The organism is Enterococcus sp. AMC2644, assembly GCF_058216475.1.
Map to the genome: position 1 here is coordinate 634,388 of NZ_CM177095.1, position 57,671 is coordinate 692,058.

Genomic DNA, 57,671 nt, shown 5'->3' on the forward strand with positions numbered 1-57,671 from the left:
GATGGACATTTACTCCTGTATTTTTCTTTAGGCTTTTTCTTTAGTTTACTTTATTACAATACTGGAAAAATCTGGACTTCTATTTTGACGCATGTTGGTATGAATACCTTAGTTGTTGTTGCTAATGTTATTTTACAGACTTTAGACATTCCCAAATAAAAAATTGTCTAGAATGTTAAAATGGACCCTAGATAATAGCGTCTGATAGAAACTGTCAGCAAACTATTATTTAGGATCCATTTTTTATGGCTTATTTTTTATAGCGTTTCTCCATTGGTTGCAATCACTTTTTGATACCACTCAAATGATTTTTTCTTACTACGTGCTAACGTTCCATGACCTTCATTATCTTTATCCACGTAAATAAAACCGTAACGTTTTTTCATTTCCCCAGTACCTGCAGAAACTAAATCAATAAAGCCCCATGGTGTATACCCCATCAAATCAATACCATCATATTCAACAGCTTCTTTCATTGCTTCAATGTGGGCTTTTAAATAATCAATACGATAATCGTCTTCTACTCGGTTCGTTTCAGGATTTATTTCATCAATTGCACCAAAACCATTTTCGACAATAAATAATGGACGTTCATAGCGTTCGTTAAACCAGTTCATCGCATAACGCAAGCCCATTGGATCAATCTGCCAGCCCCAATCAGAAGCGTCCACATTCGGATTACGAACCAAATCACGTGCTTCATCATAATCAAAGGCTGGTGCTTTGTCATTGTCTTTAATTGCAAAAGACATGTAATAACTAAAACCAATGTAGTCAACAGTTCCTTTTTCTAGCACGTCAAAATCTTCTTTTGTCCGATCTAATTGATAGCCTTTACGTTCAAAGTACGCCTCGATATAACTTGGATATTTCCCTTTGCAATGAACATCTGTGAACCAATAACGACGTTGCATAGCGACGGTTGCCGCCATCATATCTTTCGGTGCGCAAGAATATGGATAAATAGGTACCATCGCAATCATACAACCAATTTGAAAATCAGGATTAATTTGATGACCAATCGCAACTGCTTTAGCGCTAGCAACTAATTCATAATGCGCTGCTTGGTACATAATCTGTTCACGGTCTTCTCCTTCAACATATTTCAAACCAGAATTGGTAAATGGTGCAAAATCTTCTACGTAATTTGCTTGGTTATTAATTTCATTAAACGTCATCCAATATTTTACTTTATCCTTATAGCGAGTGAAACAAACTTCTGCAAAGCGTCCAAAGAAATCAATTACCTGACGATTACGCCATCCACCATATTCGGTTACAAGGTGATACGGCATTTCAAAATGAGACAACGTAATCACTGGTTCAATGCCATATTTTAAACATTCATCAAATAAATCATCATAAAATTGCAACCCAGCTTCATTGGGTTCTGCTTCATCACCCTTAGGAAAAATACGTGTCCAAGCAATCGAAGTTCTGAAACATTTCAATCCCAATTCTGCAAATAATTTCACATCTTCTTTATAATGATGATAAAACTGAATGGCTTCATGGTTTGGATAGTTTTCTCCTTCGATGACTCCATCCGTAATACGCCGTGGAACACCGTGCGCTCCTACAGTCATTACATCAGCAACACTAACACCTTTACCGCCTTCTTGCCAGCCGCCTTCTAATTGATGGGCAGCAACTGCGCCACCCCATAAAAAATCTTTTCTTAACATAGTTACACATCCTTTTCATTAATTAAATTTCTTCGTCATACTTGCCCCACATTAATTTAATTCATCTTTCTGACATACAGGAAATAGCCATAAATAATGGCTCGAGACTGGAACATAAGCAAAATAAGCAAGCCCATTTCGCCGCCTCTTTTTGTAAAGATAATGATTCTTTCTAAGTCTCTTGTTCCTATGTTTATTCCACTAAAAGTATTCGTTTACATAAATTAATATAAACAAAAATCTCACTTAAAAAAAGCGTTTATAAAGAAATTGAAACATGTTTCAATAAAAAAAACAGCTTCCAATAATTATTCGGAAGCTGTTTGATTGGCGAGATAAACTTTATGGCTAGCTTGCTGTGCTAAGACTTCTAACAATGTAATCACAGGAACTTGTGTGGTGATATTTAAACTTTCTCTTCTGCCATAAATTACTTCAGGCATATGATAGGATAAATTATAATCAGAAAAGCGAGCAATAGTTGAGTCTTCCTCATTGGTAATACTTAAAATAGTTCCGCCATATTGTTTAAATTCTTTTATTTGATCTAAAACTTCTGATGTTTCTCCCGATACCGACAAAGCAATAACTAACGTGTTGGTTTGCAACCGAGGTGAAACGGGAGCAAAAGCATCTGTTAAACTATAACAATTCAATCCAAAATTCATGAAATAACGACTACCATACATCCCTAAGATACCGCTAGTTCCAATTCCTGTAAAAATGATCTGATTTGCTTTAACAATCATATCAACGGCAATAGCTAATATTTTACGATAACTTTCTTGATTTACCCGCTTTAAAAAAGTATCAATTTGTGAAGTTTCATGATAAAAATAATCGAGATTATAGGCGTTCTCTTCCTCTAATTTTTGCTTAATAGCGTATTTCAACTCAGAAAAACCTGCTAAATTTAACTTATGGCACATACGAAAAATGGTAGATGTCGAAACATGACATACAGCCGACAATTCACGAATTGACATAGCTAATACCATTTTCCGATTCTTTAAAATATAGTCATAAACCATCATTTCCAAATCATTTAATTTCTTGACTCTTTCGTTATCAAACATCTTAGCATCCTTTCTGAACAAAAAAGAAGAGCATTGCGCCCTTCTTTTAAATGACAAATAATTCCGTTGCTTTATCTGGATCGGTATCATACACATGAACGGTTTCGCCAATGCCTAGTCCGTGTTCATACAGTACATTTTCCATTGTCATGTGGGCTAATTCTTTTAAATTATTCTCACGACTTAAATGTCCTAAATAAATCCGTTTCGTATTATCTGTTAGAATATCCGTCATAACTAGTGCCCCATCTTCATTAGATAGATGACCCCGATCGCCTAAGATTCGTTGTTTTAAATTCCACGGATACGCACCCATACGTAACATTTCTAAATCATGGTTACTCTCCATTAAATACGCATCTGCTCCACGAATAGTTCCACGCAGATAATCGCTACAATAACCCGTATCTGTCAACATGACAAATGATTTACCATCTTTATAAAAACGATAAAATTGCGGTGCCGCCGCATCATGAGATACCCCAAAACTTTCAATATCCATATCACCAAAAGTTAAAATTTTTCCCATTTCGAAAATATGCTGTTGTTCTACAGCAACCTTGCCAATTAAAGGCGACATTGCTTGCCAGGTTTTTTCATTAGCATAGACATCTAATTTATATTTTCGAGCAAGAACACCCACGCCATGAATATGATCGCGATGTTCATGCGTAACCAAAATAGCATCTAATTCTTCTGGTTTCCGTCCGACTTCACCTAACAATGAAGTAATTTTTTTGCCACTTAGACCAGCATCTACCAAGATTTTTTTCTTCTCTGTTTCAATAAACAACGAGTTGCCAGAACTTCCACTTGCTAAGATGCTAATTTGAAATGCGTTTTGTTTCTCCATTGCCTGTGACTTCCTCTCTAAGTTTGAACATTGAGTCCATTATACCTATCTTTTTACGTATTTTCTACTGTGCGAACTGTAGTATTTGTGATAATCCGATTTGTTAAAGCATTAACTCGTTCAATTTGAATTGTCTCATCTGGGGTTTCAATCGCTACAAACCAAGCTGGGACATAAACATTTTTTCCACGAACTTTAAGCGTTAATGTATAGGCAAGCTGTTGCCATTTTAAGGTGGAATTACTTGGAATTTTATTGTTAATGTATAGCGTATTAACTGCATCTTCCTCAGAATATAAGGTCATCGCTTCTCGAAGAGGCGTTAACTTATCGACATGAGTTTGCGTATAACTAACAATCGTCACTGCCTCCTCTTCTTTTCTTACAGTGATTCCCAGACGACTAGAATCATCGTTAATCGGAATACCTTCATAAGTTTGGGCAGCAAACAATTCAGCATAATCGCCATCTACTCGATCCCATTCCGGAATATAGGCATATTCACTTTGAAACATTAAATTATTACTCTTTTCAAAGTAACTATCCAATGTATCGATGATTTGACCATTGTTCCGTAAATAAGCCCCATCATTAACAACATGGGTTAAAACGGGTCCTTCCGTTGTCGTTTGACCATTAACAAGTTCTGTGTGAGTCCCATTTGCTCGTTCTTTTTCTATGAGTTCATTCATATTTGTTGGTTCACCGCTTAGGTAGTAACCGAGAATTTGTTCTTTTGAAAAATCTCCATCTGATTGAATATTTTCAGATGCTAAACGTTGTTCAATTGGAATTTTTTGATTCGAACGAGAGACAATATTTTGCTCAGAACGTGCTTCCCGATAAATACTGATTAGAAATATATTTACTCCCAGAAAAGCTAGGAAAAAAATCCATTCGATTCGTTTAAAATCCATTTGTCTCCCTGCTTTCTTCTAAATGTGCTAGTAACTGTTCATAACTATACCAAGTATTATCATATTGAATGTACCAATTAGGTTCTAAGTCAATGACGCCCGTATCTTGAATATTTTTCCAGCCATACCCGATTAAAATCATACTTAATTTTTCGTATTCTGCACCATGTAAATATAAGTTTTGAACGACTTCATAGCTAGACGGCAAGGTTATTTCACGTTCTGAAGGAATTGGTACTTGAATCGTGTTTAAATTCGCTTTTATTTCAATATTTTTTTGATTCACTTGACCATTTTCACTAAAACGGACAGTTATTTTCCCTTCAGCTTTATCACTAAAAACAGGAAATCCCTCGACAAAAATACGATAGTCAATCATGTTTTTCGCTTGAGAAAATAAACGTAACGACCCATAATTCGTACCTAATCCACGAACATAATCGTAACTTTTCGCATAGATATCAAATTGATGATCTGTACGAACAACACTACGAAAGTCAATTTGTTGCTGTTCTTGTTGGATGGTCATTGATTCTGTCCCATCATAAAAATTTAAATTAGCTGTTCCATCATTACTTCGAACATTTTTGGGATTAGTAAAGAATGAATCACGAAACACCGTATAGGGACGAGTAGAAGAAATATAGCTGTACATCTTCAGCTTCACCGGTTCTACTGTGTAATATTGATAAAAACTGTACGCTGGATCACGAAACACTTCGATCCATTCAGCAGCATTGTTTTTAATAGTGTGCTTAAACTCATTCATCCCTGATAAAATTTTTGCTTCTAAAACAGTTCGTTTGTTTCGATTTATAAATCGAATTTTTTCGCTTTTAAAATCAACTTGAATACGTAAGAATTCAGTATCCTCTTCCATCTCATCTGACATCGGAATAGTCACATGGAAAGTATCTAAATATGAACGAATAGGTATTGCTGCGGCATAAACCAGTTCAACGCCTTCGTCCAATTGGGTTTGTGCAACAAAATCTTGTGCAGAGTCATATTTTTTCACATACGCTGTTTCAAATTTTGCATCAGTCATATCTGTTTGGAATTTTTTAATCAAGCTTTCGGTATTGGTTTCATCTATTCCATTCTTATCAATACGTGTTAAACGTAAAGGCAGAAAAACTTCTGATGCCTCTTTGACGTTTAGTTCTGTACTAGCATCAGTCTCTACTTCATTGACTAAGGCAGCATCTTTGGTTGCCGGACTCCACCATATAAGGTAAGACAAGTAAAAACTTAGAGCAATCATTATACATAAGCCAAATCTTACCATTCTTTCTGTGATTTTCATTCCCACCAATCCTCCTCATAAGGTTCATATGGTAAGCTGATAAAGAACGTCGAACCAACGTTTTCACGACTTTCTGCCCAAATAGTCCCCCCATGAGCTTTGAGCACTTCACGAGAAATGGCTAATCCAAGACCTGTTCCACCTTGTTTTCTAGCACGAGCTTTATCTACACGGTAAAAACGATCAAAAATTTTCGTTAAATCTTTTTTAGGAATTCCCAAGCCTTGGTCAGTAACGCTTAAAATAATATTATTATGCGTCTCTACTAAACGAACAGTGATGATTCCCCCGTCCGGTGAGTATTTAATGGCATTATTCATAATATTATCAACTACTTGAATCATTCGATCGGTATCAACTTCCAACCATAAATCACGTTTGGTAAATTCACGACGAATGATATAACTCTTTTCATGATTGTTAACCATCATGTCAAAACGATCTAGCACAAAATGTACCAAATCTTTAAAGTTAATAAATTCCAATTGCAATCCTGCATTACCGCTATCCATTCGTGACAGATTTAATAAATCATTAATCATACGAATCATTCGGTCTGTCTCATCTAAAGTCACTTTTAAAAAGTTTGGTGCAATTTCTGGATCTTGCCAAGCACCTTCATTGAGCGCTTCGATATAACTACGCATACTTGTTAATGGCGTGCGTAATTCATGTGATACATTTGATACGAATTCGCGACGTTCTTGCTCTGTTTTTTCTTGCTCAGTAACATCATGTAAAACAGCCACTAAACCAGAAATAAATCCCGATTCCCGACGAATCATCGAGAAATCAACCCGCAAAATCAGAGCTTCTAGACTCGGATCGTTAGATGGACGTTCCAATAAAATTTCATCTGGATTTTCTAATAATTTACGTAATGTATAATCTTCTTCCATCTCAAATAACATTAGAATTGACTGACCAATGGCTTCTTCTTGCTTAACATTTAATAATGAAAGTGCCATTTCATTGATTGTAATCACTTTACCTCGACGATCTGTTGCTACTACCCCATCAGTCATATGTGCTAAAACGCTATTTAATCGATTTCGCTCAGACTCCATTGCTTCTTGTGTTTCTTCAATTCGTTCAGCTAATTGATTGAATGTTTCAGCTAACTGACCAAGCTCATCACGACCTTTAACTTCTACTTTATGACTATAATCTCCCTTGGCGATTCGTAATGCTTGTTCTCGCATTTCACCAATTGGCTGCGTGATGGAACGTGCAATTAGTACCGCCACCAACATAGAAATCATTGCAGCAATCACTGATGCAGTGACAAAAATAAATGCAATGTTATTAATCTCATTGTATTTTTGTTCTAAATTACTTTTAACATACAACAGACCAATAACAGTATCTCCAGCAGACTGAATTACTTGAACATTAATCTGTACGCGATCGCCTGTTGAATCATCAATTGCCGTAATATTTTTATTTGCAAAATCATTAATATACGGATCTTCGTTTTTCTTACCAATAGAGTTTCGATCACTGACATTCGTTGTTGCTCGAATGATACTTTTTTGATCGACAACTTTCATTTCAACAATATCAGGCGAATCACTGTTATCCAAAACACGTTGGATTTCACTATCTACTTGTTGACTATCGGCTCCTTCTTGACCTAAATAATTACCTAATGTACCTGCAAGTGTTTCAGCTTGGGAATTCATTCCTATTTTAAAACTCTCAATCGTTGAACGTTCCAATCCGCGAATAAAATACGCCCCGATAATCTCGATTGAAATTAACAAAATCAAGATAAAAGTCAGGGCGATTTTAAAGTTCACTGATTGAAAAAAGCGAACTTTATTTTTCATACATTTTTACTCCTGTTCCGGATTGCGTAGGTAGTAACCTACGCCACGACGAGTCACCAAATAATTTGGATGACTTGGATTGTCTTCAATTTTTTCGCGCAAACGACGAACTGTTACGTCAACTGTGCGTACATCACCAAAATAATCATAGCCCCACACTGTTTGTAATAGATGTTCGCGAGTCATTACTTGACCAATATGCTTGGCTAAATAATGCAATAGTTCAAATTCACGATGTGTTAATTCAATGGCTGATCCATATTTTGTTACCATATAAGCATCAGGATGGATGGTTAAGTCACCAATTGATAGCTCTGTATTGACAGGTTCCTCAACTTCTTTTCCTGCAGAAGAGCCACGACGTAAGTTAGCCTTTACACGCGCCACAAGCTCACGATTTGAAAATGGCTTCGTCACATAATCATCAGCACCTAATTCCAAACCTAACACTTTATCAATTTCAGAATCTTTAGCAGTTACCATAATAATAGGCATATCATAGGTTTTACGAACTTCACGTGCCACTTCTAATCCATCCATTTTAGGTAACATTAAATCTAGTAAAATTAAATCAGGTTCGATTTCGTTCACTTTTTCAAGTGCTTCTTCCCCATCATACGCTGTATATACTTCGTAACCTTCTTTAGTAAGATTAAACTTTACAATATCTGAAATCGGTTTTTCATCATCTACGACTAATATTTTTTTCACAAAAAAGTCACCTCGTTCTTATTTATTATACGCTCACATCTTGACTATCGTGTCTATTATACATGATTTTGCTTATGGTTTCATTAAAACACCTTTTGCTAATTTTTTTCTAAAGTTTTTCTTATAAAAAAACAGACTCATAAAATTGAGCCTGCTTCGTATCAATCTAATAGTTGAACACCAATTCCCAAAAGACCAGGTCCTGTGTGCACGACTAGAGCTGGTGAAATTGGACCAAACAAAATAGATTCTGCATTTGGAAAGGTTTGCTTCACTAAATCGTATAGCCATTCACCTTCCTCCATTGCATCTCCTTGAGCGATTGCTAGACGAAACGATGGTCGATCACCAACAAATTCTTTAACAAGTTTTACCATATTTTCTAAGCCTTTTTTACGTCCACGTGTTTTCGCAACTGTATGATAAACACCTTCTTCATTACAAGAAATAGTCGGATTTAATTTTAAGGCGGTTCCAATAAGCGAGGTAACCAACCCGATCCGTCCACCTTTTTGTAAGTATTCTAAAGTTGCCACGTTAAAATAAACACTGGACTCTTTGACTTTTTTCTCTAATTGCGTAATCAATTCCTGCCATTCCATTCCTTGAGAGATTAACTCTGCTGCGTGAATAGCTTGTAAGCCTGCACCAATCCCAATATTTTTTGTATCTAAGACAAATACTTCCATATCTTGCTCTTGTCCTAATAAACGTAAAATATTATACGTACCACTTAAACCACTTGAAATGGTGATAGCAACTACTTTTTGATATCCTTGAACGGCGATTTCATCAAAAATTTCTTGAATTGCTTTCCCATCAGGTAAAGAAGTAGTGGGAACTTCTTCTTTTAAACGCGCATAAACTTGCTCAGGTGTAATATCAATTTTGTCGGTATACGCACGCTCCTTATAAATAATTTTAAGGGGGATCATAAATATTCCATAAGCATCAATTATTTCTTGTGGGACATCTGTTCCCGAGTCTACTAATAAAGCAATTTTTTCTTTAGTCATTGTTTTCACCTTTTTCTAAATATTGACTTTCTATTTCAATTACTTTTTCAGCAAGTAATTTGTTCGCAAATGAAGCAGTTGCTGCTTTAACTGCTAGATATTCTACTGCAATTTTCTGAGCTTCCTCATGTTCAAGTTTTCCCATTGCTTGTAAGCAAACACGTTGAACTGCTTTTTCTTGTTCTTCGCAAAAAAGATTATATGCATTGCGAATCCCAACTACTTTTCCTTGAAATAAAATACCATTTTTAATTTCTTGAATAGTTAGTACCTGTTTTAATAGCGTAATGGCTATTAAAAATGCGACATGGCGACGTGTATACCGTTTTTTTTCTGGGGGTGGAATCATCCCTTTTTTAACATAGTTGTTGACCATTGATGATGTTAACAAAGCATGTTTATCAATCCGAATAACTGGTGATAAGTAGCGGTCCACCAAGGTAATTACTTGATCCATATATAAATCTAATTCGGGTAATTCATCCCATCGAGGCAAATGAAAACTGATAAGCGATTCGCCCCATTCACAAATATCTACTTGTAGCTCCTCCAAAAAAACACACCTCTTTTTAAGATTCAGGAAATATAATTTATATGATTATTATATCTAGTTTCAAGAACTAGGTAAAGTAAAAAATATCTGCCAACAGAGATTTGGCAGACATAGGTGTAAAATGAAAAGTGTTAAAAGCTTATTGATATGTACAATAATAATAGCTATGAATAAGCTATAATGAAAAATATTTATGATAAAAAAGAATATTGCATCCTCAAAAAAATCTGCGTATGATAAAAAGAAAAAAGGAGAAAATTATGTCGATTCAATTGAAAAAATGCACGTTAGAAGACCTAAAGAAGTTACAAGAAATCAGTTTTGAGACTTTTCATGATACCTTTGCCAAACAAAACTCACCTGAGAATATGAAAGCCTATCTAGATAAAGCTTACACTGATAAAAAATTAACAGACGAATTACAAATGCCTCATTCTACCTTTTTCTTTTTATACAAAAATGATGTGATTGCTGGGTATTTAAAAATTAATACAGAGGATGCACAAACAGAGTCCATTGCAAATAACGCATTAGAAATTGAACGTTTATATATTCGTACGACTCACAAACGTCAAGGACTAGGTCGTTATCTCATTGATCAAGCAATTCAAATTGCATTGGCGCAAGGAAAAGAAATGATCTGGCTTGGTGTTTGGGAACATAATCAGCCTGCGCGTGCGTTTTATCAAACCATGGACTTTGTACAACAAGGACAACATTCATTCTTCATGGGCGATGATCAGCAAACCGATTTTATTATGGTGAAACAATTAAAGTAGTCACTACAAAGAGGACCTGCAATCACAGGTCCTCTTTAAGATTGACTAAAAGACTTCTAAAGCTTTTTCCAAATCCGCTATTAAATCAGCAACATGTTCAATTCCTACCGAAATCCTTAATAAATCAGGGGTTAGTCCATATGACTCACGCACTTCTTGTGGAATATCGGCATGTGTTTGGGTTGTTGGATACGTAATTAGACTTTCAACGCCACCTAAACTTTCAGCAAAAGAAAAGACTTCTAAAGATTGTAAAAAGTCACCAATTTTATTTTCATCAGTTACACGGATACTAATCATAGCACCGAGACCCACATATAAAACCTCTTTAATTGCTGCGTGCTTCTGTAACATGCCAACAATCGCTTGGGCATTTTTTTCTTGTTGATTAAAACGTACTTCTAGTGTTTTTAAGCTCCGAACGAATAACCAGCTATCAAAAGCACTCAATGTTGGTCCTGTTGTGTTCGCTAACCAAGCTAGTTTCTCACCCAACACTGGATCTTTTGCAACGACAACACCAGCTAAAATATCGTTATGCCCTGATAAATATTTCGTTCCTGAGTGGATCACCACATCTGCACCTTCTTCTAATGGTCGTTGGCGTAAAGGTGTTAAAAATGTATTGTCAACAATTAAAAGTGCCTCATGTTCTTTAGAAATAGTTGCTACTTCGCGAATAGAAACTTCATTCATCAAGGGGTTAGTCGGTGTTTCTAAGAAAACACCAGCTATTTCTTGAGTAATCTTTGTTTTAAAATCTGCTAAATCAATAAAATACTGAAATGTCGCTAATCCTTTTGCTTCGATATCATCGAAGTAACGAAAACTCCCCCCATACAAATCTCTAGAAACTAAAAATTTACTGCCTGCTGAAAAATAATTAAACACTAGTTGAATTGCACTCATTCCTGAGCTAGTTACTACTGCCTGGGCCCCAGATTCCAATTTGGCTAAACCTTCTTCCAAAATGTCGCGAGTTGGATTTTTAGTGCGGATATAATCATATCCTGTGCTTTGTCCTAACCCAGGGTGCGCATAAGTTGTTGATAAATAAATTGGGGCACTAATTGAACCGTTTTGTAAATCCGTACGATTTCCTAATTGAACCAAATTTGTTGCTAATTGTTTTTCAGTCATCTATTTCCCTCCTAATAAATAAAAAAAAACATCCCTTTGTAAAAAGCAATTGCTTTTTACAAAGGGACGAATAGATTCGCGTTACCACCCTAATTTATACCATTCTCACAAATGATACCTCGACGATTCCTGTTGAAATCCGGCGATATAACGGTCGCGTCCGCATAAATAGCGTGAACTATTTACAAACTCAGAGCTCATCTTCACTTCGCTCTTCAGTCCCCTTTCTCACCAAACCGGGTTCTCTTAACTGAATCCTTAAGTTACTCTTCTCGTCAATGTTTTAAAATATGAGAATTAAATTAGATTATGACGATAGTATAGCGCTCATAATGAGAAAATGTCAATAATCTTTTCCATTTTTATTAATAACCGAAATGTTCATTAATAAAATAATGAACGCGAAAAATCGATTTTTTACTCGGAATATTCTCCCAGTAAAGAATCTTCTCTCGGTCAAATTCTACATGTTCATACTCTCGATCCATAATCACTAAATCTGTTTGTGGTGTAATGCTTCCTGTAACAGTCACATCCATATCAATCCCTTGGAATGCTCGCCGTTTAATCACTTCCAAACATTCCTCTCCAAATACTGATAAAATACAAATCGATAATGGTTTTCGTTCCTGTTCAATGTACTGACTAATCAGAAAGCAATAATTATCCAAGAGAAATGCTTGATTTTTACGTAAAATTTTATTTTCTTGTGTGAGCTGATCGACAATATGTTCAATTCGTCGTTCGATTTCGGGCAAAATAAACACTGAATCACTAATATCAATACCACTTAATACCCCCGCCCCTCGAAAAGTAAGTGCTTTGATATGTTTATGAATGAGGTTTGTATAAAGCAAGCCATAGTTTTTTGCTGAAATTTTCACAGGAAACTCTCGATAAAATAAACGAAACCATTGATTTGTCATATCTGCTGCCTTTAATTCATGCGTTTGACAGTAAAAAAGCATATCGCTAATATTTTTATTATCTTTTAAATGATACTCCTGAGCAAAAATAAAAATGTAAGCATAGGCAATCTCAGCTTTGATTTGTTGTTCAGTTATATGACGAAAAAATAACGAACATACTGGACACAAAAGATTAACTAAGTAACCAAAATGCCAGCTATCTTTTAAAATTTCATGTTTTAAAATTGTGATTGGAACAAAATGACCTTGTTTGATACGAGTAATGATAATTGCTAGATCATATAATACCTTTTCTTTTTCAACCAAACTCAGTTTTCTTCCACGAATATATTCGATTGGTTTGATTAAATATTCTAATACTCGTTTATGTATTTCTGAAAAAGGCCAAGCGGTTCCGCTATACGAATACCAAAAAAATTCAGAATAAAAAAAGCGAAATTGGAGTTCATCACCAGAAATAGACGCTTTCTTATTGGTCACAAAACGTAAATCAAACTGGGCTAATACTTCGTTTAAGCTGTATAATTTTTTATAAAGTGTATTGTAAGATACAAAGTGCGTCTCAGCAAATTTACGTAAATGAATCGATTCTGAATAGAAAATTTCAATCAACGCTTGATACTGCAAACTTTCATTTAAATAATGTAATAAAATTTGATGAAGTGAAAATTTCTCTTTTGCTACTAGATAAGTCGTTGTTTTCCTTGTTAAAACAGTTGCTTCTGTTACTTGCCATTCATCGAATTTCTCTTTAATTTCTTCTAAATCTCTAATAATCGTTGGTCGTGAGACATTTAAACGCTGACTTAACACGTCAAATGTCACGCCATTTTCTTTGTTCAACATAATCAAAATTTCAACTTTTCTTCTTGAATTGCTATCTAAAAACTTTCTCATGATTTTCCCTTCATTCCTCGTGAATTAAAGTAGAAACTTTATCATCTCATTTAATAAAAAACAATTTATAAATAAATATAAAATAATTTTTTAACATTTAATAACGATTTACAAACCATCTACTAACGTCCAGGTAATCATTCCAGTATAAGAAGACTGACTTTTCAAATTAGACGTTTCTACTTTTAGTTTAAATCCTTTTTGCGGCTCATATTGTAATTTAAATGCTCCTTGATGAAGGGTGTCATTAGTATAAATAATATGGTCATCGCCAAATGTTATTTTCTGATTATCAAAAAATAACGAGGCAGGTAATTCTTTATTATCCGCATCTACAAGTGGTGAAACAGTTGCGACAAGCTCCCACTTTTGTTTATTCACATATTCATCAATACCTTCAATTATTTGTTCATTGATAGTGGTTAACGTCATTTCATTCGATTGAATAGGATTGCTCCCAAAATCAAGGTTTGGCACTGAAGATAAAGATAGCATTGGTTTTTTCACCTTAAATGACTGTTGAGGGATTGTTGTATCTGGTAATGCATATTTTCGATTGGCATCACTAGTCCCTTTCAATGTTCCTGTATAATCAAATGTTCCTACTTTATTAAAAGTTACCGGAATTGACATTGTCAAGCGATCATTTTGGCGTAAAACGGTTGATGCAAGTGCTGTACTATCTATTTGTTTATCATTTATATTTGTCTTAATTTTTGAAGAATCAATTGTCCAAGAATCTGGAATATCAGGTGTAAATTGTGATGGGTAAAACGCACTTGTGCCAGTATTTTCAATCGTATATACCAAATTACCCGAGTCTTCCCAAAGAAGTTGCATAACTTCTTTGTCAGCTTTTGTTATTGTCGCAGTCATTGCTAACGTAGGTAATACAGGTACCTTTTGAGAAGTCTCTGCTTCTTTTCCATTCAAATATGCCTTCGCTTTAATTGTTTTTCCTGGTGTTAAACTTTTCGATAAGGCATACGTATACTGACCTTTTTCGTCTGCTTGCACGTGATATTTTTGTGTACTTGTTTCATTTGGTGAAGCCAGTGTCGGCTCGGGTAAGTTTTCTCCCTCAAAAACAATCATTGCATGTGGATTTGTTGTTCCTTGAAGAACTTTACTTGCAGGATCATTCGGATTTCCTTGAAGTTCATTTAATTGAATTGCTACGTCTGGAATATAACTAAAGCGAACACGTTGAAAATTCTGAGTACGATAGTTTGTAATTAAGTCTTGACTGACTGCTTGCGACAAGCTAGAGGCTGTCACTGATGATTGCACATTTCCAGCGGTGTAGGGAACTCTCATGTCAAATACTGGATTCCATATTTTATCTGGAGCATTCGTATTGTTTCCCTTATTCCACGCTTCGACTTTTTGAATAGAAGAAGTAAAAACACCTGGATTCATTGAAACCAATGTCATCGCACCGGTCATATTTTGTGTATTTAAATCAACTAATTTAGCGTTATTAAAATCAAAGGTACCATTCCCCTCTACATAAACAACCGCGATATTTCTAGAATCTCCAGATAGATTCACCGTAAATGTTCCGCGTTCATCAATTTTAAACGAGCTGTATGCTTGAGCCCCAATCACACTATTGGAATAAGTTGCCCATAAGCCTGTCCGACGTGCAGTTCCATCAATTGAAAAAATAGCGTCTGAGGAAACCGTAAATGTTGTATTTGAAGCCAATTGTACGATACTCCGGTCGGAACTTGGACTTTTATCGTTCACATGAATAGCCAATTTAGTTCCATTTGTTACATTTACCTTACTGCCTGCATTTGCAACATATAACGCTGTTTGGTTTCCAGATTCACGCGTATTAATCGTAATTTCAGCATTTTCTCCTGTTTCTAAAGATCCTCGCAAATCTACGGCATAATTACCATTTTCACCGCCTGTTCCATTAGAAGTTAGCGACATTTTTGCATTATTTCCTACTCGTAACATCCCAGAATTATATAATTCTAACACTCCAGCATTTTCTGTAACACCTTCATAAACAGCATTATCTGCTACTGTAATGTTACTTGATTCAATATTGACTTGATTGTCTAATGTATTAAACATTTGATTATCCGCAGGTGAGTTATATTGATTGACCGAAGAATTGCGAACTGTTCCTAAAAAAATAATGTTATAGTTTTGGGAACAAGTTAACTGGGCGCCAGTATAAGTGATATTCTCATAAGAAATTGTTCCCACCCCGTAGGAATTTCCATTGCTTTGTTGCGTATTGCCATTGTAACGAAAAGGTCCCCAATAATTTTGTCCATAAATAGTCATGTTTTTTATTACAATATCTATCGATTGCCCTGCTGGAATATTTGTTAAATTACGATACCCAGTCCCACGAAAGTCAATGGTATGACTATTCCCATCAATCGTTAAATTTCTCAATGGAATAGTCACATTTTTTTGATGTCCACTTCTATTAGTATCATCAGTATTATAAATATTTTTTGTAACAGAAATTTCTGTCACTGTTATATCGCTTACGGCTGCTTCAAATTCTGCCCAATTTTCAACTGTTCGAGTGGTTTCATCGTTTCTCATTGCTTGAGTTGATTTAGAAGATGTTTGTTCAGAGGAAGTAGTTTCTGATTGTGTGGTTTCTGCAAGCTTATCTTCACTAGAAATCTCAGTTTCTGTATTCGATTCACTCGTTTCTACTACTGTCCCTTCCGTTACTTCAGCGCTATCTTCACTTGAACTCACTGCTGCTTGAGAAGATATTTCAGTAGTTTCATCTATAGTCGTATCTGTCATTTCTATAGCTGATATAGTTTCTTCTGTGCTTTGAAAGGTTGAATCAAGAGTTTCTTCATCAGTATCTGCATATATCGAAATAATTCCTGAATAACTTAATAAAAGCAATAACACAAACGCGCTTCTTTTCATCTCTTCTCATTCCTTTTCATTCAATCATTTAATTTCATCTATCCTTCATTTTACTGAAATTTCCCTGAATGAATTTATATCTTTTTTTCACTTTTTGATAACTAAAATAAAAATAATTGAAAAAAAACAAAAAGAAAGCTTACAACAGCAAGAAAAACAACAAATAATCTAAGGACTATTGAAGAATACCTACGTTGACGTGAAAAATTTTTCTCGTTATCTTTACAACAAGAGGCCTCATTTACTTAACTAGCGAAAGGAGGAAATGAGTGAAAAAAATACTAGTATTCTTTATCTTCTGTTTTATTTTTGGTCAGTCATTACCCGTATTTGGCGAAGAAGCACAAATGGATTATCTTATTACCGTTAATTTACCTGATAACCAAAGAACAAAAGATAACACTTATTTTGATTTACAGATTACACCTGGAGAGAAACAGACGATAGCTATCGAAATCGAAAACACCAGTCATCAAAAGAAAAAAATCGTCGTTGAGGCAAATGATGCCACGACTAGTGACGGGATCACAATTGCTTATAGCTACACGGGGAATGAATTACTAGCAGACCCAAAGTTTTCACAAATCATCACCAAAGAGCAACAACAACGCATAATTGAACTAGCTCCTAATGAGAAAAAAAATATCACTTTCGATTTGACTTATCCTAAAGAAAAATTTGCTGGTTATATTTTAGGAGGAATTCATGTCTATGAACAAATTGAAAATCAGCAGCAAGAAAATCAAACAATTAACTTTTACAATCATTTTGCTTATTCGATAGCTGTAAAACTACAAACCTCTGATAAAAAGCTCACTCCAAAATTAACACTTGGAAAAATTAAACTTGATACAGAAAATAATCATCCGATTGTTAAAGCTGAACTTAGCAATCCAGTTGCAACGATGATTGATAATTTAGCTATTGATGCCACCATTTCAAAAGATGGTAAAATAATTGAAACGTATCAATCAAAATATGGAAAAGTTGCGCCTAATTCGATGTTCCATCTCATTGTTCCCTTATTAAAAGGAACATTAGCACCTGGAACATACCATTTTTTAGGAAACGCTGTAGCTGGCGATTATCACTGGGAATGGGAAAAAGATTTTGAAGTAGCAGGAAAAGATTATCAGTTGGTTGAAAAAGAGAATGTTGCGCCGAAGAGAACCCCCATCTATTGGTTGATACTTGCAACAATTGTTGTTTTCATTCTATTACTTTTACTAGTTATCATTTATATCAGAAGAAAGAAGGAGAAATATAACGATGAAAAATAAATTACCTTTAACAGGAGCTCTTTTGAGTCTCGCCTTATTAACAACAGCCCCACAATTTGTTGCAGCAGAAACATCTGCTGCGACAGTAAGTTTCACTGGTGATGATAATTCTCCAACAAATCCAGTAGACCCAACAAATCCAGATAATCCGACCCCTCCTGATCCAACTGATCCAGGTGATCCAGATAATTCAGGTACCAATTCTGCTGGTCCATTAAGTTTAGACTATGTATCAAATTTTGATTTTGGTAGCAATAAAATCTCTAGTACGACTCAAACTTATGCTGCAAAAACTGAACACCCTCGCATTCAAGTAACTGATAAACGTGGTACTGGTGCTGGTTGGGAAGTTCAAGCAGCAATTTCAACTATTAAAACAAGCGATGCAGATGTATTAGCTGGTGCAAACTTAAAACTAACCAATAAATCGGTCATAACGAATAGCCAAAATACTAGTACAGCTCCTGTTGCAGCAGATATTACTTTAAGTAGTTCACAAAAAACAGTTTTTAAGGCAAATAAAGATGCTGGTTTAGGAACGTGGTTAGATAATTTTGATAAAAGTGCATCTGTATTAACCGTTTACGGAGGAACTGCTAAAGCTAAAACATATAATGCCACTATTACATGGACACTAACTACTGGTCCAATAGAGTAGGAAAATAAACTATTTCAAGAGTACGTGGCATAATAAAACGAACCTGTGATATAAGAAAAAACAAGACAAAAACATCCAAACAAAATAGAATGATTACGCCAAACCAAGGCGCAATCTTCTATTGTTTGGATATTTTACGGTCACTCTACTTATGTCATAGACCTGTTTACTGTTACATAGATTTCTACTAAAATTTCTTTTCCATAAAAAAGAAGCCTTCAAAGCTTTTTAATAAACGGTATAGTTCCAACATTTTTCTTGAAAACAATCCCCATTGTCTGTTTCTAGAATACTTAAACTTGTATTAGCTAGCATCCCTGCTTCGCGAATCTGCGTAATATCTTTTCCTTTTAAAGTCTGTAACAATGTTGTTAATGTTACCCCATGACTGACAATCAAATAATTTACATTTTTCGTATAATCTAATTGCTGAATGAAGGATTTCCCTCTTTGAATTAGTGTAGGATAGGATTCACCCAGAAATTCAGTCGGGTCATACTGCTCAGGATGATAACGCAAATTATGCAGTTGCGGATGACCCTCTTTAGAATCAATCGACACCCCATCCCAATGCCCAAAATTAATTTCTTTTAGTTTTTCCTCTTTAATTAAATTATCCGTTGACAATTGATTTTCCTTTAAAATAAATTGTGCTGTTTCTACTGCACGTTTTTGTGGACTAACGTAAGTCTTTTCAAAATGAACATCTTGTAAAAATCTTCCTAATTCACTTGCTTGCTTCTGTCCTTCTGGTAATAATCCATGATTTGAATAACTTCCATTAAATGCGTGGCATGCATTATTTTCAGTTAAACCATGACGTACAAAATATAGTTTTGTCATAACTACCTCCTCGTAATTATTATAAGACAAAAAGTAAAAAAAGAGCAATCCACAAAACGTTAATTAAATGTTTTGTAAATTACTCCTAATCATTATTAGTTAAACCAGCCTTCAAAGAATGATTTAATTGTTGACCAAAGATTCGCAAAAAAACCTTTTGTTTCTTCACTATTTAGTTTTTCTTTAGCGTTATTGATGAAGTCCTTACCGTTTGTCATTAAGTCGTCTTTTAAAGTTGTTAACTGTTCCGTAATTTGTTCGTTATTAATAACAGGTGCTTGCGAGAAATTATACATTGTGTTGGATAAAGAAGTCACTTGCTCAGAAGATAATGTATCCCCTAGCCCTTGAATATTTAACTGTTCTATTACAATCTGTTGAACTTTTTCTCGACCTTGGTCCTCGTTCATTTTTGCTAGTTCCTCTTTGATTTTTTGTAATTCTAATTTGATTTCAGCTAAAGCAACAGCTAAATTATCATCTGAGAAGTTCGTATTCTCTTGGTTTTCTTTAGTAATTTCCGAAACAACCGCACTCTCTTCTTGCGCAACTTCTCGGTTTTTTGCACGCTCTTGTGCTTCTTGCTCATCTGCAGCAGGATCTACTTCATCATAAATCTTATAAATTCCTGCTAAGGCACCACTTCCGTCCATTACTCGAACTGAAGCAATGCGAATATCCGCATCGTACACACCACTGGTAATCGCTGCATTACGATAATTAGCTTCTGTACGTGAAGTAATATTTTCAGGCGTTTCAATTGTCACATCTACGCCTGAACCGTCTTTTGTGCGTACCAGATATGCACTTGAATATGCTTTTGAATCAGAAGTGAATGAATCAATGTCTGTCACATATTTGACTAAATCATCGCCATTAACTACAAACGTATTGTACGCTTCCTTTTCTTGTACCTTTAGCTTTTCAAGAGTTTGTGTTTTTTCTTGTTCAGTTAAGCCATTTCCCAAGGCCACGCTTGGAACATCCCAACCTTCATCTTTGACCTTTTGTATTTGCTCGTCAGTATCAGCTAAGACACCTACACTGGTGACCATTAATCCTGCTTGAAAAACGGTTGTACACAAAACTGTATTAGTAATGATTTTTTTTAATTTCATCAAATTATTCTCCTTTAAATATAAATCTACTTGTTAAGTATTGTAGCGATAAAACTAGTAGAATTCAAAAACAACTGGCTTTTTCTACGAAACTTAACAAAAAATTGATGAACTTTAACTAAAAATTAGTAAATTGGATGGGTTAAAAACTAGCCAATTGGTTGTTTTCATTTTTTATTTTAGCTTTTATAATAAGCAAAAAAGGATGTGACGAAATGACAAAAATAACCTTAACAATTGGTGGTTCTGATACATGGGGGGGCGGCGGTATTCAAACTGATCTAAAAACTTTTGAAAATTTACATCTATTTGGACTATCTGTACTTACTTGTGTTGCTGTAGCAGAAAATGACGACTTTGTCATTCGCCCTCTTCCCGTTTCTCTTATTCAAGAACAATTACATACGATTGAACAATCTTTTCAACTTGATGGCGTAAAAATTGGTTTATTAGCCAGCGTTGAAATTGTAGAATTGATAATTGATTTTTGTCAAAGAAATCAGGGAAAATTCCCAATTATCTTAGACCCTGTCTTAGCATTTAAAGAGACAGAGCAACAATTACAACAAGAGTATCTTCAAAAAATTCGGGAACTAGTCCAATTTGTTGATCTGGTAACACCTAATTTAAAAGAAATGCAGAGATTGATAGAAAGTTCTGATATCCGTTCACTTTCAGATATGGAAACAACGAGTCACCAATTCATTAGACAGATGAAAACAGCGCTTGTATTAAAAGGTGGCCCGCATATTCTAACAGATCGTGCTATTGACTATTATACGGATGGCACGAATAGTCATTTTTTCCAAGGTCCAGTTTCACATAAAACCACCATTCATGGTGCAGGTTGTTGTTTTTCTGCGGCTATCTGCGCACAACTTGCGCAAGGAACACCTTTGATTGAAAGTATTGAAAAAAGCAAACGCTTTGTTTTTGAAGCTATTGAACACGGTCTTACCATTCACGATGCTGGCAACGTATGGCACGGAAATATTGAAGGGAGTTTTACTCAATGAATTTACAAAAAAATCTCGTACAACTTGCAATGATTACAGCTTTAACCGTCACACTATCCTTACTTTTTATTTTCCCAGTTCCTGCGACTAATGGTTTTGTTACCTTATGTGAGGTAGGTATTTACACTGCTGCTTTTTTATTTGGACCAATTGGTGGTTTTTGGGTCGGTGCACTAAGTGGTGGGCTGATTGATTTATTATCTGGTTATCCACAATGGATTCTTTTTTCCGTTTTGATTCACGGTATTCAAGGAAGTATAGCTGGTTATTTTTTTCAAAAAACTTGGAAATACAAAAATATCACTGGATTATCTATTGCTAGCTTCTTTATGGTCATCGGTTATGCCCTAGCAACTGCTTTGCTTTATACATGGCCTGCAGGTGTAGCATCAATTATTGGTAATATCGTTCAAAACGTTTTTGGCGGCTCCCTTACGCTAATGCTTATTGTCGCATTGCGAAAAATAAATTTCCCTTTAATGAAAGAAGGACCTAAATAATGGAAAAAGAAACTCTAATTCAAGATTTAACGCAAATAACAGACGAAGTATTGACTCAAGCAAATTTAAAAGCCGGTGATATTTTTGTCTTAGGCTGTAGTACAAGTGAAATTACTGGTGGTGTGATTGGTAAAAATCCTAGTAAAGAAATTGGAGAATGGATTATCTCGACATTAAAACAAATGCTAGACTCAAAAGGTATTTACTTAGCTGTACAAGGTTGTGAACACTTAAATCGTGCCCTTGTAGTCGAACGTTCTCTTGCTGAGAAAAAAGAATTAGATATTGTAACAGTTTTACCAAGTCTTCATGCGGGTGGTGCTTGTTCAGTAGCAGCCTTTAAATTTTTCAGTGATCCTGTAGAAGTCGAAGCAATCATTGCACAAGCAGGAATTGATATTGGTGACACATCAATTGGTATGCATGTTAAACATGTTCAAGTACCTGTCAGACCAACAAAAAAAGAATTAGGTGCCGCACATGTGACAGCTTTACGTTCTCGACCAAAATATATCGGTGGACCAAGAGCTAACTATCCCGAATAAAAAGAGGGCAGACTTATTCCAAGATACTGAAAAAGGGACTGTAACATAAACAGATTAACCGTAAAATATCCAAACAATAGAAGCTTGCTCCTTGTCGCAATTTCATTTCGTCTTGATTTGGCGTAATCATTCTATTTTGTTTGGATATTTTCGTCTTGTCTTTCCTTATGTCACAGGCCCGTTTTATTGTTCCCACTTAGATTTGTAAAACATGTCGTAAAAAGAAAGCAACTGCTTTTCAAGAGCTATTAGAGCGTTGCATTTAACACAAATAAAAGAATAGTTATCATTTAGCTTTTTTAAGTATTCCTGAATTATTCTACTCTTTTTTTACAATTACAGTAATCGCTTTCTTTGTTGATATAATGAACTTTCATCGATGGTTTTTTTCAAATTTCGATTGCTTTGTAACAGGCTATCCCTTATTCTATAATAGAAGGTATAAATCAACTTTAATGGGGTGGGAAAATGAAAAGGCTTGCTATTTTAACAAGTGGTGGCGATGCACCAGGAATGAATGCAACAATTCGAGCAGTTTTAAACAAATCGACATATCATGATATTGAAGTTGTTGGCGTGAATTACGGATTTTTAGGTTTAGTATGCAAAAGTTTTACATCTTTAAATTCTGAATTAGTGAATTCCTCCATTGCAATGGGGGGTACCATCCTTTATTCTTCACGCTATCCTGAGTTTGCTGAAGAAAAAGTTCAATTACAAGCAATTGCAAACTTAAAAGAAGCAAATATTGATGGTCTAATTGTGATTGGTGGTTGTGGGTCCCATAAAGGAGCACTTGCGCTTTCTAATTTAGGCTTCCCAACGATTGGTATTCCTGCTACCATTGCGAACGATATTCCTGGAACAGAATGTGCAATTGGGTTTGATACAGCTGTCAATACAGTTATGAGTGCCTTAGACAAAATTCGTGATACTGCGAATTCCCACGTCCGTACATTTGTAATTGAAGTTAAAGGTTTACGTTCAGGCGATTTAGCTTTATGGTCAGGTGTTGCTGGCGGTGCGGAATCCATCCTCATTCCTGAACAAGCCCTTGATATTAAGCATATAGCAAACAAGATTAAACAAAGTGTTGAACGCAAAAAGAAACACTGCTTAATCGTTTTAGCAGAAGGCGTGATGTCTGCTCCTGAATTAACAGCAAAATTAAAAGACGAAGGTGTTTTACATATTCGTGAAGTTGAGCTAGGTCATGTTCCTCGTGGCGGCTCACCATCCACTTTTGATCGTGTCTTAGCAAGCAAGGCTGGAGCTAGTGCTGTCAATTTATTCTTAGAAGAAAAATTTGGCGGTTGTTTATGTATTCAACATAACAAGTTAAGCCTTGTCTCTTTACAAGATGCGCTGGATATCGAAAAAAATTTCATTGATTTATCCTTACTTCCATTAAATGCATCCATCTCATATTAAACAACAAAGACCATAGAATGATAATTACTTCTATGGTCTTTTATCAATCATCAATCGTGACGCTCATCCTCTTTTTTGTTACAGTAGAATAAAGGAGGAGAAAAACATGTCAACATTTCATGCCCAACGTCAGCTTGATCGCAAGTTTGAAACTACTATTAAACGCATCCAATTGATTGGTTTTTTTTCAGAATCCGTCTTATTAGCAATAGGAATTGTTTTGTTCTTTTTGGACTATCAAATTTTTGCTTTGTTCCTTGCTCTTATGGCATTAGGGGGCTTATTTGTTTTCTTGAAGATTATTCCTGATAACATGCGCAAAAAAATTGAAACATTACAAACTATTCAACCATTTATCGAAATGGATAATCAAAAAATTCGTCATGGTAAAATTAAGATTCCTTGGGAGCAAGTATCAGCAGTTTTACGTGCTAACCCAGAGCATATTTCAAATGAGCATTCCCCTATCCAATCGAGTGATACCGTTTACATTTTATCAACGCAAGAACAAACGTCAAATAATCTTTCTTATTCATCTTTTTTTCAAAGTTATGGTGGGCATCCTTATCTGAGACTCAACATCTCCTACTTTGAGAAACCAGAAACCTTTCTCAAAGAACTAGAACAAATTATTCGAGAAAAAAATATTTCTTTTCTTGAAACAACAGATGCTCGCAAAGCAGAGAAATTCTTTCAGGAAACTTATAAAAATAAGCGCTGACATAAACCTAGTAAATAGTAAAACGAGACTGTGACATACATTGATTGACTGTAAAATATCCGAAACAATAGCATGATTTCACCTTGATTTGGCGTAATCATGCTATTGTTTCGGATATTTCCGTCTTGTTTTCCCCTGTGACATAGATCCCTTTTTATTATATTATCGACCTTTTTTTACCAAATACCTAAAACTTTCTGCATGAGCAAACTTACTAACATAATACTCACCCAACAACAAAATCCTAGAACTATCGGTTTCCCTCCCGATCTAATTAATTTCATAACATTAGTATTTAACCCAATTGCCGACATTGCCATCGTTATAAAAAATTTCCCTAGACTTGTTACTCCATCAACTATAGACTCATTCAAATTAATAACAGTACTAAAGATTGCCGCCAATAAGAAGTATAAAATAAACCATGGAAAAGTCTCTCTTACTTTCACAGTTGTTGCATTACTTCTTTTTGAACGGTAAATTGCTAGGCCTAATGTAATAGGAATAATAGCTAATGTACGTGTCAATTTCACAATTGTTGCATACTGTAGAGCAACATCGTTACCATGACTATTCGCCCATGATTGTCCTGCTGCGACAACTGAGGAAGTATCATTAATGGCAGTTCCTGCCCACATTCCAAAACCAATATCGCTTAGCCCTAAAAAACTCCCCAATGTTGGAAACATTAACGCTGCTAAAATATTAAACAAGAAAATAACAGAAATGGATGTTGCAACATCTTCATCTTTTGCATTAATAACTGGTGCTGTGGCAGCAATTGCAGAGCCACCACAAATTGATGATCCTACACCTACCAACGTCGAAACATCACTGGGAATTTTTAGTACCTTACTCACAATATAAGAAATCGACAAAGCAGTCACAATCGTGGAAAGAATAATCAATAAGGACTGGCTGCCCACTTCAACAATTTGGAATAAATTCATTCCAAAGCCTAATAGAATAATTGCGTATTGTAATACTTTTTTTGAGGTAAACTTGATTCCTACACTGAATACAGGATTTCTTGGAAAAAGTGCAATCAACATTCCTAATAAAATTCCAAAAACTGGTCCACCGATTAAAGGAAAATTTTTTCCTAAAACAGTTGCTAGTAATCCAATCACAACTGCCAATAGAACTCCTTGATAGTTCTTTTTAACAAATATCATTTCTCTCTTCCTTTCGTTTTCTTTGAAATTATCCTATCACATTTTATTTATAACGAAAAATTATATAATATTATATAATAATAACAAAAATTTATTGTAAGAGGGAAAATCATGTTAGATTTTCGTATTGAAACTTTTTTAGCAGTTTGTAAATATCTGGTTAAACGAAAACTATTGGCAACAATATTTAATTGGTTCTGGACGAATAAAACAGCAAGAAATGAAGGCTATTCATGAAAATTCATATTGAACGCAAACCTAAAAAAGAAAAACATCCAAACAAAAGAAAGTCAAAACCATCCACTTAGGCACTCACAAAAAGAGTGTCCTTTTTTTGGCTGTTATTGATTGGTAGCTTTAGTTTCGAGCTTTATAAAAACTTTACTGCCATTGAGACACACGATTCATGAGACAAAAATAATTGAACAAGTGCTTATTGATACCCCTGCCGTTGAGAGTTTTACTCTTAATTTTATTCAAGAATATTATTCTTGGTAAAATAACAAAAAAGCCATTGAACAACGACCTGAGCGAATCTATCGTTACCTGACTTCTGAATTACAAGAATTAAATGTAGATATGATTCGAACCGATATTCCAACGAATTATTCTGTCAGTGATTGTAAAATTTGGCGAATCGAAACCATAGATAAACAGAACTTTGAAGTAATCTACTCGGTTACTCAACAGATTACAGAAGACAAAGAAAATAAGTACAGCGTATCATCGTACCGTATCACTGTTCATCAAGATGAAGCAGATGATTTAGTTATTACCACCAATCCGACTATTTGGACCACTCCTCAAACGTCTGATTTTCAACCAGAATTTTTTGAAAACGACAACAGTATTGAAGAAGAAGTTCAACAAGAAATAATCTCTTTTTTTGGAAACCTTCTTTAAACTATGTCTTACTGCAAGTAGTAGCGAATTAACTTATTACATGCAAGAAAATACCTTACCAATGATTAACAAAGAACTGATTTCCTCGGAATTGATCTACCCTTCAATTCAAAAGAAAGAACAACAATATATTGTAAAAGTAACGGTAAGGTACTTGGATAGTGAAACTAGAAGTGAAATTGGCTTTCAATATTAACTAGTGTTGGAGACAGCAGATTATTGGAAGATTGTATTAGTTTTACAATGATCTAAAGTTATTATGACTATAACTGACTTTTTAGTTTTACGATACAAAGGGAAATATATTATAGTGATATTCTTTCTGTTTATTTTTCAGATCATTAGCACCTAGACTTATTACTTGTTGTAATTGATAAATTAGTTTCAATATGGTGGTGTATAGGCACTTTATAAGCAACGGATAGCAATTACTTTTAACATAAAAAATACTCCTTATATAGGACAATGTCCTATATAAGGAGTACATAAAACTTTATAATCGAGAGTTTGATTCGGTTTATTTCTAAGAGAATTGAAGAAATCTTCAATTCTCTTTTATTATTTCGATAAACAATCAAAAATAATTCTGAAGTGACAATCTATTCTGATTTCTCATCTTTTTTCTTCATCAAAGCTAAGGTAGTAAGAACCGTACCCCATCCAACTAATGACATTTGTAATCCATTAGAATCTCCAGTTTTCGGAAGAACACTTCCATTCGAAGGTCTACCGCCTGAAATCCCATTAGTATTTTGTTTTTCTCTTGGTATCTCTGAAGTAGAATTATTACTTGACGTACTTTGTGAAGTAGATCCAATCGCACTTGTTGACTGTGAATTTGATACTGAGATACTTTCTGACGTACTTTGCGAAGTAGATCCAATTGCACTTGTTGATTGTGAACTTGATACTGAGATACTTTCTGACGTACTTTCCGAGATGCTCTCTGACGTGCTATTGCTATGATACTCACTAACAATATGTGAATTAATACCACTAGTACTTTCACTTGTGCTCATAGAATCTGATGAGCTCATAGAGGTACTTGTTGAATCTGAGTTAGATACGCTCGTACTTTCTGATGATGAATCACTCACTGACGTACTTGTACTTGTGCTTTCGCTTAAGCTGGCACTTGTTGAACCACTATAGCTTGCTGATTCACTTGCACTGATTGATCCAGAAATGCTTGTGCTCAATGAGGACGAATCACTCACTGATGTGCTTGTACTTGTGCTTTCGCTTACGCTGGCACTTGTTGAACCACTATAGCTTGCTGATTCACTTGCACTGATTGATCCAGAAATGCTTGTGCTCAATGAGGACGAATCACTCACTGACGTACTTGTACTTGTGCTTTCACTTACACTAGCACTTGTACTGCTACTATAGCTTGTACTTTCATTTGCTACTGAGTCACTCACCGATGTGCTTGTACTTACTGAATCTGAGTTAGATACGCTCGTACTTTCTGATGATGAATCACTTAGCGACGTGCTTACACTGGTACTTTCACTTACACTAGCACTTGTACTACTACTATAGCTTGTACTTTCATTTGCTGCTGAGTCACTCACTGATGTGCTTGTACTTGTACTTTCACTTACACTAGCACTTGTACTGCTACTATAGCTTGTACTTTCATTTGCTACTGAGTCACTCACCGATGTGCTTGTACTTGTGCTTTCGCTTACGCTGGCACTTGTTGAACCACTATAGCTTGCTGATTCACTTGCACTAATCGATTCAGAAATGCTTGTGCTCAATGACGATGAATCACTCACTGACGTACTTGTACTTGCTGAGTCTGAGTTAGATACGCTTGTACTTTCTGACGATGAATCACTTAGTGATGTGCTCAAACTTGTACTTTCGCTCACGCTGGCACTTGTTGAACCACTATAGCTTGCTGAATCACTTGCACTGATCGATTCAGAAATGCTTGTGCTCAATGACGATGAATCACTCACTGACGTACTTGTGCTTGTGCTTTCGCTTACGCTGGCACTTGTTGAACCACTATAGCTTGCTGATTCACTTGCACTGATCGATTCAGAAATGCTTGTGCTCAATGAGGACGAACCACTCACTGACGTACTTGTACTTGCTGAGTCTGAGTTAGATACGCTTGTACTTTCTGACGATGAATCACTTAGTGATGTGCTCAAACTTGTACTTTCGCTTACGCTGGCACTTGTTGAACCACTATAGCTTGCTGATTCACTTGCACTGATTGATTCAGAAATGCTTGTGCTCAATGACGATGAATCACTCACTGACGTACTTGTACTTGTGCTTTCGCTTACGCTAGCACTTGTTGAACCACTATAGCTTGCTGATTCACTTGCACTGATTGATCCAGAAATGCTTGTGCTCAATGACGATGAATCACTTAGTGATGTGCTCAAACTTGTACTTTCGCTCACGCTGGCACTTGTTGAACCACTATAGCTTGCTGAATCACTTGCACTGATCGATTCAGAAATGCTTGTGCTCAATGAGGACGAACCACTCACTGACGTACTTGTACTTGCTGAGTCTGAGTTAGATACGCTTGTACTTTCTTACGATGAATCACTTAGTGATGTGCTCAAACTTGTACTTTCGCTCACACTGGCACTTGTTGAACCACTATAACTTGCTGAATCACTTGCACTGATTGATTCAGAAATGCTTGTACTCAATGAGGACGAACCACTCACTGACGTACTTGTACTTGCTGAGTCTGAGTTAGATACGCTTGTACTTTCTGACGATGAATCACTTAGTGATGTGCTCAAACTTGTACTTTCGCTTACGCTGGCACTTGTTGAACCACTATAGCTTGCTGATTCACTTGCACTGATTGATCCAGAGATGCTTGTGCTCAATGACGATGAATCACTTAGTGATGTGCTCAAACTTGTACTTTCGCTCACGCTGGCACTTGTTGAACCACTATAGCTTGCTGAATCACTTGCACTGATTGATTCAGAAATGCTTGTGCTCAATGACGATGAATCACTCACTGACGTACTTGTACTTGTGCTTTCGCTTACGCTAGCACTTGTTGAACCACTATAGCTTGCTGATTCACTTGCACTGATTGATCCAGAGATGCTTGTGCTCAATGACGATGAATCACTTAGTGATGTGCTCAAACTTGTACTTTCGCTCACGCTGGCACTTGTTGAATCACTATAGCTTGCTGAATCACTTGCACTGATTGATCCAGAGATGCTTGTGCTCAATGACGATGAATCACTTAGTGATGTGCTCAAACTTGTACTTTCGCTCACGCTGGCACTTGTTGAACCACTATAGCTTGCTGAATCACTTGCACTAATCGATTCAGAAATGCTTGTGCTCAATGACGATGAATCACTTAGTGATGTGCTCAAACTTGTACTTTCGCTCACGCTGGCACTTGTTGAACCACTATAGCTTGCTGAATCACTTGCACTGATCGATTCAGAAATGCTTGTGCTCAATGAGGACGAACCACTCACTGACGTACTTGTACTTGCTGAGTCTGAGTTAGATACGCTTGTACTTTCTGACGATGAATCACTTAGTGATGTGCTCAAACTTGTACTTTCGCTTACGCTGGCACTTGTTGAACCACTATAGCTTGCTGATTCACTTGCACTAATCGATTCAGAAATGCTTGTGCTCAATGAGGACGAACCACTCACTGACGTACTTGTACTTGCTGAGTCTGAGTTAGATACGCTTGTACTTTCTGACGATGAATCACTTAGTGATGTGCTCAAACTTGTACTTTCGCTTACGCTGGCACTTGTTGAACCACTATAGCTTGCTGAATCACTTGCACTAATCGATTCAGAAATGCTTGTGCTCAATGAGGACGAACCACTCACTGACGTACTTGTACTTGCTGAGTCTGAGTTAGATACGCTTGTACTTTCTGACGATGAATCACTTAGTGATGTGCTCAAACTTGTACTTTCGCTTACGCTGGCACTTGTTGAACCACTATAGCTTGCTGAATCACTTGCACTAATCGATCCAGAAATACTTGTGCTCAATGACGATGAATCACTCACTGACGTACTTGTACTTGTGCTTTCGCTTACGCTAACACTTGTTGAACCACTATAGCTTGCTGATTCACTTGCACTAATCGATTCAGAAATGCTTGTGCTCAATGACGACGAATCACTCACTGACGTACTTGTACTTGCTGAGTCTGAGTTAGATACGCTTGTACTTGCTGACGATGAATCACTTAGTGATGTGCTCAAACTTGTACTTTCGCTTACGCTGGCACTTGTTGAACCACTATAGCTTGCTGAATCACTTGCACTAATCGATTCAGAAATGCTTGTGCTCAATGAGGACGAACCACTCACTGACGTACTTGTACTTGCTGAGTCTGAGTTAGATACGCTTGTACTTTCTGACGACGAATCACTTAGTGATGTGCTCAAACTTGTACTTTCGCTCACGCTAACACTTGTTGAACCACTATAGCTTGCTGATTCACTTGCACTAATCGATTCAGAAATGCTTGTGCTCAATGAGGACGAATCACTCACTGACGTACTTGTACTTGTGCTTTCGCTTACGCTAACACTTGTTGAACCACTATAGCTTGCTGAATCACTTGCACTGATTGATCCAGAGATGCTTGTGCTCAATGACGATGAATCACTTAGTGATGTGCTCAAACTTGTACTTTCGCTCACGCTGGCACTTGTTGAACCACTATAGCTTGCTGAATCACTTGCACTGATTGATCCAGAGATGCTTGTGCTCAATGACGATGAATCACTTAGTGATGTGCTCAAACTTGTACTTTCGCTCACGCTGGCACTTGTTGAACCACTATAGCTTGCTGAATCACTTGCACTAATCGATTCAGAAATGCTTGTGCTCAATGACGATGAATCACTTAGTGATGTGCTCAAACTTGTACTTTCGCTCACGCTGACACTTGTTGAACCACTATAGCTTGCTGAATCACTTGCACTAATCGATTCAGAAATGCTTGTGCTCAATGAGGACGAACCACTCACTGACGTACTTGTACTTGCTGAGTCTGAGTTAGATACGCTTGTACTTTCTGACGATGAATCACTTAGTGATGTGCTCAAACTTGTACTTTCGCTTACGCTGGCACTTGTTGAACCACTATAGCTTGCTGAATCACTTGCACTGATTGATACAGAGATGCTTGTGCTCAATGACGATGAATCACTTAGTGATGTGCTCAAACTTGTACTTTCGCTTACGCTGGCACTTGTTGAACCACTATAGCTTGCTGAATCACTTGCACTGATCGATTCAGAAATGCTTGTGCTCAATGACGATGAATCACTCACTGACGTACTTGTACTTACTGAGTCTGAGTTGGATACGCTCATACTTTCTGATGATGAATCGGAAATAGACACGCTATCACTCAAACTATTACTTTCGGAATCTGAATCCGACACACTTACTGATAATGACAATGATTCAGATGCTGATACGCTATCTGATAAAGACACAGATGTTGAACCACTTAATGAAGTTGACTCACTAATTGATTCTGACAAGCTTAATGATTCGGATAATGATAAAGAGTCACTAATCGAATCTGATAATGATTCACTTTCGGAATCACTTGTACTATCACTTAATGAATCGGAAATAGACACGCTGTCACTCAAACTATCACTTTCGGAATCTGAATCTGATACACTTACTGATAATGACAATGATTCAGATGCTGATACGCTATCTGATAAGGAGTCGCTATCTGATAAAGACACAGATGTTGAACCACTTAATGAAGTTGACTCACTAATTGATTCTGACAAGCTTAATGATTCGGATAATGATAAAGAGTCACTAATCGAATCTGATAATGATTCACTTTCGGAATCACTTGCACTATCACTTAATGAATCGGAAATAGACACGCTGTCACTCAAACTATCACTTTCGGAATCTGAATCTGATACACTTACTGATAATGACAATGATTCAGATGCTGATACGCTATCTGATAAGGAGTCGCTATCTGATAAAGACACAGATGTCGAATCACTTAATGAAGTTGACTCACTAATCGATTCTGACAAACTTTCTGAGCCTGATAAGCTTTCTGAATCACTTAACGAAATTGACTCACTAATTGATTCTGACAAACTTAATGATTCTGATTCAGAATCACTTAATGAAGTTGATTCGCTTTCGCTAATCGAAGTTGAGATTGATTCTGCTTCTGATTCATTATTATTTGCTTCAGAGTTCGAATCTGAAATGCTAGTTGAAGTTGAAATTGACTCTGACTCACTTATCGAATTAGAAATTGATTCGCTATCTGAAATAGAAATTGATTCACTATCTGAAATAGAAACCGAATCTGATAAAGATTCTGATAAGGACAATGATTCGGAATCACTTAACGAATCAGAAGTTGAGATTGATTCACTATCTGACACAGAGTCTGAATCAGAGTTCGAAATAGACTCACTATCTGATACGGAGTCTGAATCAGAATTCGAAATAGACTCACTATCTGAATTCGAAATAGATTCTGATTCTGAGTCTGAAACTGATTGACTTTCAGAAAGAGATTCTGAAGTAGATAGGGATTCTGGATCTGCTTCATAAGTAACTTTAAATGCTTGAGTAGAACTATCACTTGAAGCTGAACCATTATTGGTTGCATCAAAAATCGAATTGTTGCTCAAAGCATCAGCTAAAGTATTGTAGACCACACCATCAGGACCTGTTACTGTATATATAAATCCATTTCTAGCTAAATCTGCATCCGTTACCCCTAAATCAATAGTTCCGTGAGAAACACCCGAAGAACCAAATCTGCCACTGCCATCTACATTACTAGGAAGTTGTTCAAATGACTCTCCAGTTCCTGGATCAACAGTTGGTTGATTATCACTAATTACACCAGCATCTTGATAAGACGGATATAAAGTAATTGTAATTTCTTGAATCTCAGTATCATAATCATTTCCTGCATTATGCGTATTATCAAAGATAAACGTACCATCTTCCGCATAGTAACCATTTTGATTTAGATGGTCCTTAATTAAATCAGCATAGCTAATTTCTAAATTTGAAGATCCATCAATTGTAATACTACTTGGTTGAGTATTGTCTAATGGTCGTCCATCATAAGTCTTGAAATTAATGTTTACTGTTTGTAAATCAGCTTCAACATAAATGGTTGTTACGCTTGACTCTGTACCAACAGTCATTTGTCCCGGTTGCGTATTACCATTTAAGGAATTGCCAGTTGCAAAATGGAAGCCTTTTGGTAAGTTAGTAAAGGTGTAATAATCATCTGACCAATCAATCACATTACCGTAGTTAGCAGAAGGTAAATCGGTTCCTGCTGCTTCTTGACCAGCATCCACATATTCACCAGAAATTACTTGACCAGTTTTGGCATCAACGTATTGATATTGTATGTTATTGTTAGGAGTCCCATATACATAGATATTGTATGTATACTCGTCTCCTTCCATCGGTACAATACCGACAGTTACTTGTCCGAAAGCATCTCCATTATCGGCATCCGTCGTACTATCACCACCACTTTGTGCATCTCCAATGGCTGAAGCCGGTACTTGTTTATCAATTGCCCACATATAGTTAGGCGGCATTTGATTATTGGCATATTCAATATTACGGAAGTCTATATACTCACCAATGAAGTTTTGTTCTTCATCAATAGGTACATCAACTGTTCTAAGAACATTTCCATATTGGTCTACATAATTAACTTTTATGCTACCCGGAGGAATAGCTACCGTTTGTAATTCACGTGTAGAACCATCAACAATATTGGAAGTAGATACGTTCCCAGCAGTATCAGTAATTGTCGTGCCACTTGAACCAATTCTCATTTCTCTAAATTTCAGATTACGATCACCTGAAGGATTGCTAGTAGAGGAATTTCCTCCTTGCCAGGTAGAAATAGAAGAATTGTTCATAATAAATTGACCAGCACCTGTAATATCAAAAATTCTTCCACCAACAGGTTGACCACTATTATTCATACGAGCAATGTGTAAGGCACGAGGTGAAATAAAGCGAATAGTTGAACCAGATGAGATATTAACAACGTCACCGTCAGACCATTGTTCTAAATTTAAAACTGTTCCCGCATTAAAGGTCACTGTCGCACTATTTGTAATATTAAACGCATCAGTATCCACCAATCGAGTAGCCGCCATATTAAGATTTTGACCAAATGTTACTTGTCTACCTGAGATTGAAACAGTCCCACCCGCAAATCTAGATGTATCGACAATTCTTTGGAAACCGTCTTGCTTCCAAGTAACATCGTCGCCAACTTTCATACTACTGAATCCATAATAGACTAATGGATAGTTATTACTACTATAGGTACTTAACTCGTTAGCATGAATTGTAGCACCATCACCAACTGTAAAGGTATGTGCATATCCTGTGTCTGCACGATTATTACCACGGATACCCATGAAATAAAACATTGAATAACCTGTTGTTCCAACTGTGCGATTTAATTCAACATGAGCGCCATCAACGATATCAACTTGACCAATTTGCATCATCTCTTGCTTTACATTGGCAACAACTCTACCGGACAAGGTTACTTGGCTATCTTCCGCATCTAACAATCTACGTGGTTGATACGCTTGACTACTACCATTGACTCCATCTCTACCTTCAAGTGTTACGTTATTAATATTATAGTGCCAATAACCATAACCACCTGCACCAGTCCTACTATCAATGACTGCATCAGCAGCAGTGGTGTTCCCAGAAGCAGTACCCGATTGCCAATGAACTAAGTCAATATCAGTAATAGTAAAAATTGATCCACGAGTAGTAGAAGAATTTCCCACGTTAAAGGCAGCACCCGCCATATTTACTCGATAACCACCACCATCGATGATGATACTGTTTGTTCGCCACCCTAAATCTCGTGTCGCTACGTTTTCAGCCGCATTGATATTAGAAGTTACTTCAATGTATGTTATGGACTGATTGCCATAAGCTGCTTTTAAACTAGCCCAATCATTAACTGCCGCATACGTACCATTAGCAATTGCATTTTGTTTGTATTGTTCTTTATTGGTTACTTGATCTGACGCTTTAATATTTACACTAGTCGGTGTTTTCGCTTTATCGCCACCATTAATTGCTTCTTCAAATTCTTCACGACCAATATCTGGATCGGAAGAAACGTTAATTCTAACAGTTTTGCCAGCTTGTGTTGTAATAACAAAATTAGCAATTAAATTATTGGCACTGGCATATTTTTGAGCTGCCCTGATTAAGGACGTTCTTGGAGATGAGCCATCTTTAACAACCAAATCTAATGTGTTGGTTGACTTATCAACTTTTGCCTCCAATCTACCTGGAACTAGCGTATCAAACAACTCTTGTGCTTTCTTAGATTCAGTTCGATTACTTTCAACTAAATCCTGTTTTACCTTTTTCAAGCTTGTAGATTGTGAAGTATTCTTTACCTCTGATAAAGATTCACTCAATAAGGCAGATGTACTCAAAGACATTGACGTACTTTTAGAATCGCTTGTACTCTCGGAAATTGAAACACTTTTAGAATCGCTTGTACTCTCGGAAATTGAAACACTTTCTGAATCTGAGATACCTTGTGATTCTGATAGACTTTGTGAAAACATTGCGCTAGTAGAAAGACTCTCTGAAACAGAATTATTTGAATCCGTTTGACTTTCTGATTCCGTTAAACTAGTAGATTCAAGTACACTTTCTGATTCTGTTTGACTTTCTGATTCCGTTTGGCTTTCTAATTCTGTTTGACTTTCTGATTCCGTTTGGCTTTCTGATTCCGTTAGACTCTCAGATTCAATATTGCTGTCAGATTCTGAACCCCGTTCACTTTTCAAATCTGACGCGGGAGGAATCTTCGTAGAACTTTGATTTGCCAATACATTTTCAGTGTTTGCTTCTTTACTTGCATCAAACTGAGACCCAATTTCATCTGCATGAACTGTTGTCATCGGTAAGGCACTAATTCCAGCAATCCCAGCAAAAGATGTGATTGTTGCAAACATCCATTGTTTCCCACTTTTATACATTCTATAGCGTTCACTTTTATCGGATTGCAGTAACTTTTTGTAATTATTTTTCTTACTCATTACGCGTAGATGTCTCCCCTTTCTTCATTTATTCTTTTATCCATCAAACAAATTATCTTGAGGATATTTTTATTATGTCATAAACCTAATTCAATCTGCATTTTGTCTCAATATTGGGACAAAAAAGAGGAAAGGAATTTATTATATTAAAATAAAAATGTAGACTATTACTGTAAATACAGTAATCACTCAAAAAAAATTTCTAGAATTTTTGCATTTATGTAGATAGTTAATTATAAATAGGAGTTTTAATGGATTATTTAATCGTTGGAGCAGAACTTTTTGGATCCGTATTAGTTCATGAGGCAGCAAAGAAGGGATATCACATAACAATTATCGAAAAAAAAGATTATATTTCGGAAAATATTTATGCTAAAAGATTGAAGAAATTGGCATTCATATGTATAGATAGATATATTTCATACCTCGAATAAGGACGTTTGGGATTATGTTCGCCAATTTTCTGCATTTAATCATTTTACCAATTCATACATTGCAGACTATAATGACGAAATTTACAATCTTCTCTTCAACATGGATACTTTCTATCAGTTATGGCGAACAAGTACTAGTACGCCTCAAGAGACACAAGAGATAATTAATTAACAAAAAGCACATTTAAATAATAAACGTCTAGAGAATTTAAAAGAGCAAACGATCTCTTTAGTAGGAACCGATATTTACCATAAGCTACTCAAAGGAACGCTTCGAATCATTGCCAGCTTAAAGAATCAAGAGCTCAATGCGTGATTTCTTTCCGATTTGTCGCCAAGTCTTTCATTAACAGAAAAAAAACAAGAACAAGTCGCTGTACGAGTAGCGACTTCTAAAAAATGGAATAAGGAAGAAGCACATATAGGTGCCTATCAGGTGAAAAGTGTCGGGAGAGAAAAATCGAGTAAACTAGCGCAGTTTTTTTCAAATCAATACTAAACAAAGGTCAAAAGCTTAAGATGGCTTGCGAACACTTGATAATGAGCGTCTTTGGATAACAATGGTTCGCCTGATGCATCCATGGTGAAGCGTTTTTTTACAGCAGGCCATCCAAAGACGGAGGCTCGTTGTCAAGTACACCGTACAAAGGTTAAAAACAAAAATAAGGTCAAAATATCTGACAAAATCAATGGTAAAATATTTCTACCGCAAAACTATTGACACGTACATGAGTATTTGAAACCGATGAAAATAAATTTCCCACATTTTCACAAATAATCGAATCATTTTCTAAGTACAAAATCTTGCCATAGTAAGGAAAGTAAGACAGAATAAACAGTTTCCATAAGTAATTTCAGGATATCTTGCACATTTATAATTTATAATGTTTAATTTTTCTATTTCTTCTGGTAGCTACCAAAAGCAGATATTGATATTTCTTTTTTAAGTCTATGGTAACTGTCTTATTATTTGCATATCAATTGCTTTTACATTTTCCACAATAATCAGCATATCTAAAATATTTGACGCCTTGTAATTATTAATGACCGATGCTACTGATAGTGCAGTTAGTTAGATGTCGTTTCTTGTTACACAATAAGCAATTGCGTTTTTTCATGTGCAGTATTCAATTTAAGCTCATTCCTGTTCGTTAGCTAAAAGTTTCAACAGCTCTGATTGCTCTTGAAGAATACTCTCTGGAGAGAATAATTCCTCGTCATCAGCGAAGTCTTGTTCTGATTTCTCAGTCACCATCGATTGATCATCCTCGGTAATTTGCGTAACAGCATATTGATTTTCTTCTTGATTTTCCTCAATCGAAACGTTTTCTGTAGCTTTCTCCGCATCATTAATAGAAGATGTTTCTTGGTTAAGCTCTTCCGCAACTGCCATTTTTTCTTCGCTGAGAAAGGTATCATTCCAGAAAACTTCGCCAAAAAGATACATTCCTAGAGCACTTTTATTATTAAACTTTCTACACTGCATACCAAATGTGTTTAAATATGCATTAATGCTGTCCTCTTTCAATACCTCTGCGGAAATATCACGAATTAAAATAGCATCGGCGTATCGTACATCATAATCATTATTAAGATAAGCCAGAACTTTTTGTGTTTCTTCAATAAATTCAGCATGAACTAATTCAGTTAAATTTACAGCTTGGTTTCCATTGATAGTAATAATAAAAGGATCACGTTTTTGAGTATTAACAATCATGTTATAAACCATTTCTCTGTCAATGTGAAACGGTCTTAAATTTTGCTTTAAAAGACTTGTGGTATATTCTTTAACAATCTTATCCGAAAGTTCATAAAGCCCTTCATAAATTTGTTCATTTTTTATCAACTCTCCATTATCATATATATCGCAATTAATATAATGATCATTCACATCAACTACGTAATTTAGTCCTTCTAAAACTGTTCCATCACCAAATACTGGCTTAGAATCATTTGCCTCTTTCTCTAAAATTGCAGCTAAAGACTTAGGAATAATTTTTATTGAGTCAATTATAATGGTAAAATCGATTCCATCCACATTCGATTTAAATTCATGTAAATACAGTTTTTCAAATTCTTCCAATTGATCTAGATTTTCCGTACCCACTCCTATACACAACGAACAATGCAACTTATTATCCTCTTGTTCAAATAATAAACTATTATCTGCAGCTAGATAAGATAATACATATTCAACAAAATCTAAGGCTATCGCACTGTCTAGTTGAAGGATCTGACTTCCAAAAGACTGATACGCTTCCTTCCTGCGACTGTACAATTGATCAAACCCCCAATTTATGGGTTCCTGTTTATTTGACAATAAAATTCTTTTTCCCTGAATATTTTGATCATTATTTTGTTTTTTCCCTCTATATAAAAGGGATTTCCAATTATTTCGTTTTACTGTAGAGTAAAGCGAACTCAATATTTTTTTATAGTTTTGGCCAGAAACACCAACCCGAAATTCATCAATATCCAATGCAATTATTTTCTTCACAAAAATTCTCCTTACTTTTATTAATTTATGAAAACTTTAAAAATCATAGTTTAGGCCTTCTTCTAATCGCTCTTAAATTCTCTGAGCTTGAGACTCTCAATTCACATCATCAAGCATTTCTATTGATAATTTTTTAATTAGTTGTGTGTTTTCTTCAATTGATTCTTCTAATCGTTGTACTTCACTTACCATGCATCTAGCATCACTCAAACATTTCATCAGCTGTCTGCATTCTTTACATTTGATTTTTATTTCATATGTTTTTTTACTGATTTCTTGTATTTTTACTCTTACATCAATTAAATCTTTATAGCTAATTGGCTCATCTTCTAATGTAGTAATATATTCTTTTAGTGATATTGTTTTATTATCTTTTTGTGCTACTAATTTGTTAACTTCAGCTAATAATTTTTTTAATTGATCCAGTTGAGTAGGAATATCTATAGCTTCTGATATTGATTGTTCTTCCAAAATATTTACATCCCTTCATCTAAGAGGATTTTCACCTCCGCTTCAATCAACGCCGATCGAGTAAAAATTCCCGCCCGCAATAATTTACTGAAACTAACTGTATTTTGCTTGAACTGCATCAGCTCATCTTCTGTTAAATTTTTCAATGCCTGATCTATTTCATCTATCGATTCTATAACTAGTCCTAAGCCTGAATTGGAAACAAGCTGGGCTACTGCAGCTTGTTTCCAAACAATTACTGGTAACCCTAAAGAAAGATACAAAGACACCTTATGCGGTGCATTGTATTGTGTATACTGTTGATAATTTGCTCCGTTATCAAGTTTATCATCCCATGCTAAACCAAAGCTGTCTTTAGGTATTTTACGAATCAACTCATCCTGTTCAAAACCGCCCCGAAAATCCACATTTGTTGATAGCTCATATGAACCTTTATTACCAAAAACTACAATTTTTGTTTTATTTGGCCAGTCTCGAACAAATTCTGTCTTGTCTAAATTACCTGCAAAAACAATGGTTTTATCCTGTTTTTTTTCATTTTCTTCAGATTGATTTTCGTATAGATAATCAAACAATGGTTTCAACACCATCGGAGTCGTTACCCCTCTATGGGATAATTCTGCTTTCATTCGTTCTCCATGAACGATTAACAACTCTGATTGATTAAATAGAGATACCTCGTCAAAATCAATATCGCCACGTAACATTTCAACATCATGTAAAAGAAGAACAGTTCGTATATTCCGTTGTTTCATACGACTGATAAAAGCATAATCAAAATGATATCCGTTATATGTTGGATACTGATATACCAAAATATCTTGTTCTTTAACTCCTGAAGTAATACCATCAATTCTTGAATTCAATGCGTAATCATTTTCGTTTTCATCAAAATAACGGTAAATATATATCGGATCATAATCCATCCCATTAGCAATTTTTAAAATATCCGTTCTAGCTTTGAACACAGAATCTAGCGCAACGGACTCTACAATATTGGTCACCCATCTTTTCAAACCACTATCAACTCCTCAAGTAAAAAAGTCTCTAAATATGAAATTTCGTCTGATGGTAAACACCAAGCTGCTTCTTTTAAATTTTTTCTAAAAATAGCTAAAACTTGATCATCTGTGTTAATATCCTTTTTTAGTAATACATATTTTATCAGCTTTAATATTGTTTGATCATAGCTTTCCAATTTCCATTTTTCCCCAATTAGATCCGATCCTTGTTTGATAAATTCATATGCACGATCTACTTGATCTAATTCAACTAAACATCTTGTTAAATCGAGGACTTCAGCCAATAAAATACATCGTAGTTCAACTGAGTCTGTTTTATTAATTTTTTTCAGCAAATTCTTTTCTAATAAAATAATTTGTTTTTCCAAAGAGGTAGATTCCAATTGATATATTTGTTTCACTTGTAAAGTGGCTAAATACAGAATAGTGTCAAACAAAGTGAAAAAATCCGTGTTTAAAAAATAAGTTTCAACCTGTTTCAAACTTTTAGAGGGCGTACGATGATTCATACACTCAAATACTACATCAGTATACGCAAGCATTACTTTATACATGTAATTATCATCCGACGAAATCCTGAACTTTTCTAACTCTTTGCGAACTTTTAAAAATGTACTAAACATATCTTTTTCTGATGATAACGAAGAATATACTAACACACTTAACATTTGTAACTGTTCATCTGTGGATGTAACAAACAATTCCATAAATTCTTTATCTGAAATAGTTAACATTTTTTTTATACCAATAACAAATTCCATCGGTAAATCATTTTCATATTGTAACCATCGATAATAACGTGATCTAGATAATCCTATTTTTTTCTCAAAGCTCTTTACAGATATACCTTTATCTTTTCGAATTTCTTCGATTTTTTCACGTTCAATGCTAACTGCTACCATAGATGTTTGAGGAATTTTCAGCTCAGGATTAACTACTCTTTTTAATCTACTAACACTTAAAATTTTTGTTTCCATGTTTTCATTCCTTTTTCAAATCGATTTACAATGATTAATAACCATAACAATTACTTTGGTAATACATCCAGAAGTGAATAGATTAAAGAGCCTATAATCACCGACGACATTATCATAGAAAGTATAATTCTTAACGTTTTTCCTTTTTTCTTTTCAATAGGAGATTCATGAATATTTTTTTGTTCAATTTCAAATTTTTCTTGAATACTATTTTCTAATTGACTTTTTTTCACAGAAAAACCTCTCTTCGTATACTTTCTATCTATTGTTCCTGAATATTATTAAATTCTGAAATTAAAGAGTCGCTCATTTGTTGTAGTTCTTCAACTTCTTGAAGATTTGAATCTTGTTTAATTTGATCTAAAACTTGATCTGTTTCAAGAACAAAATATTCACGAATAATCTTTTTTTCTATTTCAAACGACACAACCAACGTTTGATAAATAGTCATTAAATCTGTGTATTTTTTTTGTTGAATTTTATTATATTTATCAAAGTTATTACGCAAATTTTTAATAGCAGAAATATCTATCTCTTGGTTATCTCCAGATAAAGATAATTTTAACTGATTATTGATTATGATCATTTCGTTTACAGCTTCCTTGTACTGTTCATATAATACTTGAGCGTCTTTTTTATCTCGTTCGTAAGACATAATTGACCAATGATTCTCATTTAATAGTTGACCGATACTATCTAACAATTCTTTTGCACTTTTATTTTTCATGACTCTATCTCCTCTTTAATGATTACTTTATCTAAGCAAATTTTTTTAATTTTTAGTTGTTCAAAATGTTCTTTACCCATAACCACGGTTTGAATATAATCTATCTCGTTGTTTAAGATACTTAATAAATTTCCCTTCACTTCACCTTTTTCATTAAAAGGAGATTCTTCTAAATAAAATGTATTAACTGACTTGGTATCTTTTAAAGCAAGTAATTCCATTCCTAGATATGTAATTGAAACTGAATCCTGTGCCGTCAGAAAATCCGCTAATGTTTGACGAATAAAGTCTAGAAGGTTATTAAATTTTTTAATCACCTTACCATCTTCAGCATCTCTTAAAGTAATTAAATTTAAATTATCGTTATAAAAGAAATACGTTACTACTGGAATTTGTTGATTATTATAAAAATCGATTTCTTGTACTTGATTGTTAAAGAAAAACATCGTTGAAAATAATTTTCCGTCTGATGCATATTCTTCAATATAGTTTTTTGTTCCATCAATATTTAAATACTGTACCTCTTTTACATGCCTTCGAGTGTTTGGATAAAGAACCACTCGACCAATTTCATCTCCATCAGAAATAATTGAAATTGAACGATTCTCATTCATAAAAATTTCTGCACAGAAAACAGTGGGAATTTGATTGAAAAATAAAAATTTATCATTTGAATAACTACGTCCTGTCAACATATCTAATAGATTAAAACCTTCGACTTGTTCTTTTTTCAATAAGTCATAAAAATCAGGACTTGGTGAAATTGACAAGACTCTTCCACCTTTTTTTAATCGATCTTTCTGTGTATCCCAATTTAAATTATTAGGTCTAATGACCGTAACTAATTCATAATCCATTAATTAAATCACTCCATTTCTGTGCGATGATTGAATCTTGAAAAGATTGAACCGAAGTTCGTGTATTTTTTGCGATAGAAGTAAAGTCCGATTCTAAAATTTGAAAAATTCCTTCAGTCAGTTGCTTTTCACTATATTCCGCATCTTTTTTTGAAAAATCTTTTAAAAAACCATTTACCCCATCTTTGATTAATTCTATTGCACCGAATCGAGCTTTGAACGTTACAACAGGTAATCCAGCGTTCAAAGCTTCTATATAGGTAAGACCAAATCCTTCTGAATAAGAACCTGAGAGAAAAACATCGTATTCTGGATAAACCTCATTTATAGCGTGGGAATGACCTTTCATATGAATAAATTCTTCGGCATTTAATTCTTTAATTAGTTTATTCAGCATCACTTCTTCGCCTCCTTGCCCATAAATATCTAAAGAAATATTTGGATATTTTTTTTGAGCATTAACAATTGCTCGAACCACAATATCAATGTGTTTTTCTGATGCAAGTCGAGAAACAGTAATAAACTTTGTTGGTTGCTGTTTCACGGTTGGTAACTCTACATTTTCATTATCTCGAATACCGCCAACAGGGATAGCCACAAATTTGTAAGCCTCATCAGGGAAGTCTACCAATAAATCTTTTCTTTGTAGTTCTGTAGCTACAACCACTCTATCTACTTGATTTAAGTGAGTGAAAGCATACTCATAATAGTTGTTCCATAATGGGACTGAGAGAACATCTCTATCTGACAGATGATCCGCATGTACAATTTCAATTAACTTAATATCTTTAGAAAAATGACCAAACAAAGCCGCTTCACTTTCTTCCCCTCTATCAATAATAAAAGAATTTGTATTTGGAAAAGCTTCGACAAGTACTTTAAAGAAAAAGCGTTGAAATAATACTTCATTCCTAAAAAAACGGTGTTTTCCTTGAAAATCAAATAAGTGGATATTTGTCATAACTCTCCCCCTATTTGGGTCATCGTTATAACTAAAAGTAATTTTTCTTTTTTGTGTTTGATGATTAAATATTTCGACTTGATAGTCTGAAACAAGTAACATATTCTCTCTTTTTTTACTTGGAGATTTTTCTAGATGTTCAATAATCCTTAGACCAGAAGATGTAATTGTTTCTTTTAATCTATGTGTATTTGTTTGATCAATAATGATTTCTTGCGAATAGTTGAAACTTTTTTTAGCTCCTTCTTGCAAATACTTACCTTCCAATACAAAAAATTCCCACATCGAAATAACTTTATTGGCTGGCAAATTCCATACATCCATAGCCTCATGAAGATTTTTTACTAGTTCAGTAAATACATATTTGTATGGGAGATTTGCTTGATCAAATCTTTTCGCTCGATAAAATTGTGCATGTTCTACACCAGAATTTCCAATTCCCATTGCCTTATTAATAAAAAAATTCATGCTAACTCCCCTGTCCTTTTCTTTTGATAGTACATTTGTAACGCTTCAATAGCCTTTCTATTTAATTCATTCTGTTCTTTCAGTGATTTTAAATTTGTCTGTGTCAAAGTATCTGACATCTCCGTTAGCGAAAATAACCTCCTGAGAACAGGCAATATACTTTGATACTGAGTATCCAATAGCCCTTGAAAGTTTTTGCCTTTACTGATATTAATCACCGTTTGTTTTGATGCTTTAACAAATATCTGATCCAAAATTTTCATTAGCAGAGATTCATATGTACCAATGGTTTTATTCGGAAAAACAAACAAGTTATCATCAAATATATTTAATGGGATAGTAATCACATTCCTATTTATTTGCCCTAAGTAAATATTCAAAACTCGTGATTTTGGATTACTTTCCTTCTCTCTTGTGAAATACATTTCATTTGAGAGTGATTCAATTTCATGTATTTCTAAGGTCCCAGCCTCAAACACTATCAACTCTTTAAAAATTATTTCTTTATGCTTTTTATTAACTAGTTGAATCTGATAATCTGTTGCCATCTCCGGAAAAATAAACTCCCCATGGTCATCATCTATAATGCTTTTTTCTACAAAAAAACCATCTTTATCAAAAAAAACGATTACTAGTTGAATAGCATCTGGATTATCAAATTTTGCTTGAAGATACAATTCATATTTTTTCCCAGGAGTTAACAAAGGAAGCATTGGCGACTTTCGGCTCACATGGTATACAGTCTTAGAATACCAAGTTTTTATACCAATTCCTGGTGGCATTAAAGGAGATGAATAAGATATTACTCCCTCTTCATCAAATGAAATTGTCGCACCATAATTATAATTATCATTAAAATCATTTCCCCATTTTATGTGATAAACATTTTTCATGTATATACCTCACTGTGCTTTTATAAAATACGGTTAATATCTCGATTAAACGTGTTCACAAGAATATTTCTGTATTGCTTAAGAAACCATTTGTTAATACTTGAACTATCATCATTATGACGCCCTATCATTCCTTTGTATAACACTCTCGTCGTTGGAAAAGACGTTTTAAAAAAATCAAATAACATTGGAAATGCGTTTATATCATAGTCGTCCTGTTTCATATACGCGATTGCAAAGGTAGTTTGTTCATAATGTCCTTTTTTAAACTTATTCCAAAAACGATTGTCCAATTTTTCTGCTGCTTCTTGCGTAATTGACCCTTGGTTATACTTCATCATGTCTAAAGATGTTGGAAAACCAGTAGGTCGAAGAATTCTCTCATTTAAAGCAATCGTTCCTAGATTTGTCAGTGGTTTACCTACAATCACACTATTCGGAGTTAAATCGCTGGCATAATATAATGCACCAAATGTTCCCATAGACAAACCAGATAAAATCAAATCGGAAGTTTTAAAATTCAGAAGTTTTAATTTTTCTAAAATAATGTCAACAATTTTTTGTTCAAAATCTGAACTTCCTAAATAAAAATTGCCACCTTCCAGCCTTGGATCACCAATCAGAATAAAGGGACAACCCATACTTCCCATCATTCCTCGCCCTTCAAAACCCTCGGCAGAACGGTACCCTGAAAAATAGACCGCTAACGGTGGCTTTAGATCTCCCGGGTTAAAATAGTAAATGACTTCATCTGATAAATGCTTCTCATCACAAATTCTTTTTCCACCAGGAATCATAATACTTTCATCTGCCATTGCACGTCTAATATGAATTTGACCGATTGTCAAATCTACATCGTTTCCCCTAGCAAACAAAGTAACATTAATATAAGCATTGCAATCCGAACTTTCAAAGTATTGGACTTCTTTACTTAACAAACTTTCATGTGATATATCAATAACTTCTACTATTTCATTGGTATTTTCTTTAATCAAATTGATTTTCATCTTCAACTCAGCATCTGTTCCTTCTTGTCTAATTTCTGCATAGAAAGCCATGCGTTCTCTTTGATTGATTAAATTTGTCATTTTCCAAGAAACAACTTGTTGAAATTGATCTGTCAACTTAGTCTCAATATGGCACATAGCATTTCCTGATTTTTCAACTTTCAACGGAATATCAGTAGACAATTTCATATGATTCATTGAAAGTTTAAATCCAAGTTGCCTCGCAGAAAATTGTTTATTGATAAATTCATAAAAATTATCGTCTATGACATCACATACATAAGATCCTTTTAAGTCTAAAATTCTCTGTACTGGTTTAGGTATCGTCAAATCGCTTAAATAAAAAATTTGATAAGCAGGGAGTTGAGCTATCAATGATACATTCTCTAAAATAGGCGATTCATTTTCAAAGATAAAAATGGCCGAATGTAATTTTTTATTGTATTTACTGTTTATAAAAATTTGCATATCACCTTCATCCTCAATAAAATCATAGTTTGGAGAGATCCACTGGTACACAAATTGAGATGATAATAAAGAAGGTTCACTTAAAGGAATATTAGCAATATGAAAAATTTTTATATCTTTTTTACGAGCCATATAATATATTTCTCCATTCTTCAATAACATTTTCAACACTGAATTTCTCAATAAATTCAATATTGTCCACTAATGACTGATTCCAACTACTCAAGTTATCTAGATAAAATGAGATTGTTTCGTCTAATTCATCAATGGATTTAATGATTTTTCCATTAATTGTATCCTTAATATAATCCGTTTTCGTACGGACAATTTGTGGAATTCCTGCGCTAACTGCCAATGCTTGCTTTTGGGTATCTGTTTCAAGAGTTAAATCCAAATAGAGTCTCGTATTTTGAAAATCATTTTTTATTTTTGAAATAGTTGGGGCTACTCTAAACTTTATCCGAGAATAGGCTTCTATAGCATCTACTAATTGACGCCAATTTTTACTTTTTCGTAGTTCTTCTACGGCTTCTTCATCTTGTTTAAAAAGTTTTTTCTCTTTTTTTGCTTCAAAATAATCCCAAACCTTTTGGAAATCTTCTGACTCACTATCAATTGCAAAATAATCATCAATGGTTTCCTTTTGAATCTCCCTCAACAGCTTCTCATCTTCAAAACTAGATACCTCAATAATTAAGTCATACTTGAAATTACTTATAATCTTTTCCAATAAATGTTCATGTATTTTTTTGTTTTCATTATCCAACTGTCCTACATACCAGTACATCACTAATTGAGCAATAGAATTACTCATTCCTAATTGAAGATTAGTTGCATAAAAAGGAATTTTTTTTATTTTATCAACATCTAAACTTTCAATATCGCCCATTAGTTTAAGTATCTTCTTCGTTTTCTTAGTATCATCTGTTACCACAATCGAATTTCCAGACAGGATACTTTGAATTAATTTGTCATTATGTTTGTCTACATGTTTAAAATCTGTAACCACGCGAATAATTTTATTTTTTGAATTGTTTTCTTTAATTATTTCTAAATTTCGGCTATCTGCAATGCTAATAATGTGATCCTGTTTGGTTGTAGTCTGTTTGAAATTTTCAATTAACTCAGTAAGAATTTCATTCATATTTTGATAAACATTTTTTTGAAAGCCTCTTTTTTTATAATTTATAATCTCAATTCGAGGATTTTTTATCATGTATTCAATTGCAGTTATTTCACCAAGTTCATTCAAATATAACTTTTTATCAAGTTCATTTCTCTCATTAAAAAAGAGCTTTGCTGAAATAAAACCTCTGTCATCCAAAATAAAACGTTTTTTTTGCATCTCTTCAATTAAAGTGATTTCTTCTATAAATCCGTAACGATTAAAGGTAACATTACCTCTAGAGCGACCATCTTCAACTAATGAAATTCCAAATGGTGTATAAACTTTTTCTATTTGGGGTGGAATAAACAAATCGTCAATATCTAGTGGAAAACCATCCTTCACTCGAATATTTTGCATTTTATCGAACAGAGAAATTATTTGTTCAATATTAATCCCAAACTCATGCAGTTGATATCTCAAAAAAGGAATGTGATTTATTATAACAACAGTAAAATCTTCTTCGTTTTCTTCAAAAAGTTTTACAATATTCATCATGGCATCTCTTTCCAGATAAATACTATTCTTCTTCCAATCTGGAAAAAAATAATTCATTTAAAGCACTCCTCTTTCATTTTAAAAAATACTATAAGTTCTTCTAGAAAAAATAAACTGAACTTCATTGGTAATACTTTCTAAGATAATAAGTAACATAAAAATACTTCCAAAATAGAAGGCTATATTAGAAATAATCGGTTGATTAAGTCCCACTAGCAATGGGATAACCGAAACCACAACAAGATAACTATTTCCAATCAAAGAAACCATAGATAACCGTTTGAAAATATACTTTTCCGTTTGCTCACCTGGTACGACATCCAAAATGTAATCCCCCGTTTCTTTCAAATTTTTTGCAATATCAGAAGGCCGGACATTAATAAATGAAAATCCATATCCCAAACCATACAAAATTGCTCCGTAAGTTAATACACCCTGTATACTATTGAAAGAAAAGAAAATTGTTATAAAGTTAGAAAAAGCAGTATCCGTTAAATTTTCATTAAGTAAAAATAACTGTGGCATAGAAAAAATAGTCACTGCAAACATAAATGGCATAGCGCCCGCAGGCAACATTCGAATAGGTATATACGAATTATTGAAACGACTGTCTATTCCAGTTCGTTCAATTTTTATACGATACTCTGCATTATAAAGAAATAATGTTACACAAATGAAAATAAATGTCACCAAAGCTAATCCAATAAAAAAACTTGAATTTAAACGAATTGACTCAGTTTGACCCGAAATCAACATACCTGGAATATTAGACATTAGTCCTGGCAAGACAAACAGACTTTGTCCGCCAATTCCGTTTTCTATATTTAAATCAGCAAGCCAAGAAACCATCAATCCACCGCTTACTAAGATTAAAATGGAAATTAGCACAAGTAGTGAAACCGAAGTCCCTGAATTTTTAATAGGAACAATTGTAGGTTCAAATTTAAAAACAAGAGCGATGCTTTGAATAATCGCTATTATGAGAGTTAATAAACGTTGAATATAACCCGACTGTTTGGCAGAGAAGTTTTTGATTTTTTCTGAATCAACCATGGTAATTGTAGTCCAAATAATTAATGCCGTCATATATGGCCCCATGCCTAAAGAAAACAGATTTGGAACATCAAAACCACCACCTGTTGCTGCACCTAAAAAACTTAAAATTGTTTCTGAAGTACTTTCTTGATTTTGTTCAATCACAAAAAAAGGGATATTGATATTTTTTCCAATTTCTACCACCAGTAGTAGTGCCAAACTAATTGTTATTCGTTTGATTAATTCTATTTGATTTTTCATTTTTCTCCTAACTTTCTAACAATTATTACTTTGAATTAACAAAAAAACTACTTTAAATATACTATATCTAAGTTTTTTGTTTTATTTTTATTTTTTCGTTTTTGCAAAAAAATAAAAATAAAGATTCATCTCTCTAATGCTATTATTTTAATATCAGTTAATTTATAAATTATTATCGAAAGGCGTTAGTTATGAAAAGAATAATGCAAATATTACTGCCACTATTACTTCTTATTGGTGGCATCTTTTTTTTAAATGAAAATGTTGATAATATTGCTCCCGAAAGTTCTTCAGAGAGTTCTTTTATAGATGAAGACGAAGAACCCAAACTTGAACTAAAAGCAGTTAGTTTACCACGAAATACCCCTTTTGATACTGAATTTACCGATTCTATCTATCACGGAGATTTTTTTTATAACAACATGGATATATCTAAAGAACATACTCTAACTCTAAGTTTTGTTAATTCTAAAGGAGAACCTATAAAATATACTCAAAAAAAAAAATTAGAGGTTACAAAAAAAATGTACTTACAAGCTGCTGAAGGTAAAATTTATTTTGCCCTTTACGGGAATCATGCTATGGAAGAATATTTTAGTACGTTGGAAGATTCATTCATTTCTATTAAACTGGAAAACACTGAAAAAAAAGAGGAGCAGTGAAACAGATATGAGAGCTAGAAAATTTCGAAAATACGTTCGAATTGCAAAAAAAATTCAAAATTTATCAAAAGAATATCGACAAATGACTGATACAGAACTACAGAATCAAACCTTAATATTTCGAGAACAATTAAACAATGGACGAAAAATAAAAGATTTACTTCCAGCAGCTTATGCAGTTGTAGCTGAAGCTGATCGAAGAGTCTTAGGAATGGAACCATATCTTGTTCAAATTATTGGAGCAATTGCCTTATTTTATGGAAATGTAGCCGAAATGAAAACTGGCGAAGGAAAGACACTAACAGCGACCATGCCAATGTATTTACACGGTCTTACTGGCAAAGGAAATTTTTTAATCACTTCCAATGCTTATCTAGCCCTGAGGGATGTTAAGGAAACAGGAAAAGTTTACCGGTGGTTGGGATTATCTGTAGCTGCTGGAGTACCTGAGCACGAAGATGAAGGAGAAGAAATAGATAAAGAACAGGTTTATTCTTCAGACATTGTTTATACAACACATAGTGCACTAGGATTCGATTACCTTTTTGATAATTTAGCAGTTTCAGTTGATGAACAGTATGTTACTAATTTTAAATTTGCTCTTGTTGATGAAATTGACGCCATCTTATTAGACATGGCTCAAACCCCTCTTATTATTTCTGGAGCTCCTAAGGTTCAATCAAATTTCTTTGAAATATCGGATTGGTTTGTAAAAAGTTTAGTCAATAGCGAAGACTACATGATTAGCGAAAATAAACGTCATGTTTGGTTTACCGGATTAGGAATTAAGAAAGCTGAGAACTATTTTGGAATAACAGAAATTCTCTCTGATAAGTGGAAAGACCTTTATCGTCATTTAGTTATTGCTTTACGAGCAAACTATTTGCTGATTGTTGACAAAGACTATGTAGTAGAAGAGAACGAAGTTTTACTGTTAGATGAAGCTAATGGACGAAAACTAGTTGGCACGAAGCTTCAGGCCGGATTACATCAAGCTTTGGAAGCAAAAGAGGGAGTAAAAATATCCACAGAAAGTCGTTCAATGGGATCCATTACCTACCAAAATTTATTTAGAAAATTTGACATTCTCTCTGGAATGACTGGTACTGCCAAAACAGATGCAGAAGAATTTCGTGAAACTTATAATCTTGACGTGATTGAAATACCAACAAATAAACCAATTAAACGGAAAGATCACAAAGACTTAGTATACATTACCAACCAGGGTAAGATTATGTCCTCTCTAGATGCTGTAAAAAATGCTCTTGATCACGAGCGGCCTGTTCTTATAGAAACCGGTTCTGTTTTCATGTCTAACTTATATTCTTTAGTCTTATTAAAAAATCGTATTCCTCATAATTTACTAAACGCTACCACCGCGTCGAAAGAATCTTGGATTATCTCAGAAGCTGGGAAAAAAGGAGCTGTTACTGTCGCCACTTCTATGGCTGGGCGTGGTACTGATATTAAATTAGAAGAGGATGCTAGAAACAAAGGGGGACTATTAGTCGTTGGTACTGAACGAATGACTAGTGATCGTATTGACAATCAACTTCGAGGAAGAGCTGGTCGTCAAGGAGATCCAGGTGATAGTGTTTTTTATGTATCCATGGAAGATAAAATTGTGATTGAAAGTGCTCCAAAATGGGCCTCTAAAAAACGCGAAGAACTAAAAGAAAAAATTGATAATAATAGCATATCTGATCAAGAAACTTTAAAGAAAAAAAATATACTAAACTAATTAATAGATCTCAAACTAATCGTAAAAATCAAGAAATTATGGGACGACAAACAACTTTAGAATTTGATTCTATTATTACAATACAAAGAGATAATATCTATGCTATGCGGAACAAAATTATGACTGCCTCCCCAATACAGTTATCTGATATCATTGATATCTGTATTAATAATTCTATTGAATTATTTGTAAATAAAAAAGAGAATTTAAATTTACAAGCATTAAGCGATTTTATCTATAATAATATTGATTACAATTTTAACACATGCGAATTAGATAATTTGACTTCATTTTCAAGGAAAAAAGTTAAGAACTTTTTATTTGATCTTACAAAAAAACAAAAACAACAAATTCAATTTGTTATGCCTGATAGTTCTCAACAGTTATTTTTTCAACGAATAGTTATTCTAAAATCATTGGATAGCCTTTGGATTGAACAATCTGATAACTTACAACAGCTAAAGTCTGTTATAAACGGCAGGAATTGGGGGCAACATCGCCCTATTTTTGAATTTCAGGTAGAGGCTCGTCGTTCATTTTCAGAAATGAGAGAAGTTATTTATTTAGAAGTCTTAAGAAACTTTTTACTATCTGAATTAGTAAAAGATAGAGATGGATCCTTCGATATCGAATTTCCTTAGTTTCTCTATTGGACAATTATTCCAAACACAAAAAAGACATTTATCCCGATTATTCAAATATCAACCGGGATAAATGTCTTTCTCGATGCTTTGCTATCTATTAGATAATTTCAAAATTCTTAATTGCTCACACGTACGACGTTGACAGTGGTCGCTAATTGACTCAACACGTTTTTGATTTTTGTCTCATCGTTTTCATTAATGTCGACGTTGGCAATCGTTGAAGAAACAATACCCAACATATTAAGAATATTGCGATTGATAATCGTCAGACGATAAGGAGAATCAAAACTCATTTCTATCGTTGGAAAATTCACCGAACGTTTAATTTCGCCCCGTTTTCTTCTTCAAATTTTTTCATAAAAACAACAACCTAGGCATCGACGCCTTCTTTAGGAAAAGTATTGTACAAACTAGCTCACATGTCACCGACTGAACGATATTCTTTGACCACTTGACTGATAAATAAGTCAGATGAATCAATTTCATCATATAAAAGTTGTGCTTTTTCTTGGTCTTGTTTGATGATTTCAGGTACACCACCCAAATATTTTAACCATTCAAAAATTCGCGTAGCAGTATAAATTGCAAATGTTGGAGGCGTTTTATGCAATGAATTATTTTAGGCCTGCACCGCATAGTCTAATGCTGAAGTAAATATCAATTCTGTATTTAATAAATCTTCACGAATAATCACAATCGTCAATCCAGATGGACCAATACTTTTTTGTGCACTTGCATATATTAAACCAAAATCTTCCACACGGTAGTTATTCGATAAAATATTTGAAAACATATCCGCAACAATCGGCACTTTTCCAACATCAGGAATCTGCAATAATTCTCTTAAATAGTTGCTCAGCATCTTTCATAATTTTGTCAAATAAGGAAGAACGATAACTCATTTTCATTACGGATACTTCGCTATCTTGATAATTCACTAACTCTTTTTGGGCTTTTTCTAAAACAGGTTTTGTCAACACGTCTGTATCAGCTGAAAAATGATACACTGTCATACATTTTCTACACTCATTATTTCTTTTAATGTATTTAAATTTATATAATTCCAAGTATAAATAATAAATACGTTGAAATGGAAATCCATCTCAACGTATTTATTATTTGAAACGGAGAAGGAGGGATTTGAACCCTCGCATCGATCTCTCGACCTACACCCTTAGCAGGGGCGCCTCTTCAGCCACTTGAGTACTTCCCCAAAAGAAACAAACACCTTGTATCTCTACTTCATAAGTATACAATATATAAAATCAAAATATTATCTAATTATTCCTCATTTTAGGAAAATTAAAAATACTTCACTGATATTGCATGAAAATTTCAAGCCAAAAATTTCTTATCTTGCTTTCGTATCCACGTATTTTTACTTGATAAGATACAATTATTCGTATATCAAAAGAATGAATAAACCGATTTAATTTGTCCACTTCTTTTCTCAAGATAACTAGTGTGATTATTTTCGCAAAATTCTTCTGCAGAAATCATTCGCTTAGTAATTCATTGATTAATTCAATGATAAGTAATTGTCCACGAAAATAATAAATGAAAGTTTTTATCAAAATTAGTATTTTCTCGATGGCGGTAAAGACACTCACTGAAACATTAATATAAAGTTGATTTTCTGGATACAGTTGTTTTAAATCGTCGTTTAACTCACTAATATATCTTAATGTTATCTAATTGTTTTCAACTTCAATGTATTCAGATACTTGAGCAGTAACACCTGTTGTTGACTGCTCATCTAAATAATTCAAAATATTTATTTTACGTTGAATATTAGGTGATATAAACATGCTTTATCACCTTTCTATGTTTTCGTAGTTTTGACTTTCTTTCTCTAGTTATTCAAATTTTTCAGCTTGGATATCTAATAAAATGTTCGTCAAGTTTACCCAATCAACAGACCTGGGGGGATCTAACCAGACAACAACCTCCATTTGATCTTTTTCATAAAGTTTATTCACGTTTGTAATAACCACATCTGGTTTAGTTGTTGAATCAACAGTAACAACATTTAAATTAATATAAAAGGACAAGTTTTTCTTGATAAAACGGTTATAATTGTCCCCATATGAAAAATCAACCAATATTTTTACTGGTTCTGTGATTAGGTCAATTGGAATGACATTAATCAAAATCATTAAATAATTAAAAAACAAATAGACTCTAAACAGTGATAGTTCTGGAAACTGTTTAGTTAGTGATTGAACATACTGAAATGAAAATTTATAAAACTCAGGATAGTTTTGTTGGAAGAAGGTTACATTCAACTCAACGTCATCAAACATATTCAATGACTGATGAAAAATATTGAAATGGAGCTTAGTTAATTTCGTCTGAAGCTGAATTTTTAAGTTTTGATTTAGTACACTAAATCTTTTCTCGAATAATTGGATAAAGTCATGATTGACTTGCTCGACGGTTGTTCCAAAATTTCCTCCAACAAAATCTTGTTCCAACTTATCGTTAATAAACAGCCAGACGACAATCGTATACACAAGATTATCTGAAACATTTGGGAAAATTTCTTTAATTGGAGCAAAATAAGACAACATTAAAAAATGATTGACCTTTTGTTCACCCCAACCATTACCACTATCATAATGTTCTAGATAAATAGCCAGGTAATGAAAAAATTTTTCCTTTTCATAACTGGTTAGTTGGAAATTCTCCTTTAAATTATCAACAAGAAGCTCGGCTTGTTTCACTGTTTTCATTTTATAAATTTCTGACTTATTCAAATTAGTAATAGAAAATAGGCTACATAAAAAAGAAAAAATGTTCTGCTGATTACCTGTTATCTTTCTCTTTTTAAAATGAATTTGATACTGTTTGAGTTCTTTTTTGATTACTTGAAAAGCATTATAGGCAACAGAATAACTAACAAAGTTCTTTTCAGCAAAATCTTCTACGGATTTGAACTCATTTTTAAAAAAAGCAATAATTAGTTTCAAACATAATGATTCGCTTAAATAATGAGAAAGCAGTATTTTATTAGAATAGTTGCCATCGATTTCAAGCTCTATTTCAAATTCAGTACTATTAATCTTTAAACTATCTTCAATATTCAAGTAGCTGATATCTACTTTTAACTTTTCTGTTGCTTTATTCAAAAGAAACTTTGACAGTCCTAAATCTTCTTGAATTTTTAGAACTTGCTCTGACAAAGTAGGTCTTTGTTCAAGATATTTGAATAAGTTATAACTTCTTTGATCATCTTTATTTAAACAAAATTCATAGTTCATAGTTTATCAATTCTTTCTTCCGTAAATAACGGTACCGGTAAATTCACTAACTAGAGCAACATATTCAGAAATCATTGGTCGATCAAAACCGGCCCCACCTGAACTATCGTCATTTAATGAAACTTCTTCTTGCTCAAAGAAATGTTCATCTAAATACACTTGTTTTATTTCGTCACGTTTTCTATTCGTTGATTCGACGGTTTCTACTTTATCTTCAACGTTATCCTCAACTTCTGATTCTTCACTTTTAGTTGGTTCCTCTGTTTCAATGACGGCTTCCACAATTTCAGCTTCTGGTTCTTCACTACTTTCAGTAATATCCAGACTGTCCACAGGGTCAACCACTTGATTAGGATTCACTGGATTATAGATGGGTATTTCCGTATCTGTATCGGCATTAACGGTGCTGACTCCTACTTGAACGAAAGAAAGTAGAATCGAGCTGAACAAAATGAGATATTTATATTTATTCATTCATCTACATAAATTTCAAGTTAGATTAGAAATTTATGACTTCACCTCTCTTTCTCTTTTGTTTTTTTTAATACTATCCACATTCCAGTCAATACTAGAACAATAAAAATTCCAACGATAATGTATAATAGCCATGGTGTAGCTTTGACCGTTACGTCCTGTTCGTTTAATTCTTTGGCAACTTCCTCCTCAATGGTAAAATCTTTTTGTAGTTTCCATTGATTT

48 protein-coding genes, 1 tRNA gene, 2 pseudogenes and 1 other annotated feature (2 of these 52 running past the window's edge) are annotated in these 57,671 nt (G+C 34.3%); of the genes and pseudogenes, 16 read left to right on the forward strand and 35 right to left on the reverse strand.

The features are described from left to right. On the forward strand, positions 1-159 hold the 3' end of the coding sequence (locus tag AC4BC5_RS03135; RefSeq protein WP_490496721.1) for a CPBP family intramembrane glutamic endopeptidase. Its footprint begins 480 nt before the window's first position; the window shows 159 of its 639 coding nt (coding positions 481-639); its start codon lies beyond the left edge, outside the window; it ends in the stop codon at positions 157-159. Between the two features lie 98 nt (positions 160-257). Here AC4BC5_RS03135 and AC4BC5_RS03140 read toward each other — a convergent pair whose 3' ends face one another. The 9 genes from AC4BC5_RS03140 to AC4BC5_RS03180 form a co-directional block, all read right to left on the reverse strand. Next, positions 258-1,685 carry a 6-phospho-beta-glucosidase gene (locus AC4BC5_RS03140; protein WP_490496722.1) on the reverse strand — a complete coding sequence of 476 codons (1,428 nt, stop codon included), beginning with the start codon at positions 1,683-1,685 and terminating at the stop codon, positions 258-260. Between the two features lie 308 nt (positions 1,686-1,993). Further along, positions 1,994-2,761: a MurR/RpiR family transcriptional regulator gene (locus tag AC4BC5_RS03145; protein WP_490496723.1), complete on the reverse strand. Its 768-nt coding sequence runs from the start codon at positions 2,759-2,761 to the stop codon at positions 1,994-1,996. Positions 2,762-2,807: 46 nt separating this feature from the next. Next, positions 2,808-3,614 carry an MBL fold metallo-hydrolase gene (locus AC4BC5_RS03150; RefSeq protein ID WP_490496724.1) on the reverse strand — a complete coding sequence of 269 codons (807 nt, stop codon included), beginning with the start codon at positions 3,612-3,614 and terminating at the stop codon, positions 2,808-2,810. Positions 3,615-3,667: 53 nt separating this feature from the next. Next, the gene (locus tag AC4BC5_RS03155) at positions 3,668-4,531 is read right to left on the reverse strand and encodes a two-component system regulatory protein YycI (RefSeq protein WP_490496725.1); all 864 of its coding nucleotides are present in this window, start codon (positions 4,529-4,531) and stop codon (positions 3,668-3,670) included. Further along, a complete protein-coding gene (locus tag AC4BC5_RS03160; protein WP_490496726.1) occupies positions 4,521-5,837 on the reverse strand; it encodes a YycH family regulatory protein in 1,317 nt (438 codons plus the stop codon). The genes AC4BC5_RS03155 and AC4BC5_RS03160 overlap by 11 nt, the downstream gene beginning before the upstream one ends. Further along, positions 5,834-7,666 carry a cell wall metabolism sensor histidine kinase WalK gene (gene walK, locus AC4BC5_RS03165; protein WP_490496727.1) on the reverse strand — a complete coding sequence of 611 codons (1,833 nt, stop codon included), beginning with the start codon at positions 7,664-7,666 and terminating at the stop codon, positions 5,834-5,836. Before walK ends, AC4BC5_RS03160 begins: the two co-directional genes overlap by 4 nt. A 6-nt stretch (positions 7,667-7,672) precedes the next feature. Beyond that, on the reverse strand, positions 7,673-8,377 hold the full coding sequence (gene yycF, locus AC4BC5_RS03170; protein ID WP_016174435.1) for a response regulator YycF: 705 nt from the start codon (positions 8,375-8,377) through the stop codon (positions 7,673-7,675). A gap of 161 nt (positions 8,378-8,538) precedes the next feature. Further along, positions 8,539-9,393: a DegV family protein gene (locus tag AC4BC5_RS03175; protein ID WP_490496728.1), complete on the reverse strand. Its 855-nt coding sequence runs from the start codon at positions 9,391-9,393 to the stop codon at positions 8,539-8,541. Next, positions 9,386-9,946 (reverse strand): DUF1836 domain-containing protein, encoded by a 561-nt coding sequence (locus tag AC4BC5_RS03180; protein WP_490496729.1) that lies wholly within the window; start codon positions 9,944-9,946, stop codon positions 9,386-9,388. The genes AC4BC5_RS03175 and AC4BC5_RS03180 overlap by 8 nt, the downstream gene beginning before the upstream one ends. Before the next feature lie 260 nt (positions 9,947-10,206). Here AC4BC5_RS03180 and paiA point away from each other — a divergent pair, with 260 nt between their 5' ends. Continuing rightward, positions 10,207-10,725: a spermidine/spermine N(1)-acetyltransferase gene (gene paiA, locus AC4BC5_RS03185; RefSeq protein ID WP_490496730.1), complete on the forward strand. Its 519-nt coding sequence runs from the start codon at positions 10,207-10,209 to the stop codon at positions 10,723-10,725. Positions 10,726-10,770: 45 nt separating this feature from the next. Here paiA and AC4BC5_RS03190 read toward each other — a convergent pair whose 3' ends face one another. The 3 genes from AC4BC5_RS03190 to AC4BC5_RS03200 all read right to left on the reverse strand — a co-directional run bounded on the left by AC4BC5_RS03190 (position 10,771) and on the right by AC4BC5_RS03200 (position 16,610). Then, positions 10,771-11,865, reverse strand: a complete 1,095-nt coding sequence (locus tag AC4BC5_RS03190) for an aminotransferase class I/II-fold pyridoxal phosphate-dependent enzyme (protein ID WP_490496731.1) — start codon at positions 11,863-11,865, stop codon at positions 10,771-10,773. A gap of 59 nt (positions 11,866-11,924) precedes the next feature. Then, positions 11,925-12,153 (reverse strand) — a binding site (T-box leader). A 77-nt stretch (positions 12,154-12,230) separates the two neighbouring features. Further along, entirely contained in the window at positions 12,231-13,691 is a 1,461-nt protein-coding gene (locus AC4BC5_RS03195; protein WP_490496732.1) for an AcpB/EbpR/MafR family transcriptional regulator, read from the reverse strand. Between the two features lie 108 nt (positions 13,692-13,799). Continuing rightward, a complete protein-coding gene (locus tag AC4BC5_RS03200; RefSeq protein WP_490496733.1) occupies positions 13,800-16,610 on the reverse strand; it encodes a pectate lyase-like adhesive domain-containing protein in 2,811 nt (936 codons plus the stop codon). A 269-nt stretch (positions 16,611-16,879) separates the two neighbouring features. On the opposite strand from AC4BC5_RS03200, the gene AC4BC5_RS03205 reads away from it, so the two are divergent. After that, positions 16,880-17,890, forward strand: coding sequence for a WxLIP family cell surface protein (locus tag AC4BC5_RS03205; RefSeq protein WP_490496734.1), 1,011 nt, complete (start codon positions 16,880-16,882; stop codon positions 17,888-17,890). Next, entirely contained in the window at positions 17,880-18,548 is a 669-nt protein-coding gene (locus tag AC4BC5_RS03210; protein WP_490496735.1) for a WxL domain-containing protein, read from the forward strand. The genes AC4BC5_RS03205 and AC4BC5_RS03210 overlap by 11 nt, the downstream gene beginning before the upstream one ends. Positions 18,549-18,776: 228 nt before the next feature. Here AC4BC5_RS03210 and AC4BC5_RS03215 read toward each other — a convergent pair whose 3' ends face one another. Together AC4BC5_RS03215 and AC4BC5_RS03220 are read right to left on the reverse strand one after the other, a co-directional pair. Next, positions 18,777-19,391: a histidine phosphatase family protein gene (locus AC4BC5_RS03215; RefSeq protein ID WP_490496736.1), complete on the reverse strand. Its 615-nt coding sequence runs from the start codon at positions 19,389-19,391 to the stop codon at positions 18,777-18,779. Between the two features lie 95 nt (positions 19,392-19,486). Next, positions 19,487-20,509, reverse strand: a complete 1,023-nt coding sequence (locus AC4BC5_RS03220; RefSeq protein ID WP_490496737.1) for a DUF1002 domain-containing protein — start codon at positions 20,507-20,509, stop codon at positions 19,487-19,489. A gap of 215 nt (positions 20,510-20,724) precedes the next feature. On the opposite strand from AC4BC5_RS03220, the gene AC4BC5_RS03225 reads away from it, so the two are divergent. The 5 genes from AC4BC5_RS03225 (at position 20,725) to AC4BC5_RS03245 (ending at position 24,722) form a co-directional block, all read left to right on the forward strand. After that, positions 20,725-21,525 (forward strand): hydroxymethylpyrimidine/phosphomethylpyrimidine kinase, encoded by an 801-nt coding sequence (locus AC4BC5_RS03225; RefSeq protein ID WP_490496738.1) that lies wholly within the window; start codon positions 20,725-20,727, stop codon positions 21,523-21,525. Then, on the forward strand, positions 21,522-22,025 hold the full coding sequence (locus tag AC4BC5_RS03230; protein ID WP_490496739.1) for an ECF transporter S component: 504 nt from the start codon (positions 21,522-21,524) through the stop codon (positions 22,023-22,025). The genes AC4BC5_RS03225 and AC4BC5_RS03230 overlap by 4 nt, the downstream gene beginning before the upstream one ends. Next, positions 22,025-22,570, forward strand: coding sequence for a TIGR01440 family protein (locus AC4BC5_RS03235; protein ID WP_490496740.1), 546 nt, complete (start codon positions 22,025-22,027; stop codon positions 22,568-22,570). The genes AC4BC5_RS03230 and AC4BC5_RS03235 overlap by 1 nt, the downstream gene beginning before the upstream one ends. A gap of 468 nt (positions 22,571-23,038) precedes the next feature. Next, the gene (locus tag AC4BC5_RS03240; RefSeq protein ID WP_490496741.1) at positions 23,039-24,001 is read left to right on the forward strand and encodes an ATP-dependent 6-phosphofructokinase; all 963 of its coding nucleotides are present in this window, start codon (positions 23,039-23,041) and stop codon (positions 23,999-24,001) included. A 106-nt stretch (positions 24,002-24,107) separates the two neighbouring features. Then, positions 24,108-24,722, forward strand: coding sequence for a hypothetical protein (locus AC4BC5_RS03245; protein WP_490496742.1), 615 nt, complete (start codon positions 24,108-24,110; stop codon positions 24,720-24,722). Between the two features lie 176 nt (positions 24,723-24,898). Here AC4BC5_RS03245 and AC4BC5_RS03250 read toward each other — a convergent pair whose 3' ends face one another. Next, a complete protein-coding gene (locus AC4BC5_RS03250; RefSeq protein ID WP_490496743.1) occupies positions 24,899-25,897 on the reverse strand; it encodes a YeiH family protein in 999 nt (332 codons plus the stop codon). Between the two features lie 111 nt (positions 25,898-26,008). Here AC4BC5_RS03250 and AC4BC5_RS03255 point away from each other — a divergent pair, with 111 nt between their 5' ends. The 3 genes from AC4BC5_RS03255 (at position 26,009) to AC4BC5_RS03265 (ending at position 26,996) form a co-directional block, all read left to right on the forward strand. Continuing rightward, complete coding sequence (locus AC4BC5_RS03255; RefSeq protein WP_490496744.1) at positions 26,009-26,134, forward strand: hypothetical protein; 126 nt, start codon at positions 26,009-26,011, stop codon at positions 26,132-26,134. A 309-nt stretch (positions 26,135-26,443) separates the two neighbouring features. Then, positions 26,444-26,800 (forward strand): conjugal transfer protein, encoded by a 357-nt coding sequence (locus AC4BC5_RS03260; protein ID WP_490497492.1) that lies wholly within the window; start codon positions 26,444-26,446, stop codon positions 26,798-26,800. Between the two features lie 40 nt (positions 26,801-26,840). After that, positions 26,841-26,996, forward strand: a complete 156-nt coding sequence (locus AC4BC5_RS03265) for a hypothetical protein (protein ID WP_490497493.1) — start codon at positions 26,841-26,843, stop codon at positions 26,994-26,996. Positions 26,997-27,399: 403 nt separating this feature from the next. Here the strand turns inward: AC4BC5_RS03265 and AC4BC5_RS03270 are convergent. After that, positions 27,400-36,924 (reverse strand): annotated as a pseudogene (locus tag AC4BC5_RS03270) (pectate lyase-like adhesive domain-containing protein). A gap of 251 nt (positions 36,925-37,175) precedes the next feature. On the opposite strand from AC4BC5_RS03270, the gene AC4BC5_RS03275 reads away from it, so the two are divergent. Beyond that, positions 37,176-37,358 (forward strand): NAD(P)-binding protein, encoded by a 183-nt coding sequence (locus AC4BC5_RS03275; RefSeq protein ID WP_490496745.1) that lies wholly within the window; start codon positions 37,176-37,178, stop codon positions 37,356-37,358. Positions 37,359-38,496: 1,138 nt separating this feature from the next. On the opposite strand, the gene AC4BC5_RS03280 is transcribed toward AC4BC5_RS03275, so the two are convergent. The 12 genes from AC4BC5_RS03280 to AC4BC5_RS03335 form a co-directional block, all read right to left on the reverse strand. Next, entirely contained in the window at positions 38,497-39,855 is a 1,359-nt protein-coding gene (locus AC4BC5_RS03280) for a hypothetical protein (RefSeq protein ID WP_490496746.1), read from the reverse strand. A gap of 96 nt (positions 39,856-39,951) precedes the next feature. Further along, positions 39,952-40,326 (reverse strand): hypothetical protein, encoded by a 375-nt coding sequence (locus tag AC4BC5_RS03285; RefSeq protein ID WP_490496747.1) that lies wholly within the window; start codon positions 40,324-40,326, stop codon positions 39,952-39,954. 5 nt (positions 40,327-40,331) lie between these two features. After that, a complete protein-coding gene (locus AC4BC5_RS03290; RefSeq protein ID WP_490496748.1) occupies positions 40,332-41,342 on the reverse strand; it encodes a glycosyltransferase in 1,011 nt (336 codons plus the stop codon). Beyond that, on the reverse strand, positions 41,339-42,325 hold the full coding sequence (locus tag AC4BC5_RS03295; RefSeq protein ID WP_490496749.1) for a helix-turn-helix domain-containing protein: 987 nt from the start codon (positions 42,323-42,325) through the stop codon (positions 41,339-41,341). Before AC4BC5_RS03295 ends, AC4BC5_RS03290 begins: the two co-directional genes overlap by 4 nt. Before the next feature lie 50 nt (positions 42,326-42,375). Further along, entirely contained in the window at positions 42,376-42,558 is a 183-nt protein-coding gene (locus tag AC4BC5_RS03300; RefSeq protein WP_490496750.1) for a hypothetical protein, read from the reverse strand. A 29-nt stretch (positions 42,559-42,587) separates the two neighbouring features. After that, positions 42,588-43,052: a hypothetical protein gene (locus tag AC4BC5_RS03305; protein WP_490496751.1), complete on the reverse strand. Its 465-nt coding sequence runs from the start codon at positions 43,050-43,052 to the stop codon at positions 42,588-42,590. Then, positions 43,049-43,909, reverse strand: a complete 861-nt coding sequence (locus tag AC4BC5_RS03310) for a hypothetical protein (RefSeq protein WP_490496752.1) — start codon at positions 43,907-43,909, stop codon at positions 43,049-43,051. The genes AC4BC5_RS03305 and AC4BC5_RS03310 overlap by 4 nt, the downstream gene beginning before the upstream one ends. Then, positions 43,899-45,338, reverse strand: coding sequence for a glycosyltransferase (locus AC4BC5_RS03315; RefSeq protein ID WP_490496753.1), 1,440 nt, complete (start codon positions 45,336-45,338; stop codon positions 43,899-43,901). The genes AC4BC5_RS03310 and AC4BC5_RS03315 overlap by 11 nt, the downstream gene beginning before the upstream one ends. Beyond that, positions 45,335-46,231 carry an accessory Sec system protein Asp3 gene (gene asp3, locus AC4BC5_RS03320; RefSeq protein WP_490496754.1) on the reverse strand — a complete coding sequence of 299 codons (897 nt, stop codon included), beginning with the start codon at positions 46,229-46,231 and terminating at the stop codon, positions 45,335-45,337. The genes AC4BC5_RS03315 and asp3 overlap by 4 nt, the downstream gene beginning before the upstream one ends. Positions 46,232-46,251: 20 nt before the next feature. Next, the gene (asp2, locus tag AC4BC5_RS03325; protein WP_490496755.1) at positions 46,252-47,838 is read right to left on the reverse strand and encodes an accessory Sec system protein Asp2; all 1,587 of its coding nucleotides are present in this window, start codon (positions 47,836-47,838) and stop codon (positions 46,252-46,254) included. Next, positions 47,828-49,426, reverse strand: a complete 1,599-nt coding sequence (gene asp1 / locus AC4BC5_RS03330; protein ID WP_490496756.1) for an accessory Sec system protein Asp1 — start codon at positions 49,424-49,426, stop codon at positions 47,828-47,830. Before asp1 ends, asp2 begins: the two co-directional genes overlap by 11 nt. A 21-nt stretch (positions 49,427-49,447) precedes the next feature. Beyond that, complete coding sequence (locus AC4BC5_RS03335) at positions 49,448-50,665, reverse strand: accessory Sec system protein translocase subunit SecY2 (protein WP_490496757.1); 1,218 nt, start codon at positions 50,663-50,665, stop codon at positions 49,448-49,450. Positions 50,666-50,856: 191 nt separating this feature from the next. On the opposite strand from AC4BC5_RS03335, the gene AC4BC5_RS03340 reads away from it, so the two are divergent. The 3 genes from AC4BC5_RS03340 to AC4BC5_RS03350 are packed head-to-tail and all read left to right on the forward strand — an operon-like array spanning position 50,857 to position 53,709. Beyond that, positions 50,857-51,327: a hypothetical protein gene (locus tag AC4BC5_RS03340; RefSeq protein WP_490496758.1), complete on the forward strand. Its 471-nt coding sequence runs from the start codon at positions 50,857-50,859 to the stop codon at positions 51,325-51,327. 7 nt (positions 51,328-51,334) lie between these two features. Then, a complete protein-coding gene (locus AC4BC5_RS03345; RefSeq protein WP_490496759.1) occupies positions 51,335-53,068 on the forward strand; it encodes a preprotein translocase subunit SecA in 1,734 nt (577 codons plus the stop codon). A 38-nt stretch (positions 53,069-53,106) separates the two neighbouring features. Next, on the forward strand, positions 53,107-53,709 hold the full coding sequence (locus AC4BC5_RS03350; protein WP_490496760.1) for a hypothetical protein: 603 nt from the start codon (positions 53,107-53,109) through the stop codon (positions 53,707-53,709). A 119-nt stretch (positions 53,710-53,828) separates the two neighbouring features. On the opposite strand, the gene AC4BC5_RS03355 is transcribed toward AC4BC5_RS03350, so the two are convergent. The 7 genes and pseudogenes from AC4BC5_RS03355 to AC4BC5_RS03385 form a co-directional block, all read right to left on the reverse strand. Next, the gene (locus AC4BC5_RS03355; protein WP_490496761.1) at positions 53,829-54,026 is read right to left on the reverse strand and encodes a hypothetical protein; all 198 of its coding nucleotides are present in this window, start codon (positions 54,024-54,026) and stop codon (positions 53,829-53,831) included. A gap of 56 nt (positions 54,027-54,082) precedes the next feature. Next, positions 54,083-54,725, reverse strand: a pseudogene (locus AC4BC5_RS03360) (aminotransferase class V-fold PLP-dependent enzyme). A gap of 112 nt (positions 54,726-54,837) precedes the next feature. Continuing rightward, positions 54,838-54,925, reverse strand: a tRNA-Ser gene (locus tag AC4BC5_RS03365). 100 nt (positions 54,926-55,025) lie between these two features. Next, positions 55,026-55,166 (reverse strand): helix-turn-helix domain-containing protein, encoded by a 141-nt coding sequence (locus AC4BC5_RS03370; RefSeq protein WP_490496762.1) that lies wholly within the window; start codon positions 55,164-55,166, stop codon positions 55,026-55,028. Between the two features lie 402 nt (positions 55,167-55,568). Further along, positions 55,569-56,972, reverse strand: coding sequence for a helix-turn-helix domain-containing protein (locus AC4BC5_RS03375; RefSeq protein ID WP_490496763.1), 1,404 nt, complete (start codon positions 56,970-56,972; stop codon positions 55,569-55,571). Positions 56,973-56,978: 6 nt separating this feature from the next. Beyond that, complete coding sequence (locus AC4BC5_RS03380; RefSeq protein ID WP_490496764.1) at positions 56,979-57,446, reverse strand: hypothetical protein; 468 nt, start codon at positions 57,444-57,446, stop codon at positions 56,979-56,981. Positions 57,447-57,487: 41 nt separating this feature from the next. After that, on the reverse strand, positions 57,488-57,671 hold the end of the coding sequence (locus AC4BC5_RS03385) for a WxLIP family cell surface protein (RefSeq protein WP_490496765.1). 926 nt of this gene lie beyond the right edge of the window; only the last 184 of its 1,110 coding nucleotides appear in the window; its start codon lies beyond the right edge, outside the window; its stop codon occupies positions 57,488-57,490.

Excerpts from the sequence above, each read along its gene's own strand:
- asp2 (WP_490496755.1), bottom strand. The coding sequence starts at position 47,838 with ATGGCTCGTAAAAAAGATATAAAAATTTTTCATATTGCTAATATTCCT.
- AC4BC5_RS03375 (WP_490496763.1), bottom strand. The coding sequence starts at position 56,972 with ATGAACTATGAATTTTGTTTAAATAAAGATGATCAAAGAAGTTATAAC.
- asp1 (WP_490496756.1), bottom strand. The coding sequence starts at position 49,426 with ATGAATTATTTTTTTCCAGATTGGAAGAAGAATAGTATTTATCTGGAA.
- AC4BC5_RS03150 (WP_490496724.1), bottom strand. The coding sequence starts at position 3,614 with ATGGAGAAACAAAACGCATTTCAAATTAGCATCTTAGCAAGTGGAAGT.
- AC4BC5_RS03350 (WP_490496760.1), top strand. The coding sequence starts at position 53,107 with ATGGGACGACAAACAACTTTAGAATTTGATTCTATTATTACAATACAA.
- AC4BC5_RS03140 (WP_490496722.1), bottom strand. The coding sequence starts at position 1,685 with ATGTTAAGAAAAGATTTTTTATGGGGTGGCGCAGTTGCTGCCCATCAA.
- AC4BC5_RS03315 (WP_490496753.1), bottom strand. The coding sequence starts at position 45,338 with ATGAATTTTTTTATTAATAAGGCAATGGGAATTGGAAATTCTGGTGTA.
- asp3 (WP_490496754.1), bottom strand. The coding sequence starts at position 46,231 with ATGAAAAATGTTTATCACATAAAATGGGGAAATGATTTTAATGATAAT.
- AC4BC5_RS03345 (WP_490496759.1), top strand. The coding sequence starts at position 51,335 with ATGAGAGCTAGAAAATTTCGAAAATACGTTCGAATTGCAAAAAAAATT.
- AC4BC5_RS03275 (WP_490496745.1), top strand. The coding sequence starts at position 37,176 with ATGGATTATTTAATCGTTGGAGCAGAACTTTTTGGATCCGTATTAGTT.
- AC4BC5_RS03235 (WP_490496740.1), top strand. The coding sequence starts at position 22,025 with ATGGAAAAAGAAACTCTAATTCAAGATTTAACGCAAATAACAGACGAA.
- AC4BC5_RS03230 (WP_490496739.1), top strand. The coding sequence starts at position 21,522 with ATGAATTTACAAAAAAATCTCGTACAACTTGCAATGATTACAGCTTTA.
- AC4BC5_RS03310 (WP_490496752.1), bottom strand. The coding sequence starts at position 43,909 with ATGGATTATGAATTAGTTACGGTCATTAGACCTAATAATTTAAATTGG.
- AC4BC5_RS03250 (WP_490496743.1), bottom strand. The coding sequence starts at position 25,897 with ATGATATTTGTTAAAAAGAACTATCAAGGAGTTCTATTGGCAGTTGTG.
- AC4BC5_RS03265 (WP_490497493.1), top strand. The coding sequence starts at position 26,841 with ATGCAAGAAAATACCTTACCAATGATTAACAAAGAACTGATTTCCTCG.
- AC4BC5_RS03200 (WP_490496733.1), bottom strand. The coding sequence starts at position 16,610 with ATGAAAAGAAGCGCGTTTGTGTTATTGCTTTTATTAAGTTATTCAGGA.
- AC4BC5_RS03305 (WP_490496751.1), bottom strand. The coding sequence starts at position 43,052 with ATGAAAAATAAAAGTGCAAAAGAATTGTTAGATAGTATCGGTCAACTA.
- AC4BC5_RS03145 (WP_490496723.1), bottom strand. The coding sequence starts at position 2,761 with ATGTTTGATAACGAAAGAGTCAAGAAATTAAATGATTTGGAAATGATG.
- AC4BC5_RS03155 (WP_490496725.1), bottom strand. The coding sequence starts at position 4,531 with ATGGATTTTAAACGAATCGAATGGATTTTTTTCCTAGCTTTTCTGGGA.
- AC4BC5_RS03175 (WP_490496728.1), bottom strand. The coding sequence starts at position 9,393 with ATGACTAAAGAAAAAATTGCTTTATTAGTAGACTCGGGAACAGATGTC.
- AC4BC5_RS03210 (WP_490496735.1), top strand. The coding sequence starts at position 17,880 with ATGAAAAATAAATTACCTTTAACAGGAGCTCTTTTGAGTCTCGCCTTA.
- AC4BC5_RS03245 (WP_490496742.1), top strand. The coding sequence starts at position 24,108 with ATGTCAACATTTCATGCCCAACGTCAGCTTGATCGCAAGTTTGAAACT.
- AC4BC5_RS03380 (WP_490496764.1), bottom strand. The coding sequence starts at position 57,446 with ATGAATAAATATAAATATCTCATTTTGTTCAGCTCGATTCTACTTTCT.
- paiA (WP_490496730.1), top strand. The coding sequence starts at position 10,207 with ATGTCGATTCAATTGAAAAAATGCACGTTAGAAGACCTAAAGAAGTTA.
- AC4BC5_RS03335 (WP_490496757.1), bottom strand. The coding sequence starts at position 50,665 with ATGAAAAATCAAATAGAATTAATCAAACGAATAACAATTAGTTTGGCA.
- walK (WP_490496727.1), bottom strand. The coding sequence starts at position 7,666 with ATGAAAAATAAAGTTCGCTTTTTTCAATCAGTGAACTTTAAAATCGCC.
- AC4BC5_RS03255 (WP_490496744.1), top strand. The coding sequence starts at position 26,009 with ATGTTAGATTTTCGTATTGAAACTTTTTTAGCAGTTTGTAAATATCTG.
- AC4BC5_RS03220 (WP_490496737.1), bottom strand. The coding sequence starts at position 20,509 with ATGAAATTAAAAAAAATCATTACTAATACAGTTTTGTGTACAACCGTT.
- AC4BC5_RS03190 (WP_490496731.1), bottom strand. The coding sequence starts at position 11,865 with ATGACTGAAAAACAATTAGCAACAAATTTGGTTCAATTAGGAAATCGT.
- AC4BC5_RS03225 (WP_490496738.1), top strand. The coding sequence starts at position 20,725 with ATGACAAAAATAACCTTAACAATTGGTGGTTCTGATACATGGGGGGGC.
- AC4BC5_RS03160 (WP_490496726.1), bottom strand. The coding sequence starts at position 5,837 with ATGAAAATCACAGAAAGAATGGTAAGATTTGGCTTATGTATAATGATT.
- AC4BC5_RS03295 (WP_490496749.1), bottom strand. The coding sequence starts at position 42,325 with ATGGAAACAAAAATTTTAAGTGTTAGTAGATTAAAAAGAGTAGTTAAT.
- AC4BC5_RS03215 (WP_490496736.1), bottom strand. The coding sequence starts at position 19,391 with ATGACAAAACTATATTTTGTACGTCATGGTTTAACTGAAAATAATGCA.
- AC4BC5_RS03195 (WP_490496732.1), bottom strand. The coding sequence starts at position 13,691 with ATGAGAAAGTTTTTAGATAGCAATTCAAGAAGAAAAGTTGAAATTTTG.
- AC4BC5_RS03340 (WP_490496758.1), top strand. The coding sequence starts at position 50,857 with ATGAAAAGAATAATGCAAATATTACTGCCACTATTACTTCTTATTGGT.
- AC4BC5_RS03240 (WP_490496741.1), top strand. The coding sequence starts at position 23,039 with ATGAAAAGGCTTGCTATTTTAACAAGTGGTGGCGATGCACCAGGAATG.